General features: G+C 72.1%; 48 protein-coding genes and 1 pseudogene (1 of these 49 only partly in view). 31 read left to right on the forward strand and 18 right to left on the reverse strand.

All coding sequences use genetic code 11. The features are described 5' to 3' along the window. From ACFYWS_RS09570 to ACFYWS_RS09580, 3 genes are all read right to left on the reverse strand, one after another. Window positions 1-321, reverse strand: the beginning of a protein-coding gene (locus ACFYWS_RS09570; RefSeq protein WP_389272008.1) for an NADP-dependent oxidoreductase. 600 nt of this gene lie to the left of the window's left edge; 321 of the gene's 921 nt are visible here — the first part of the coding sequence; the start codon lies at window positions 319-321; the stop codon falls past the left edge of the window. Window positions 322-349: 28 nt separating this feature from the next. Continuing rightward, window positions 350-1,225 (reverse strand): undecaprenyl-diphosphate phosphatase, encoded by an 876-nt coding sequence (locus ACFYWS_RS09575; protein ID WP_389272011.1) that lies wholly within the window; start codon window positions 1,223-1,225, stop codon window positions 350-352. Between the two features lie 170 nt (window positions 1,226-1,395). After that, window positions 1,396-2,382 carry an ArsR/SmtB family transcription factor gene (locus ACFYWS_RS09580; protein WP_389272014.1) on the reverse strand — a complete coding sequence of 329 codons (987 nt, stop codon included), beginning with the start codon at window positions 2,380-2,382 and terminating at the stop codon, window positions 1,396-1,398. A gap of 416 nt (window positions 2,383-2,798) precedes the next feature. Here ACFYWS_RS09580 and ACFYWS_RS09585 point away from each other — a divergent pair, with 416 nt between their 5' ends. Continuing rightward, window positions 2,799-4,046: an MFS transporter gene (locus ACFYWS_RS09585; RefSeq protein WP_389272017.1), complete on the forward strand. Its 1,248-nt coding sequence runs from the start codon at window positions 2,799-2,801 to the stop codon at window positions 4,044-4,046. Here the strand turns inward: ACFYWS_RS09585 and ACFYWS_RS09590 are convergent. After that, the gene (locus ACFYWS_RS09590) at window positions 3,958-4,689 is read right to left on the reverse strand and encodes a TVP38/TMEM64 family protein (protein WP_389272020.1); all 732 of its coding nucleotides are present in this window, start codon (window positions 4,687-4,689) and stop codon (window positions 3,958-3,960) included. The two genes, ACFYWS_RS09585 and ACFYWS_RS09590, sit on opposite strands and share 89 nt — an antisense overlap. A gap of 87 nt (window positions 4,690-4,776) precedes the next feature. On the opposite strand from ACFYWS_RS09590, the gene ACFYWS_RS09595 reads away from it, so the two are divergent. The 3 genes from ACFYWS_RS09595 (at window position 4,777) to ACFYWS_RS09605 (ending at window position 7,994) form a co-directional block, all read left to right on the forward strand. Beyond that, a complete protein-coding gene (locus ACFYWS_RS09595; protein WP_389272023.1) occupies window positions 4,777-5,484 on the forward strand; it encodes a DNA alkylation repair protein in 708 nt (235 codons plus the stop codon). A gap of 280 nt (window positions 5,485-5,764) precedes the next feature. After that, a complete protein-coding gene (gene tuf / locus ACFYWS_RS09600; protein ID WP_389272026.1) occupies window positions 5,765-6,946 on the forward strand; it encodes an elongation factor Tu in 1,182 nt (393 codons plus the stop codon). Between the two features lie 172 nt (window positions 6,947-7,118). Next, window positions 7,119-7,994: a spermidine synthase gene (locus ACFYWS_RS09605; RefSeq protein WP_389272029.1), complete on the forward strand. Its 876-nt coding sequence runs from the start codon at window positions 7,119-7,121 to the stop codon at window positions 7,992-7,994. Here the strand turns inward: ACFYWS_RS09605 and ACFYWS_RS09610 are convergent. Next, window positions 7,981-9,282 (reverse strand): MFS transporter, encoded by a 1,302-nt coding sequence (locus ACFYWS_RS09610; protein WP_389272032.1) that lies wholly within the window; start codon window positions 9,280-9,282, stop codon window positions 7,981-7,983. The genes ACFYWS_RS09605 and ACFYWS_RS09610 overlap by 14 nt on opposite strands. Window positions 9,283-9,430: 148 nt before the next feature. Between ACFYWS_RS09610 and ACFYWS_RS09615 the strand changes: the two genes are divergently transcribed. The 3 genes from ACFYWS_RS09615 (at window position 9,431) to ACFYWS_RS09625 (ending at window position 12,360) form a co-directional block, all read left to right on the forward strand. Beyond that, window positions 9,431-9,883 (forward strand): DUF4442 domain-containing protein, encoded by a 453-nt coding sequence (locus ACFYWS_RS09615; RefSeq protein ID WP_389272035.1) that lies wholly within the window; start codon window positions 9,431-9,433, stop codon window positions 9,881-9,883. Window positions 9,884-10,030: 147 nt separating this feature from the next. Continuing rightward, window positions 10,031-11,626 carry a carboxylesterase/lipase family protein gene (locus ACFYWS_RS09620; protein WP_389272038.1) on the forward strand — a complete coding sequence of 532 codons (1,596 nt, stop codon included), beginning with the start codon at window positions 10,031-10,033 and terminating at the stop codon, window positions 11,624-11,626. Between the two features lie 89 nt (window positions 11,627-11,715). Beyond that, on the forward strand, window positions 11,716-12,360 hold the full coding sequence (locus ACFYWS_RS09625; RefSeq protein WP_389272041.1) for a DedA family protein: 645 nt from the start codon (window positions 11,716-11,718) through the stop codon (window positions 12,358-12,360). Window positions 12,361-12,399: 39 nt separating this feature from the next. On the opposite strand, the gene ACFYWS_RS09630 is transcribed toward ACFYWS_RS09625, so the two are convergent. Further along, window positions 12,400-12,927, reverse strand: coding sequence for a gamma carbonic anhydrase family protein (locus ACFYWS_RS09630; protein ID WP_389272044.1), 528 nt, complete (start codon window positions 12,925-12,927; stop codon window positions 12,400-12,402). Window positions 12,928-13,067: 140 nt separating this feature from the next. On the opposite strand from ACFYWS_RS09630, the gene ACFYWS_RS09635 reads away from it, so the two are divergent. Together ACFYWS_RS09635 and ACFYWS_RS09640 are read left to right on the forward strand one after the other, a co-directional pair. After that, window positions 13,068-13,811: an acyltransferase gene (locus ACFYWS_RS09635; protein ID WP_389272047.1), complete on the forward strand. Its 744-nt coding sequence runs from the start codon at window positions 13,068-13,070 to the stop codon at window positions 13,809-13,811. A 24-nt stretch (window positions 13,812-13,835) separates the two neighbouring features. Continuing rightward, entirely contained in the window at window positions 13,836-15,134 is a 1,299-nt protein-coding gene (locus tag ACFYWS_RS09640) for an MFS transporter (protein ID WP_389272050.1), read from the forward strand. 183 nt (window positions 15,135-15,317) lie between these two features. Here ACFYWS_RS09640 and ACFYWS_RS09645 read toward each other — a convergent pair whose 3' ends face one another. Next, window positions 15,318-16,184: an EamA family transporter gene (locus ACFYWS_RS09645; protein ID WP_389272053.1), complete on the reverse strand. Its 867-nt coding sequence runs from the start codon at window positions 16,182-16,184 to the stop codon at window positions 15,318-15,320. 131 nt (window positions 16,185-16,315) lie between these two features. Between ACFYWS_RS09645 and ACFYWS_RS09650 the strand changes: the two genes are divergently transcribed. After that, entirely contained in the window at window positions 16,316-16,888 is a 573-nt protein-coding gene (locus ACFYWS_RS09650; RefSeq protein ID WP_389272056.1) for a helix-turn-helix domain-containing protein, read from the forward strand. 43 nt (window positions 16,889-16,931) lie between these two features. Next, window positions 16,932-17,492 carry a YbaK/EbsC family protein gene (locus ACFYWS_RS09655; protein WP_389272059.1) on the forward strand — a complete coding sequence of 187 codons (561 nt, stop codon included), beginning with the start codon at window positions 16,932-16,934 and terminating at the stop codon, window positions 17,490-17,492. Between the two features lie 63 nt (window positions 17,493-17,555). Here the strand turns inward: ACFYWS_RS09655 and ACFYWS_RS09660 are convergent, their stop codons facing one another. Then, entirely contained in the window at window positions 17,556-18,551 is a 996-nt protein-coding gene (locus ACFYWS_RS09660; protein WP_389274045.1) for a LacI family DNA-binding transcriptional regulator, read from the reverse strand. A gap of 230 nt (window positions 18,552-18,781) precedes the next feature. Between ACFYWS_RS09660 and ACFYWS_RS09665 the strand changes: the two genes are divergently transcribed. The 5 genes from ACFYWS_RS09665 (at window position 18,782) to ACFYWS_RS09685 (ending at window position 26,214) form a co-directional block, all read left to right on the forward strand. Further along, window positions 18,782-19,678 carry a carbohydrate ABC transporter permease gene (locus ACFYWS_RS09665; protein WP_389272062.1) on the forward strand — a complete coding sequence of 299 codons (897 nt, stop codon included), beginning with the start codon at window positions 18,782-18,784 and terminating at the stop codon, window positions 19,676-19,678. Between the two features lie 6 nt (window positions 19,679-19,684). Further along, window positions 19,685-20,617 (forward strand): carbohydrate ABC transporter permease, encoded by a 933-nt coding sequence (locus tag ACFYWS_RS09670; protein WP_389272065.1) that lies wholly within the window; start codon window positions 19,685-19,687, stop codon window positions 20,615-20,617. A 66-nt stretch (window positions 20,618-20,683) separates the two neighbouring features. Next, the gene (locus tag ACFYWS_RS09675) at window positions 20,684-22,024 is read left to right on the forward strand and encodes an ABC transporter substrate-binding protein (protein WP_389272068.1); all 1,341 of its coding nucleotides are present in this window, start codon (window positions 20,684-20,686) and stop codon (window positions 22,022-22,024) included. A 47-nt stretch (window positions 22,025-22,071) separates the two neighbouring features. Continuing rightward, window positions 22,072-24,123: a beta-galactosidase gene (locus ACFYWS_RS09680; RefSeq protein ID WP_389272071.1), complete on the forward strand. Its 2,052-nt coding sequence runs from the start codon at window positions 22,072-22,074 to the stop codon at window positions 24,121-24,123. Window positions 24,124-24,183: 60 nt separating this feature from the next. Further along, the gene (locus ACFYWS_RS09685; protein WP_389272074.1) at window positions 24,184-26,214 is read left to right on the forward strand and encodes an RICIN domain-containing protein; all 2,031 of its coding nucleotides are present in this window, start codon (window positions 24,184-24,186) and stop codon (window positions 26,212-26,214) included. Between the two features lie 5 nt (window positions 26,215-26,219). Here the strand turns inward: ACFYWS_RS09685 and ACFYWS_RS09690 are convergent, their stop codons facing one another. Both ACFYWS_RS09690 and ACFYWS_RS09695 read right to left on the reverse strand, forming a co-directional pair. Then, entirely contained in the window at window positions 26,220-27,293 is a 1,074-nt protein-coding gene (locus ACFYWS_RS09690; RefSeq protein WP_389272077.1) for a FecCD family ABC transporter permease, read from the reverse strand. Further along, window positions 27,290-28,342: a FecCD family ABC transporter permease gene (locus ACFYWS_RS09695; protein WP_389272080.1), complete on the reverse strand. Its 1,053-nt coding sequence runs from the start codon at window positions 28,340-28,342 to the stop codon at window positions 27,290-27,292. Before ACFYWS_RS09695 ends, ACFYWS_RS09690 begins: the two co-directional genes overlap by 4 nt. 85 nt (window positions 28,343-28,427) lie before the next feature. On the opposite strand from ACFYWS_RS09695, the gene fes reads away from it, so the two are divergent. From fes to ACFYWS_RS09740, 9 genes are all read left to right on the forward strand, one after another. Beyond that, window positions 28,428-29,753, forward strand: coding sequence for an enterochelin esterase (gene fes / locus ACFYWS_RS09700; RefSeq protein WP_389272083.1), 1,326 nt, complete (start codon window positions 28,428-28,430; stop codon window positions 29,751-29,753). Window positions 29,754-29,827: 74 nt separating this feature from the next. Then, complete coding sequence (locus ACFYWS_RS09705) at window positions 29,828-30,811, forward strand: ABC transporter substrate-binding protein (protein ID WP_389272086.1); 984 nt, start codon at window positions 29,828-29,830, stop codon at window positions 30,809-30,811. Continuing rightward, window positions 30,808-31,614 carry a 2,3-dihydro-2,3-dihydroxybenzoate dehydrogenase gene (locus ACFYWS_RS09710; protein WP_389272089.1) on the forward strand — a complete coding sequence of 269 codons (807 nt, stop codon included), beginning with the start codon at window positions 30,808-30,810 and terminating at the stop codon, window positions 31,612-31,614. The genes ACFYWS_RS09705 and ACFYWS_RS09710 overlap by 4 nt, the downstream gene beginning before the upstream one ends. Before the next feature lie 110 nt (window positions 31,615-31,724). Next, a complete protein-coding gene (locus ACFYWS_RS09715) occupies window positions 31,725-32,915 on the forward strand; it encodes an isochorismate synthase (protein ID WP_389272091.1) in 1,191 nt (396 codons plus the stop codon). Next, window positions 32,912-34,549, forward strand: a complete 1,638-nt coding sequence (locus ACFYWS_RS09720; RefSeq protein ID WP_389272094.1) for a (2,3-dihydroxybenzoyl)adenylate synthase — start codon at window positions 32,912-32,914, stop codon at window positions 34,547-34,549. The genes ACFYWS_RS09715 and ACFYWS_RS09720 overlap by 4 nt, the downstream gene beginning before the upstream one ends. A 15-nt stretch (window positions 34,550-34,564) precedes the next feature. Next, window positions 34,565-35,206 carry an isochorismatase family protein gene (locus ACFYWS_RS09725; RefSeq protein WP_389272097.1) on the forward strand — a complete coding sequence of 214 codons (642 nt, stop codon included), beginning with the start codon at window positions 34,565-34,567 and terminating at the stop codon, window positions 35,204-35,206. Then, window positions 35,203-35,442 carry a phosphopantetheine-binding protein gene (locus ACFYWS_RS09730; RefSeq protein WP_389272100.1) on the forward strand — a complete coding sequence of 80 codons (240 nt, stop codon included), beginning with the start codon at window positions 35,203-35,205 and terminating at the stop codon, window positions 35,440-35,442. The genes ACFYWS_RS09725 and ACFYWS_RS09730 overlap by 4 nt, the downstream gene beginning before the upstream one ends. Further along, window positions 35,439-39,332, forward strand: coding sequence for an amino acid adenylation domain-containing protein (locus ACFYWS_RS09735; RefSeq protein WP_389272103.1), 3,894 nt, complete (start codon window positions 35,439-35,441; stop codon window positions 39,330-39,332). Before ACFYWS_RS09730 ends, ACFYWS_RS09735 begins: the two co-directional genes overlap by 4 nt. A 46-nt stretch (window positions 39,333-39,378) precedes the next feature. Continuing rightward, on the forward strand, window positions 39,379-40,209 hold the full coding sequence (locus ACFYWS_RS09740) for a class I SAM-dependent methyltransferase (protein WP_389272106.1): 831 nt from the start codon (window positions 39,379-39,381) through the stop codon (window positions 40,207-40,209). A 117-nt stretch (window positions 40,210-40,326) separates the two neighbouring features. Here ACFYWS_RS09740 and ACFYWS_RS09745 read toward each other — a convergent pair whose 3' ends face one another. After that, window positions 40,327-41,574 (reverse strand): RNA-guided endonuclease InsQ/TnpB family protein, encoded by a 1,248-nt coding sequence (locus tag ACFYWS_RS09745; RefSeq protein WP_389272109.1) that lies wholly within the window; start codon window positions 41,572-41,574, stop codon window positions 40,327-40,329. 253 nt (window positions 41,575-41,827) lie between these two features. Between ACFYWS_RS09745 and ACFYWS_RS09750 the strand changes: the two are divergent. Beyond that, window positions 41,828-42,701: pseudogene (locus ACFYWS_RS09750) on the forward strand (TauD/TfdA dioxygenase family protein). A 19-nt stretch (window positions 42,702-42,720) separates the two neighbouring features. Here the strand turns inward: ACFYWS_RS09750 and ACFYWS_RS09755 are convergent. Both ACFYWS_RS09755 and ACFYWS_RS09760 read right to left on the reverse strand, forming a co-directional pair. Further along, complete coding sequence (locus ACFYWS_RS09755; protein WP_266722187.1) at window positions 42,721-43,128, reverse strand: CoA-binding protein; 408 nt, start codon at window positions 43,126-43,128, stop codon at window positions 42,721-42,723. Window positions 43,129-43,198: 70 nt separating this feature from the next. Then, window positions 43,199-43,432 (reverse strand): hypothetical protein, encoded by a 234-nt coding sequence (locus ACFYWS_RS09760; RefSeq protein WP_389272113.1) that lies wholly within the window; start codon window positions 43,430-43,432, stop codon window positions 43,199-43,201. A 209-nt stretch (window positions 43,433-43,641) separates the two neighbouring features. Here ACFYWS_RS09760 and ACFYWS_RS09765 point away from each other — a divergent pair, with 209 nt between their 5' ends. The 3 genes from ACFYWS_RS09765 (at window position 43,642) to ACFYWS_RS09775 (ending at window position 48,745) form a co-directional block, all read left to right on the forward strand. Beyond that, entirely contained in the window at window positions 43,642-44,262 is a 621-nt protein-coding gene (locus ACFYWS_RS09765) for a YigZ family protein (RefSeq protein ID WP_389272116.1), read from the forward strand. A gap of 134 nt (window positions 44,263-44,396) precedes the next feature. Next, window positions 44,397-45,563, forward strand: coding sequence for an exonuclease SbcCD subunit D (locus ACFYWS_RS09770; RefSeq protein ID WP_389272119.1), 1,167 nt, complete (start codon window positions 44,397-44,399; stop codon window positions 45,561-45,563). Continuing rightward, the gene (locus ACFYWS_RS09775) at window positions 45,560-48,745 is read left to right on the forward strand and encodes an AAA family ATPase (protein WP_389272122.1); all 3,186 of its coding nucleotides are present in this window, start codon (window positions 45,560-45,562) and stop codon (window positions 48,743-48,745) included. The genes ACFYWS_RS09770 and ACFYWS_RS09775 overlap by 4 nt, the downstream gene beginning before the upstream one ends. A gap of 47 nt (window positions 48,746-48,792) precedes the next feature. Here ACFYWS_RS09775 and ACFYWS_RS09780 read toward each other — a convergent pair whose 3' ends face one another. Next, window positions 48,793-49,233, reverse strand: coding sequence for a hypothetical protein (locus ACFYWS_RS09780; protein WP_389272125.1), 441 nt, complete (start codon window positions 49,231-49,233; stop codon window positions 48,793-48,795). 63 nt (window positions 49,234-49,296) lie between these two features. Here ACFYWS_RS09780 and ACFYWS_RS09785 point away from each other — a divergent pair, with 63 nt between their 5' ends. Next, complete coding sequence (locus ACFYWS_RS09785) at window positions 49,297-50,148, forward strand: SDR family oxidoreductase (protein ID WP_389272128.1); 852 nt, start codon at window positions 49,297-49,299, stop codon at window positions 50,146-50,148. Between the two features lie 3 nt (window positions 50,149-50,151). Here ACFYWS_RS09785 and ACFYWS_RS09790 read toward each other — a convergent pair whose 3' ends face one another. Further along, a complete protein-coding gene (locus tag ACFYWS_RS09790; RefSeq protein WP_389272131.1) occupies window positions 50,152-51,849 on the reverse strand; it encodes a DUF885 domain-containing protein in 1,698 nt (565 codons plus the stop codon). An 11-nt stretch (window positions 51,850-51,860) separates the two neighbouring features. Beyond that, complete coding sequence (locus tag ACFYWS_RS09795; RefSeq protein WP_389272134.1) at window positions 51,861-52,358, reverse strand: Lrp/AsnC family transcriptional regulator; 498 nt, start codon at window positions 52,356-52,358, stop codon at window positions 51,861-51,863. A gap of 51 nt (window positions 52,359-52,409) precedes the next feature. On the opposite strand from ACFYWS_RS09795, the gene ACFYWS_RS09800 reads away from it, so the two are divergent. Further along, complete coding sequence (locus ACFYWS_RS09800) at window positions 52,410-53,681, forward strand: trans-sulfuration enzyme family protein (RefSeq protein WP_389272137.1); 1,272 nt, start codon at window positions 52,410-52,412, stop codon at window positions 53,679-53,681. Here the strand turns inward: ACFYWS_RS09800 and ACFYWS_RS09805 are convergent. Beyond that, window positions 53,587-54,882, reverse strand: a complete 1,296-nt coding sequence (locus ACFYWS_RS09805) for a GNAT family N-acetyltransferase (protein WP_389272140.1) — start codon at window positions 54,880-54,882, stop codon at window positions 53,587-53,589. The two genes, ACFYWS_RS09800 and ACFYWS_RS09805, sit on opposite strands and share 95 nt — an antisense overlap. Before the next feature lie 114 nt (window positions 54,883-54,996). Further along, on the reverse strand, window positions 54,997-56,580 hold the full coding sequence (locus ACFYWS_RS09810; RefSeq protein ID WP_389272143.1) for an alkaline phosphatase D family protein: 1,584 nt from the start codon (window positions 56,578-56,580) through the stop codon (window positions 54,997-54,999). Between the last annotated feature and the right edge of the window lie 118 nt (window positions 56,581-56,698).

The following is a 56,698-nucleotide window of genomic DNA, read 5'->3' on the forward strand; positions in this document are numbered from 1 at the left end:
GTTCACGTCGTCGACGGCGACGTACTCGGCGTGGCTGGCCCGCCGGTGCGTGAACCCGACGACCTCGTCGCCGACCCCGAAGTCCCGTACGTGCGAACCGACGTCGACGACGACCCCGGCCAGATCGCTGCCCTGCCCCGAGGGGAACGTGGCGGGCCACCGTTCGTGCAGGGACCCCGTCCGGATGCTCACCTCACCGGGCTGGATCCCGGCCGCCCGCACCTCGACGAGCACCTGATCGGCCGCCGGTACGGGCCGGGGCACGTCCTCGACCCGCAGCACATCGATCCCGCCGTACTCGTGAAACCGCGCCGCTCTCATCCCGCCCCCACCTGTCCGATTGTGTTCCTCAGCCTGCCGACTCCGCCGCGTGCGGGCTCAGCACACCCATGCTCACCAGGATGAACAGGGCGACGCCGAGGATGATCCGGTAGTACACGAACGGCATGAAGCTGCGCGTCGAGATGAACTTCATCAGCCAGGCGATCACCGCGTAGCCGACACCGAAGGCGATCAGTGTGGCGAAGACCGTGGGGCCCCAGGAGACATGGCCGCCCTCGCTCGCGTCCTTCAGCTCGAAGACGCCGGAGGCCAGCACCGCCGGGATCGCGAGGAGGAAGGAGTAGCGGGCCGCGGACTCACGGGTGTAGCCGAGGAAGAGGCCGCCGCTGATCGTGGCGCCGGAACGGGAGACGCCCGGGATCAGGGCCAGCGCCTGGCAGAGACCGTAGATCAGGCCGTCCTTGACGGACAGGTCCTTGAGTTCCTTGCGGGTGTGGGCGACGCGGTGCCGGCCGCCCGTCTCGTCGCGCGCCGCCAAGCGGTCGGCGATGCCGAGGACCACGCCCATCACGATCAGCGTCGTCGCGGTGAGCCGCAGATCGCGGAACGGGCCCTCGATCTGGTCCTTGAACGTCACGCCGAGCACCCCGATGGGGATCGAGCCGACGATCACCAGCCAGCCCATCTGCGCGTCGTGGTCGCCCCGCATCGTCTTGTCGGTGAGGGACCTGCACCACGCCGAGATGATCCGTGCGATGTCCTTGCGGAAGTAGATGACGACCGCGGTCTCGGTGCCGAGCTGGGTGATCGCGGTGAAGGCGGCGCCGGGGTCGTGCCACCCCGCGAACGCGGCCGTGAGGCGCAGATGGGCGCTCGACGAGATCGGCAGGAACTCCGTGAGCCCCTGGACGAGCCCGAGGATGAATGATTCGAACCAGGACATGAGGTGGGTACGCGATCCAGGTGCTCGGCGGAACCGGCCGCGAACGCAGGCCAGACAGGGCGGCGCGAACTCCCGTCACACCGGGCCCGGGGGTCGCGTGGGGCAGAGTAGCGTTCGAAAGTGACGGGAGCACCACAGGGGAGTGAGCGCGGCCTTTACAGGCCCGGCCGCTACGCACCTGTCCGCTGTGCCCGAAGGAGCGCGTCACCGGTCGGCGTACGGAAGTAGAGCACCGAGCGGCCCGCCCTGCGTCGCTGTACGAGGCCGGCCCCGTGCAGCACCTTCAGGTGGCGGCCCACCGAGCCGAGGCTCTGACCGGTGAGGGCCACCAACTGGCTTGTCGTCAGCGGCTGTTCGAGGAGGACGAGGGTCTGCGCGCGGGCCGTGCCGAGGAGCGCCGCGAGTCCGCCAGGCGGCGCCGCCCTGTCCGCGTCCGCGAGGGCGCCCGCGCACGGGTAGACCACGGCGTACCGGTCGACCGGGTCCCGGTCCGGCCACGACACCCAGCCCTGCTTCGGTGTCACCGGCACGAACAGGAGCTGGGCGCCGGCGATGTCCCGCGGCGGGTGGTCGTGGGCGTTGATCCGCAGCCGGCCCTCGCCGAGCCAGCCCATCGTGGGCCGCATCCCGCCGAAGGCGGCCGCCCAGCCGCCCCGCGTCAACTCCCTTGTCCGGGCGAGGACATCGGCCTGCATGATCCGGCGGCGGCGCGGCCACTGAGGCAGCACCGTCTCCCGCCACACCCACGCGAGCAGCTCCGCCGCGCGTTCCGCCAGGTCGTCCGCGTGAGCGAGCGCGCCGGGCAGCGGGCCCGGCGAGGAGACCGCGAGGTCGGCGCGGACGGCCGCCGGAGGCGTGGCACGGATCCGCGCGAGGCCGTCCGCCAGATCGTCCTCGCGGACGCCGTCCGGCGTGGGCGTCATGAAGTCGGCGATCCACCGCGCCCCGAACGCGGCGTCCAGCAGCAGCGCGGTCATCGGTTCGGCGGCGAGCCGGGCGCGGTAGGCGGGCAGATGGGTATCCAGCCAGCGCCGTTCGCCGGGGTGCGCGGCAACGGGGTTCGCCAGCTTCTTCAGGCTCGCGGTCGCCTCGGCGAGCCGCGACACAACGAACCGGCTGCCCGCGAGGGTGTCCGCGTCGACCTGCCAGATCCCCACGGCTACCACCCCTTCCCGTATCGCCGCGATGTCGCCGGCCCGCGAGCGGCCGGCACCCGCCGGGGCATCGCTCGGCACGCCGTTGTCCCGCGAGTCGCCGCCCGCACCCGTACGTGCTCACCGCACCTCGCTCGGCACGCCGTCGTCCGGCGAGGCGCCGCCCGCTTCCGTACGCGCCTGCCGGGGCATCGCTCGGCACGCCATCGTCCCGCGAGTCGCCGCCCGCACCCGTACGTGCTCACCGCACCTCGCTCGGCACGCCGTTGTCCCGCGAGGCGCCGCCCGCACCCGTACGCGCCCGCCGGGGCCTCGCTCGGCACGCCATCGTCCCGCGAGTCGCCGCCCGCACCCGTCCGTCGTTTCGCGAGTGCGCGAAACATTAACGTTCGTCGTCCCGCGCCCCGCAGCCTCCCCCCATGGACACCTACCGGGACCTGTTCCGCACGCCCGAGTACCCCTCGCTCTTCGCCACCGCCTCGCTGCAGACCGCCGGGCGGACGGTCGGCGGGATCGCTCTCGGCTCGCTCGTCTACGCCTCGACCGGATCGCCGCTGCTGTCCGCGCTCGCCATGTTCGGGCCCTCGCTCGCCCAGGTCGTGGGCGCGCTCACGCTGCTCTCGGCGGCGGACCGGGTGCCGCCCCGCGCGGCCCTCACAGGGCTCGCGCTCTTCCTCGGGCTCGCCACGGCGGCGCAGGCGACGCCCGGTCTTCCGACGGCGGCGGCCCTCGCGCTCGTCCTCGTCCAGGGCGTGCCGTCGGCGCTCGGCGGCGGGGTCCGCTACGGCATGCTCACCGACATCCTCGCCCGCGACGGCTATCTGCTCGGCCGCTCCGTCCTCAACATGAGCACGGGCGTCTGCCAGATCCTCGGGTACACGCTGGGCGGGCTGCTGGTCGCCGTACTGTCGGCGCGCGGCACGCTCCTCGTCGGCGCGGGTCTCTACGGGCTCGCCGCGGTGGCCGCGCGCTGCGGACTGTCCCGGCACCCGGCGCGCGCAGCCGGCCGCCCGTCCGCGCGCGAGACGATGCGCGGCAACGCCGCCCTGTGGTCCTCGGTGCCGCGCCGGTACGTCTATCTCGCGCTGTGGCTGCCCAACGGGCTGATCGTCGGCTGCGAGGCGCTGTTCGTCCCGTACGACACCGGGCACGCGGGCGTGCTGCTCGCGAGCGCCGCGCTGGGGATGCTCGCCGGGGACATCCTCACCGGACGCTTCCTGCCGCCCCGGTGGCGCGCCCGGCTCGCCGCACCGCTGCGGCTGCTGCTCGCCGTCCCGTACCTGGTGTTCGCCCTGCGGCCCGCCCTGCCGTTCGCCGTGGCGGCGGTCGCCCTCGCCTCGGTCGGATTCTCGGCGAGCCTGCTGTTGCAGGAGCGGCTGATGGCGCTGACCCCGGAGAGCCTGAGCGGGCACGCCCTCGGGCTGCACACCGCGGGCATGCTGACCATGCAGGGAGTGGGCGCCGTGCTCGCGGGCGCGCTGGCCGAGGCGACCTCGCCCGCCACCGCGATGACGGCGCTCGCCGTGGCCTCCGTCGCGGTGACGCTGTGCCTCGGCAGGGGACTCAAGGGGGAGCCGGTCAGTCCGACTGCTCCGGTCGGTCCGACGGCTGCTTCCGCAGCTGATGACGCTTGCACCACGCCACCACCGCGCCCGCGCACCCCGTGACGACGATGAAGCCCATCGCGATCAGGAAGATGGGGGACGTCGGCGTCGAGGCGCGGGCGCCCGCCACCACGTACGCCGCCGTGTTCGGGATCGAGCCGAGCGCCGTGGCGAGGAGGAACGGGACGATGCTCATCTTCGAGATCGACGCGCAGTAGTTCGCCGCCCAGAACGGGACACCGGGGAAGAGCCGCGCCGCGAGCATCGACCGGAAGGCGTGCTCGCTGAGTTGCCCGTCCGCCGCCTTCAGCCAGCGCCCGCGCACCAGCGGCCGCAGCGCGTCCTGGCCGAGCAGCCGGCCGAGCAGGAACGCGAGCCCGGCGCCGAGCACCGTCCCGCCGATCGCCCCGAGCAGCCCCAGCTGGGAGCCGAACAGGGCGCCCGCCGCCAGGTTGAGCAGCGGTCTGGGCACGAAGGCGACCGTGCACACCCCGTACGCCACCGCGAACAGGACGACCGCCGCCGCCCCGTTCACCTGCGGCGGCCAGCCCTGCGTGATCAGCTGCTGCGGCTCGAAGAGCAGCACGCACGTCGCACCCGCGGCCAGCAGCAGCACCAGCAGGGAAAGCCGCGACCAGGGCGAGAGCAGCGCCTGCCCGCAGCGGGCGGCGAACCCGGCGGGACGGGCGGGGACGGTCTCGAACATCCGGGGAGACTAACCGACCCCCACATAAGATCGCCGTAGGTTGTGTCTCACTTTCCCGGTTCTTGCCCTACTTGCGAGGAGCGTCACATGACCGTCGCCGCGCCCCCGCCGAGCGTTCTCGCCGACACCCTGCTCGCCCGGCTCCCCGAGGTGTACGGCGCCGCGGCCGACCCCGAGCGGGCCGTGCGGATGCGCGCGTACATGAAGGACGTGGCCCCCTTCCTCGGCCTCACGTCCCCCGTGCGCCGGGAGCTGACCAAGGCCGTGCTCGACGGCACACCCCGCCCGGACGAGACCGATCTCACCGCCGTCGCGCCGCGCTGCTGGGCGCTGCCCGAGCGCGAGTACGCCTACTTCGCGATCGACTACCTGCGCCGCCATGTGCGCCGCCTCACGTCCGGCTTCCTGCCCGTCGCGCGCGAGCTGATCACGACCGTGCCGTGGTGGGACACGGTCGACCACCTGGCGGCGCACATCGTCGGCGGCCTCGTCGCGGCCGACCCGAAGCTGCGCGCCGACATGGACGCGTGGATCGAGGACGACGACCTCTGGATCGCCAGGACCGCGCTGCTCCATCAGCTCCGCCACAAGGACGCCACCGACGCGGACCGGCTCTTCGCGTACTGCCTGCGGCAGTCCGGACACCCGGACTTCTTCATCCGCAAAGCGATCGGCTGGGCCCTGCGCGAGTACGCCAAGACCGACCCCGACGCCGTACGGTCCTTCGTCGCCGCCCACCGGGACACCCTGGCCCCGCTCTCGGTGCGCGAGGCCCTGAAGAACGTGGGCGGGTAACTCCCGCTCCAGGCGCGGAAAATCGTTCGACGCGGGGCGCCGCGTCGGAGAAGATCTGGCACATGTTCCGGCACGCCTTCCACGCAGCTCCGTCCGCAGTCGCGGACGCGGCTCTGGCTGCCGCTTTCCTGACTGCCGCCGCAGCTGACGGCGCGCGAAGCTGACCCTCTCCGGACAGTCCGGCGGACCCCGCAGGGGGAGGGTCGGTCCGGTTCAGGGGTCCCCGCCTCCCGCTTGGAGGCCAGCGCTTCTCTGAAGTTCCCGAAGGGACCTCATCGCCATGCCCAAGACGGCATACGTGCGCACCAAGCCGCACCTCAACATCGGCACCATGGGCCACGTCGACCACGGCAAGACCACCCTCACCGCCGCCATCACCAAGGTCCTCGCCGAGCGCGGCGCCGGCACGTTCGTACCGTTCGACCGGATCGACAAGGCGCCCGAAGAGGCGCAGCGCGGCATCACCATCAACATCGCGCACGTCGAGTACGAGACCGACACCCGGCACTACGCGCACGTGGACATGCCGGGCCACGCCGACTACGTGAAGAACATGGTCACGGGCGCCGCCCAGCTCGACGGGGCGATCCTCGTCGTCTCCGCGCTCGACGGGATCATGCCGCAGACCGCCGAGCACGTACTCCTCGCCCGGCAGGTGGGCGTCGACCACATCGTCGTGGCGATCAACAAGGCGGACGCGGGTGACGAGGAGCTCACCGACCTGGTCGAGCTCGAAGTGCGCGAGCTGCTGTCCGCGCACGGGTACGGCGGCGACTCCGTGCCCGTCGTGCGGGTCTCCGGACTCAAGGCCCTTGAGGGGGACCCGCGGTGGACGGCGTCGATCGAGGCGCTGCTCGACGCGGTGGACACGTACGTTCCGATGCCGGAGCGGTACGTGGACGCGCCGTTCCTGCTGTCCGTCGAGAACGTGATGACCATCAGCGGGCGCGGCACGGTGGTGACCGGCGCGGTCGAGCGCGGTCGTGTGCGGGTCGGTGACCGTGTGCGGGTCTACGGGGCCGAGTCCCTCAAGGAAGGGGAGACCGTCGTCACCGGCGTCGAGACCTTCGGCAAGCCGATGGAGGAGGCGCAGGCGGGGGACAACGTGGCGCTGCTGCTCCGCGGTGTGCCGCGCGACGCGGTGCGGCGCGGGCACATCGTCGCGGAGCCGGGCACGGTGAGGCCCGCGCGCCGCTTCACCGCGCAGGTGTACGTCCTGTCGGCGGCGGAGGGCGGACGTTCCACGCCCGTCGCCACCGGGTACCGGCCGCAGTTCTACCTGCGTACGGCGGATGTCGTCGGGGACGTCGACCTCGGTGACGTGGCCGTGGCGCGGCCCGGCGACACCGTCGCGATGACGGTCGAGCTGGGGCGGGACGTACCGCTGGAAGCGGGGCTTGGGTTCGCGATCCGTGAAGGTGGGCGGACCGTGGGGGCGGGGACGGTGACGGGGGTGTTGTGAGGGTGCGGGGTCCGGGGCGGGGCCGAAGGAGGGGGGGGGGGGGGCCGCCCCCCCCCCCGCCCCCCCCCCCGGGGGGGGGGGGGGGGGGGGGGGGGGGGGGCCGGGGCCCCCCCCCCCCCCCCCCGCTGCTCAATCGCCGCAGAGGCTTTAAAGGGCGCGGCACAATATGCACGTGAACGCATCCTCGCCCGAACCTGAACCCGGCCCCGAGCCGATACCCGTCACCCGCGACGTCGACCACGGCACCGCCAAGCTGCTGCCCGACGTCGACCGGCGGCGGGCCTGGCTGCTCACGGTGGACGGGGCGCCCCAGTCGTACGTCGACCTGGACGAGCCCGCCCACCTGGAGTTCGAGTACGCGCGCCGGCTCGGCCACGTCCTCGACTGCCTCGGCGACGAGGGCGCGCCGCTCGACGTGCTGCACCTGGGCGGCGGCGCCCTGACCCTGCCCCGGTACGTCGCCGCCACCCGGCCCGGCTCGCGGCAGGACGTCGTCGAGGCGGACCGGGGACTGCTCGCGCTGGTCGCCGAACATCTGCCGGTGCCGGACGACGCGGGCGTCGTGGTGCACGGCGGCGACGCGCGGGCCTGGCTGGAGGCGGCGCCCGACGCCTGCGTGGACGTGCTGGTGGGGGACGTGTTCGGCGGCTCCCGGGTGCCCGCGCACCTGACGACTCTGGCGTACGCGCGTCAGGCGGCGCGGGTGCTGCGGCCCGGCGGGACGTACGCGGCGAACCTCGCGGACGGGGCGCCCTTCGCGTTCCTGCGGCCCCAACTGGCCACGTTCGCCGCCGTGTTCCCGAATGTCGCGCTGGTCGCCGAACCGGCGGTGCTGCGGGGGAGGCGGTTCGGCAACGCCGTGCTGCTCGCCTCGCGCGAGGAGCTGGAGGTGGCGGAGCTGGCCCGGCGCACCGCCCGCGACGCGTTCCCCGCGCGGGTGGAGCACGGCGCCGCGCTGCGCCGCTTCGTCGGCGAAGCGAAGCCGGTGGCGGACGCGGACGCGGTGCCCTCGCCGGAGCCGCCGGGTGGTTCGTTCAGCGTGGGGTGACCTCGGCCTGGGGTGACGCGGCGCCCTCGGCGACCTTGGCTCCGTCCGGCTCGCGCCGCCGCAGGTGCCGTACGTCCGGCACGAACAGCACCGCGGACGTCGCCACGACCACGAGCGCCGAGCACCCCCACAGCGAGGCGTTGCGCCCGAAGACCGTCTCCGCGGGGCCCGCGAGCGCGGTGGCCAGCGGCACCATCGCCACCGAGCCGAACCAGTCGTAGGCCGAGACGCGGGACAGTTTCTCCTCGGGTATCTCCTGGTGCAGCGCGGTGATCCAGGAGACGCCGAAGATCTCGATGGTGACGCCGCTGACGAACATCACGGCGATCAGCCAGCCGAGCGGCACCGGGACGGCCAGCGCCGCCGAGGGCAGGGCGAGGGAGAAGACGGAGAGCGTCGCCGCGAACAGCAGCCGCCGCGGCTTCCACCGCATCATCAGCAGTCCGCCGAGGATCGTGCCCACGCCGAACGCGCCGAGCGCGATGCCCCACGGCCCCGCCCCGCCCAGTTCGTCGCGCGCCACCAGCGGCCCGAACACCGACTCGGCCGCGCCCACCACCGCGACCACGACCGCGAACTGGGCGACGATCGTCCACAGCCACGGCCGGCCGATGACCTCCCGCCACCCGTCCCGCATGTCGGCGAGCAGCCCGCCGCCGGGCTCGCGCGGCGCGATGTGCCGTACGTCGAGGAACATCCGCAGTGCGCCCGCGACCAGGAACGCCACCGCGTCCACGGCGAGCACCCAGCCGGGTCCGAACGCCGCGACCATCGCACCGCCGAGCGCGGCGCCGCCCACCCCCGCCCCGGACATCCCCATCCGGAACAGGGCGAAGGCGCGGCTGGCCTGCTCGCCGGAGACGGAGGCCATCAGCATGCCCTCGGCCGCCGGGTTGAAGAACGCCTGGCCCATGCCGCCGAGCGCGCTGAGCGCCATCATCTGCCACAGCTTCGGATCGCCCTGGAGGACGAGCAGCGCGAACGCGCCCTGGGAGAGGAAGTTGAGGGCGTTGGCCGCGACCATCACGTGGTGCCGCGGCAGCCGGTCGGCGACCGCGCCGCCGACGAGCAGGAAGACGACCAGGAACAGCGTGCGGGCCGCGGCCACCAGGCCGACGTCGCCGCCGTCGCCGCCCGCGTCGAGCACGGCGAACGCCGAGGCGATCAGCGCGCCGTGCGCCCCCAGGGTCGTGACGACCGCCGAGACGGAGAGCAGCGTGTAGTTCCGTCCGGCCCACGCGGGGCGCAGGCGTGGACGCTTCGGGTCGGGGGCGGCGGCAGAGGTCACGGAGGGACTATCGCCGCCGTGCCGCTGAATCGACAAACCGTTTCCCCGGACACCGGGTGATTGGTCGAGTGATGCCTGATATATCCCGGTTGTTCGCGCGGGAGGGGTGGGGATGGTCAAGCTTGCTACCCGTGGGTAACATTCGGCCATGAGCACAGATCAGATGTCCATCGGCGAGATGCTCGCCGCCACGGTGCCGATGGCCCGCACCCTGAACCTCCAGTTCCACGAGACCACGCCCGAGAGGGCGGTCGTCGCGCTGCCCGACCAGGCCGACTACCACAATCACGTCGGCGGACCGCACGCCGGAGCGATGTTCACGCTCGGCGAGTCCGCGAGCGGAGCCATCGTGCTCGCCGCCTTCGGCGACCAGCTCTCGCGCGCCGTGCCGCTCGCCGTGAGCGCCGACATCGCGTACAAGAAGCTGGCGATGGGCCCGGTCACCGCCACCGCGACACTCGGCCGCCCGGCCGCCGACGTGATCGCCGAACTCGACGCGGGCGAGCGCCCCGAGTTCCCGGTGAGCATCGAGATCACGCGCGAGGACGGCGCCGTGACCGGCGAGATGACGGTGACCTGGACGCTGCGCCCCAACAGCTGAGCGGGTTCCGTACGACGAGGGAGGCGCCGTCCGACGGGGCGGTGCCTCCCTCGTTTCTTGTTCGACTCGTTTCTTGTTCAACTCATTGACACGAGTCACCGGCGGTCATAGTTTCCGCTTCGGTTTCGCGGAAGAGGGGGAAGTGACATGAGGCGCGGTCGCATACGCGTGGTGCTCGCGGCTGTGGTGGCGGCGACCGCCGCGGCCCTGGTACCGGCACACTCCACCGAACGGCCCGAAGGCGCCCTGGTGCACACCGCGTCCGGCTGGGTGCGCGGTCAGCACACGGACGAGGGGCGGCAGTTCCTCGGCATCCCGTACGCCGCGCAGCCCGTCGGCGAACTGCGCTGGCGGGAGCCGCGACCGGTGCGGTCCTGGCACGGCGTGCGCGACGCCACCGACTTCTCCAACAGATGCGTACAGACGTCGAGTTGGGACCCCGGATACGAGGACCCGACCTACACGGAGGACTGCCTCGACCTGAACGTGTACGTGCCGGACGGATCGGCGGGGCGGCCCGTCATGGTGTGGCTGCACGGCGGCGGGCTCACCGCGGGCGCGGGCGCCGACATCGTCCCCGACACCTTCGCCCGCCGCACCGGCACGGTCGTCGTCACCGTCAACTACCGCCTGGGGGCGATGGGGTTCCTCGCAGCGGCGGGCCTCGACAAGCAGGCGTCCGACGGGGTCTCGGGCAATTTCGGCCTCCAGGATCAGCAGCAGGCACTGCGCTGGGTGCGCGCCAACATCGGCCGCTTCGGCGGTGACCGGGACCGCGTGACGATCGCCGGCGAGTCCGCGGGCGGCCGCTCGGTGTGCACCCAGCTCGCGTCGCCGGGCGGACGCGGCCTGTTCCGGGCCGGGATCATCGAGTCCGGGGCGTACGGGGACTGCGCGGCCCGCGAACACGCGGCGGCCGTCGCCGAGGGGGCCAGGTTCGCGGAGAAGGCCGGATGCGGCGCCGCGGCCGACACGGTGGCGTGCCTGCGCGGCAGGTCCGCCAAGGAGATCCTGGACGCGCAGGCCGGATTCGACTGGGCGCCGGTGACCGGCGGCGACTTCCTTCCCGAACAGCCGGCCGCCGCGATCGCCGCGGGCCGCTCGGCACCCGTACCCGTCCTCAACGGCGCCAACAAGGACGAAGGACGCCTCTTCGCGTACGGCGCGTACGACGGCCAGGGCACACCGCTCACGGCCGAGGCCTACCCGAAGGCGCTCACGGACACGTTCGGGAAGGCGACGGGGGAGAAGGCCCTGCGCGCGTACCCCCTCTCCGAGCACGCGTCGCCCACCCACGCGTACGCCGCCGCCCAGGGCGACCAGCTCATGGCGTGCCCGGCGCTCCGGCTCGACCGGCGGCTCGCGAAGAGCGGGACGCCCGTCTACGCGTACGAGTTCGCGGACCGCACCTCGCCTCCGTTCGCGTCGATCAGGGAGGCGGGCAAGAAGTTCGACTTCGGGGCCACGCACGTCAATGAGGTGCAGTACCTCTTCAAGCACTTCGGGCTCGACTCCCCGCTCAACACGGAGCAGCGGGCGCTCGCCGACCGGATGGTGCGGTACTGGGGCTCCTTCATCAGAGGCGGCGCCCCGCGGGCCGACGGTGCTCCGGCCATGCCCGACCAGCGGCGGACACCCGGCCGCGTGTTGTCCCTGAAGACGTCCGGTGTGGGCGGGATCACCCTCTCCACGGATGTTCATCGCGAGCATCACTGCACCTTGTGGGACGCGGCGGCGTCATAGGGAGCAGGTAGGCTGCCCGGCGTGCGCGTACCGGAGGGGAGCGCGCGCCGGGCACATTTTGATCTTGGTGGGTACGGGAGGCGACGTCGATGCACGTCCAGGCATGGCTCGACACGATTCCGGCGGTCGCCGTGTACGCCCTGGTGGCCGGGGTGATCGGCGTCGAGAGCCTCGGCATCCCGCTGCCCGGCGAGATCGTGCTCATCTCCGCGGCCCTGCTCTCCTCGCAGCACGGTGACGTCAACCCGTTCGTCCTCGGGGCCTGCGCCAGCGCGGGCGCCGTCGTCGGTGACTCCATCGGGTACGCCATCGGCCGCAAGGGCGGGCGCCCGCTGCTCGCCAAGATGGGACGCAAGTTCCCCAAGCACTTCGGTCCCGGACACGTGGGCGCCGCCGAGCGGTCCTTCGAGAAGTGGGGCATGTGGGCGGTCTTCTTCGGCCGCTTCATCGCCCTGCTCCGCATCTTCGCGGGTCCGCTCGCGGGCGTCCTGCACATGCCGTACTGGAAGTTCCTCATCGCGAACGTCCTGGGCGGCATCGTCTGGGCCGGCGGCACGACCGCCGTCATCTACTACGTCGGCGTGGTCGCGGAGGACTGGCTCAAGAGGTTCTCGTACGTGGGCCTCGCGGTGGCGGTGCTGATCGGCCTCGGCTCGATGCTGATCGTGAAGCGGCGGGCGGCGAAGATGGTGGCGGATCACGAGGCGGCGGAGGCGGAGCCGCAGTCCGTGTGAATCCAAGCCCCGCGACCGCGCCCCCGTCGCCGGGTGAACCTACGCGTGCACCCCCCGATGCACCTTCGCCAGTTCCACATAGTGCGTCCCGTTGAGCGTCACCATCTCCCGCTCCTCCGCGGAAAGCTCCCTGCGGACCTTCGCCGGGACGCCCGCGACCAGTGACCCGGGCGGGACCACCATCCCCTGCGGCACCAGCGCCTGCGCCGCGACCAGCGAACCCGCCCCGATCACCGCGCCGTTGAGCACGGTCGCGCCCATCCCGATGAGGCAGTCGTCCTCCACGGTGCAGCCGTGCAGCACCGCGTTGTGCCCCACGGACACCCGCTCGCCGATCGTCGCCGGGAAGCCGAGGTCGACGTGCACCGTGCAGTTGTCCTGGATGTTGCTGTCGGCGCCGAGCGTGATCGGTTCGACCTCGGACCGCAGCACCGCGCCGTACCAGACGCTCGCGCCCGCGTGCAGCGTGACGTCGCCGATCACCACGGACGTCGGGGCGACGAACGCCTCCGGATCCACCTTCGGTTCCTTGTCGCCGATGCCGGTGACGAGTGCCTCGTGGGACATGAGGTCTGTGCTCCCTACGTGTCGTACGTGTCATGCGGTGTGTGTCATGCATGCGTCGCGCCAAGGGAAAGGTACCCGTGGGGCGAAGATCACAGGTCGGCGAGGTGGGGGTGGAAGATACGCGTGGGTAACGTGACGCCGTGCCGAAGAAGCGGAACGACAAGGGTGGGCCAGGACACCGGCTCGTACAGGCCGGATGGCGCTGGGTGCAGCGCAAGGGCGCGGTCACCGCGCGGCAGCCCGGCGGGCACCGGTTCGGCGCGATCGGGCACGGCACGAAGCTCGCGTTCCCCCAGGGCACGCTGTTCGGCGAGCCGTGGATCCGGCTCGGCGCGCACTGCATCATCGGGGAGCAAGTGACCCTGACCGCGGGCCTGATGCCGGATCTGGACCTCGGCCCCGACCCGATCCTGACCCTCGGCGACGGCGTCGTGATCGGCCGCGGCAGCCATGTCATCGCCGATACGACGGTGCGCATCGGCAGCGACGTCTACATGGGCCCGTACGTCTACATCACGTCCACGAACCATTCGTACGACGACCCGCACGAGCCCATCGGCAAGCAGTGGCCCCGGATGGAGCCGGTCGAGATCGGCCCCGGCTGCTGGATCGGCACCGGCGCCGTGATCCTGCCCGGCGCCCGTATCGGCCGCAACGTGGTGGTCGCGGCCGGGGCGGTGGTGCGCGGCGACGTACCCGACCACGCGGTGGTCGCCGGTGCGCCCGCACGCGTCGTACGGAGCTGGGACGCGGAGTCCGGCTGGCAGCCGCCGCTCAGGACACCGGCGCCGCGGGGGATCCCCGAGGGGGTCACGCCGGACCAGCTGGTCGCTCTGTCCGAACTCGACGACGACGCCTGGGACACTGAACCCCGGACCAGATAGATGTAGCGAGCAACCAGGGAAGCCGTGGACACGAGCGAGACGAGCGACGACACAACGAGCGCTGACGGCACGGAGGTTGAGGCCAAGCCGCGCGGCTGGCGCCGCTGGGCCATGGACACCCGGCCCCTGCGCATCCCCGCCTACCGCCGCCTGTGGTCCTCGACCATCGTCACGGCCGTCGGCAGCCAGCTCACCGCGGTCGCCGTTCCCAAGCAGATCTTCGACATCACCGGCTCGTCGGCCTGGGTCGGCGCCGCGAGCATGGCGGGGCTCGTACCGCTCGTGGTGTTCGCGCTGTGGGGCGGCGCGATCGCCGACCACATGGACCGGCGCAAGCTGCTTCTGATCACCAACAGCGGCATCGCCGTCACCTCGGTCCTGTTCTGGGTGCAGGCGATATGCGGGCTCGACTCGGTGGCCGTACTGATGGTGCTGCTCGCGGTGCAGCAGGCGTTCTGGGGCCTCAACGCGCCGGCCCGCAACGCGTCCATCGCGCGGCTCGTGCCGGAGAGCCAACTGGCCGCGGCCAACGCGCTCGGCTCGACGGTGATGCAGACCGGCCAGGTCGTCGGACCGCTCCTCGCGGGTGTGCTCATCCCGGTGATCGGGCTGCCGGAGCTGTACCTGATCGACGCCGTCGCCCTGTGCGTCACCGTGTGGGCGGTGTACCAGCTGCCGTCGCTGCCGCCGCTCGTCGCGGCCGCGAAGAAGCGGGCGGGTGTGCGGGAGATCGTCGACGGCTTCCGTTACATGTCCACGCACAAGGTGCTGCTGCTGTCCTTCCTCGCGGACATCATCGCGATGGTGTTCGGCATGCCGCGCGCGCTGTTCCCGCAGCTCGCCGCGGAGACCTACGCGCCGTACGGGGAAGGGCTCGCGCTGGGGCTGCTGTTCGCGGCGATTCCGATCGGGGCGGTGCTCGGGGGGCTGTTCTCCGGGACGTTCTCGCGGGCGAAGCGGCACGGGTGGATGGTGATCGGGGCGATCGTGGCGTGGGGCCTGGCGATCACCGGGTTCGGCCTGAGCGGCAGCCTGTGGCTCGCGGTCGTGTTCCTCGCGGTGGCCGGGATCGCGGACATGGTGTCCATGGTGTTCCGCGGGGCGATCCTCTTGTCGGCCGCGACGGACGAGATGCGGGGCCGTATGCAGGGCGTGTTCACGGTGGTCGTGGCGGGTGGCCCCCGCCTGGCGGATGTCCTCCACGGCTCGGCGGGGTCAGCCTTCGGCGCGCGGCCGGCGGTGGCCGGGGGAGGCCTCCTGGTGGTGCTGGCGATGCTGGTCCTCGCGGTGGCGGCACCGGCGCTGCGGCGCTATCGCCTCTGACCGGCGGGGTTCTGGGGTGCGGGTCCTGGGGCGCGGGTCCTGTGCGCGCGGCGCCGGGGGCCGCCTTGCCCACCCTGCCGCCCAAGGCGGTGGCGGCACCGGGCCCATCAAGCCCCTGCGGCGATTGAGCAGCGGGGTCCGGGGCGGAGCCCCGTGAGCGCAACCACATCCGCCGCCGACACGTCACCCCGCCGCCAACAACACCGTCCCGACCAGAGCCAACCCCGCCCCCGCCGCCTGCACCCCCCGCAGCCGCTCACTGAGCACACCCCGCGCCGCCAGCGCCGTCACAATCGGATACAAGGACGCCAGCACCGCCGCCACGGTAACCGGCCCCTCCTGAGCGGCCAGCGCGTACGTTCCGTTGGCCGCCACATCCGCGAGCCCCACGAACGCGAGCGCCGCAAGCGACGTACGGACGAGCCGCCACCCGCCCTCCTCCGGCAGCACCCGCCCACCCCGCTTCGCGGACACGTACAACGCGCTCCCGCCCGCCACGACATTCGTCACCCGCTGCACGAACAGCGCGAGGAAGAGCCCGGTCAGCGTCGTCGACGCCTCCGCGATCAGCGCCATCACCGCGCCGAACCCGAACGCCGCCAGCAGCGTGAGCAGCACCGCCTGCCGCTGCACCGGCGCGCCCCTGAACTGCGGACCACCGGCCAGGACCACGCCCACGACGGCGACCAGGATCCCCGCGAACTGCAGCACCCCCGGCCGCTCCCCGAGCACGAGCCCCACGCCGACCGGCACGGCGACCCCGATCGAGCCGAGCGGCGAGACGACGCCCATCGGCCCGAGGGCGAGCGCCTTGTAGAAGGCGAGCATGGCGACGGGCCCGACCAGGCCCGCGGCGACGGCGAACCACAACTGCGGTCCCGCCGTCGAGAAGGCACCCGTGGCGACGACGATCACGCCGAGCACGACCACGGCCATCGTCTGCGAGACGACCACTACGGTGAGCGCGGGGATCCGTCGCGTCAGCAGCCCGCCGCCGAAGTCGGCCAGGCCCCACATGAGGCTCGTGGTCAGGGCGAAGAGTGCTGTCATGCCGTACCTCGCAGTACAGTTCGCTGGACGCTGTGGTGCACCACACCGTAGTTCAATGAACTGAACGCTGTCATCCAAAATATTGACCTCTTGGCCCCTCTGGTCTCTCTGGTCCCAATCCTGGACGGAACGTGGCGGATCTCGATCTCCTGAACCAGGCGCTCGCGCGCAACGTCAAGCACTGGCGGTCCGAGCGCGGCTTCACCCTCGACGCGCTCGCCGCCCGGGCGGCCGTCAGCCGCGGCATGCTCATCCAGATCGAGCAGGCCCGCACGAACCCGAGCATCGGCACCGTCGTCAAGATCGGCGACGCGCTCGGCGTCAGCATCACCACGCTGCTCGACTACGAACAGGGCCCCAACGTCCGCATCGTGACCGAGGACCAGGCGGTGCGCCTGTGGCACACGGAAGCCGGCAGCTACAACCGGCTGCTCGCCGGAACCGAGTCCGAGGGCCCCCTGGAGATGTGGGACTGGCGGCTCGTGCCCGGCGACGGCAGCGACTCCGACCCGCACCCGCAGGGCACCATCGAGCTGGTCCATGTCACGGCCGGCGAGCTGACCCTCGTCGTGGACGGCGCCCCGCACGAGGTGCCCGCGGGAGCGAGCGTCTCGTTCGAGGCGAGCACAGCGCACTCCTACCGCAACGACGGGACCGAGGACGTCGAGATGATCATGGCCGTATCGGTGCCTTTCGTACGCTGAGACACCCGGTCGGCGCCCGCACGGCGGCTGTTAGCGTGCCGCCATGCGCGCACCCATCGGCACCTTCGACCATGTACTCGCCGCCCCCGAGGCCCTCGACCTGCTCACCCGGCCCGTGGCCGACGCCGTCCGCGACTGGCGCGGCACCGTGCCCGCGCGGGACCTGATCCACGTCGACACCGACCCCGAGTGGGCCGACACGGCGACGTTCGTCGAGCACTACGGCCCCGAACTGCTCGACGCCTCCGCGAACTGCGTCGTCGTCGCGGGCAAGCGCGGCGGCGAGACCACGCTCGCGGCCTGCGTCGTCCTGTCCGCGACGAAGCTCGACGTCAACGGGGCCGTGCGCCGCCAACTCGGCGCCCGCAAGGCCTCGTTCGCCCCGATGGACATCGCGACCGGCGAGTCCGGCATGGAGTACGGCGGCATCACCCCGATCGGCCTGCCCGCCGGCTGGCCGGTCCTCGTGGACGCGGCCGTCGTCGACCTCCCGCACGTCCTCATCGGCAGCGGCACGCGCCGCGGCAAGCTGATCGTGCCGGGCAAGGCGCTCTCCGAACTCCCGGGCGCCGTCGTGGTGGAGGGTCTCGGCGTCACGGTCTGACGCGCCGCCTCACCCCCGCCGCGCGGGCGCCGTGCTTTCCCGCACGCGGTCTGACGCGCCGCCTCACCCCCGTCGGGCGGCCGGCCGCCCCGTACTCTCCCGCACCACCAGCCGCGTCGGCACCAGCGTCGTCCCGTGCTCCGTCCCGCTCTCCCGCACCTGGCGCAGCGCGCTCTGTACGCAGCGGCGGCCGACCTCCGCGAAGTCCTGGTGGACCGTGGTGAGCGGCGGCTGATACGAGCCCGAGTCGGGGATGTCGTCGAAGCCGATCACCGAGACGTCATCGGGGACCTTGCGGCCGCGCTCCTCAAGGGCCCGCAGCAGGCCGAGCGCCATCTGGTCGTTCGCCGCGAACACCGCGGTGCAGTCGGCCTGTTCGGCGAGGCGCAGGCCCGCGCGGTAGCCGGACTCGGCCGACCAGTCGCCCCGTACCAGCGGCGGGACGGCGCGGCCAGCGGCCTCAAGTGCCGTACGCCAGGCGTCCGTTCGGCGCTGGGCGGCGTACGACTCGGACGGCCCCGCCAAGTGCCAGACCGTGCGGTGGCCCAGTTCGAGCAGGTGGCGCACCGCGTCGCGGGTGCCGCCCGCCTGGTCCGTGTCCACCACCGCGTAACGGTCGCCGGCGTCGGAGTCGGCGACCACGACCTTCACGTGCGGCGGCAGCGACAGGCGCGCCGAGTCGAGCAGATGGACCTCCATGATGACGATGACCGCGTCCACCGCCAGCTCGCCGAGGCGGGAGAACGCGCCGCGCACCTCGTCCTGCGTGGGCACCGCTACCGGGAGCAGTGTGACCGCGTAGCCCTCCTGCGCGGCCGAGGTGGCGATCGCCTCCAGCGTGCGCATGTTGCCCGTCGTGGACAGCGTGAAGGTGATGACGCCGATGGTGCGGAAGTCGCCCCGCTTCAGCGCCCGCGCCGCACTGTTGGGGCGGTAGCCGAGCTCCTTCATCGCGGCGCGGACCCGGTCCCGCGTCTCCTCGTTGACGCCGGGGAAGCCGTTCGAGACGCGGGAGACGGTCTGGGACGAGACGCCCGCGACCCGGGCGACATCGGCCATCGACGCGTTCTGCGTACGGCGCCTGCCGCGCCGCGGGGCGCTCTCGCTGCTCTCCTTGGTTGTCACCGTGTCACCGTGTCCCTCACCGACTCTTGACCGTCGTCCTCGGGGCAGTGTAGACATGCCGCCACCGAATGTTTACGCAAACATAACAGTTGTCGGGACCCCCGCGCTCAGCGATGTTTACGCAAACATGGGCCCGTGACGCATGGACGAGTGAGGGGCGCGAGATGACCACGCTGCAACCGCCGGTCGCCCTGAGGCGGCGCCGCTCATGGACGGGATGGGGGTTCATCGGCCCCTTCGTACTCGTCTTCGCCCTGGTCTTCCTGGCGCCGCTCGCCTACTCGGTCTACCTGAGCCTGTTCCGTACGCAACTCATCGGTGGCACCACCTTCGTGGGCCTCGACAACTACCAACAGGCCCTCCAGGACGGCCAGTTCTGGGAGGGAGTCGCTCGCGTCGGCCTGTTCCTGCTGATCCAGGTGCCGGTCATGCTGGGCATCGCCCTGCTCGTCGCCCTGGCGATCGACAGCGGCCGCCTCTACGGCAAGGACTTCTTCCGGATCACCGTCTTCCTGCCCTACGCGGTGCCCGCCGTCGTCGCGACCCTCATGTGGGGCTTCATGTACGGCACGCGCTACGGCCTCGTCGGTGACCTGGGCGACGCGTTCGGCACGAAGATGCCCGACCCGCTCTCCGCCGACCTGGTCCTCGCCTCCCTCGGCAACATCGTGACCTGGGAGTTCGTCGGCTACAACATGCTGATCTTCTTCGCCGCGCTGCGCGTCGTACCGCACTCCCTGTACGAGGCGGCCGAGATCGACGGCGCCGGACAGTGGCGCGTCATCACCGCCATCAAGCTCCCCGCGATCCGCGGCGCCCTCGTCATCGCCACGATCTTCTCGATCATCGGCAGCTTCCAGCTCTTCAACGAGCCGGCCATCCTCCAGAAGCTCGCGCCGAACGCGATCACCACCGACTACACCCCGAACTACTACACGTACTCGCTGTCCTTCGCGGGCCAGCAGCAGAACTACTCGGCGACCGTCGCCATCGTCATGGGCGTGATCACGATGATCGTCGCCTACGTCGTCCAGCTGCGCGGCATGCGCAAGGGAGTGTGAGCCGCGATGACCACCACCACCTCCGTGCCCTCCTCCACGGCGCCGATCAAGTCCACGGCCCCGCGCCTGCGCACCGTACGGCGACGCCCCGTCGGGCGGCCCCGGCGCAGCGTCCTGCTGACCGTGCTCACCGGCGTCGTCCTCGTCTACAGCCTGCTGCCGCTGGTGTGGCTCCTGATCAGCGCCACCAAGTCCCAGCAGGGCCTGGCCCGTTCGTTCGGCCTCTGGTTCGACGCGGACTTCGACCTCTGGCACAACATCGCCACGACCTTCACGTACCAGGACGGCGTCTTCGGCCGCTGGCTCCTCAACACCTTCCTGTACGTGGCGGTCGGTGCAGGCGGGGCCACCTTCCTCGCGGTCCTCGGCGGGTACGCGCTCGCCAAGTTCGCCTTCCCGGGCAAGCGCGCCGTGTTCGCCGTCGTCATCGGGGCGGTCGCGGTACCCGGTACGGCGCTCGCCGTGCCGACGTTCCTGATGTTCAGCAAGATGGGGCTCACCGACACCCCGTGGGCCGTCATCATCCCGTCGCTGATCTCGCCCTTCGGCCTGTATCTCATGTGGGTGTTCGCCACCGAGGCGATCCCCGCCGAGCTGATGGAGGCCGCCCGCATCGACGGCGCGAGCGAGCTGCGCACCTTCTTCCAGGTCGCCCTTCCGCTGCTCGCGCCCGGCACCGTCACCGTCCTGCTCTTCACCACGGTCGCGACCTGGAACAACTACTTCCTGCCGCTGATCATGCTGAAGGACCCCGACTGGTACCCGCTCACGCTCGGCCTCGACTCCTGGAACAAGCAGTCGCAGACGGCCGGCGGCGAGGCGATCCCCCATCTCGTGCTCACCGGCTCGCTGCTCACCATCGTGCCGCTGATCGCCGCCTTCCTGCTGCTCCAGAAGTACTGGCAGTCGGGTCTCTCCGCCGGAAGCGTCAAGGAGTAGGCGCGGCGCCGGAGTCCGTACCTGGCACACCGTCCGTAGGACCACAAAGAAGTGGAAGCCATCGCCATGTCCCAGCACTCCCGCCGCGTCCTGCGCGGCATAGGTCTCCTCTGTGCCCTCGCCCTCGGGGCCACCGCCTGCGGCGGCTCCGAGGACGGCGGCTCCGGTGACAAGAAGGTCGGTTCGGCCGACCTCGAGTCCGCCCTGAAGAAGGGCGGCACCGTCACGGTGTGGGCGTGGGAGCCCACCCTGAAGCAGGTCGCCGCCGACTTCGAGAAGAAGTACCCGAAGGTCGACATCAAGCTGGTCAACGCGGGCACCAACAACGACCAGTACAAGGCCCTGTCGAACGCGATCTCGGCGAAGAAGGGCGTCCCGGACGTCGCGCAGATCGAGTACTACGCCCTCGGCCAGTACGCCCTGACGAAGCAGATCACCGACCTCAAGGCCTACGGCGCCGAGAAGCTGGCGGACTCGTACTCGCCGGGGCCGTGGAACTCGGTGAAGTCCGGCGACGGCGTCTACGGCCTGCCCATGGACTCGGGGCCGATGGCGCTCTTCTACAACAAGAAGGTCTTCGACAAGCACAAGATCGCCGTCCCGACGACGTGGGACGAGTACGTCGAGGCCGCCCGCAAGCTGCACAAGGCCGACCCGAAGGCGTACATCACCAGCGACGTCGGCGACGCGGGCCTGACCACCAGCCTGCTGTGGCAGGCCGGTTCGCATCCGTACAAGGTCGACGGCACCAAGGTCGGCATCGACTTCACCGACGCGGGCGCGAAGAAGTACACCGACACCTGGCAGAAGCTGATCGACGACAAGCTCGTCTCGCCCGTCACCGGCTGGACCGACGACTGGTACAAGGGCCTCGGCGACGGCACCATCGCCACGCTGCCCACCGGCGCCTGGATGCCCGCCAACTTCGCCTCCGGCGTGAAGGGCGCCTCCGGCGACTGGCGCGTCGCCCCCATGCCGCAGTGGGAAAAGGGCGCGACCGCCAGCTCCGAGAACGGCGGCAGCTCGCTCGCGCTGCCCGAACTCGGCAAGAACAAGGAACTCGCCTACGCCTTCGTCGAGTACGCCAACTCCGGTGCCGGCGTGCAGACCCGCATCAAGAACGGCGCGTTCCCCGCGACGACGAAGGACCTGAACTCGTCCTCGTTCCAGAACACCGAGTTCCCGTACTTCGGCGGCCAGAAGGCCAACAAGATCTTCGCCGAGTCCGCGAAGAGCGTGCCCACCGACTGGAAGTACCTCCCGTTCCAGGTGTACGCCAACTCGATCTTCAACGACACCGTCGGCAAGGCGTACGTCTCCCCGACCAAGCTCACCGCCGGGCTGAAGTCCTGGCAGGACGCGTCCGTCAAGTACGGCACCGACCAGGGCTTCACCGTCGACAAGTAGAGCCCTCAGGCGAACCGCCTCAACTCCGCACTCCTGGAAGGACGTTCATGGTCGCCCCCCTCACCCCCCGTTTCCCGTACGCGAAGGGCTCGGACGGCGCACGGCGCCTCGGCTACGGCGCCGACTACAACCCCGAGCAGTGGTCACGGGAGGTGTGGGCGGACGACATCCGACTGATGCGCGAGGCCGGGGTGAACGTCGTCTCCCTCGCCATCTTCTCCTGGGCGAGGATCCAGCCCACCGCCGACACCTGGGACTTCGGCTGGCTCGACGAGATCATGGACCTGCTGCACGCGGGCGGCATCGGCGTCGACCTGGCGACCGCCACCGCGTCCCCGCCGCCATGGCTGACCGCCGCGCACCCCGAGATCCTGCCGGTGACCGCGAGCGGCGAGACGCTGTGGCCTGGCGCCCGGCAGCACTGGCGGCCCACCTCGCCCGTCTTCCGTGAGCATGCCCTGCGCCTCGTCCGCAGGCTCGCGTCCCGCTACGCCGACCACCCCGCCCTGGTGGCCTGGCACGTCAACAACGAGCTGGGCTGCCACAACGTCTACGACTACTCCGACGACGCGGCCCGCGCGTTCCGCCTCTGGCTGCGCCGCCGCTACACCACGCTCGACGCCCTCAACGACGCCTGGGGGACAGCCTTCTGGTCGCAGCGCTACAGCGACTGGGAGCAGCTCCTGCCGCCGCGGCTCGCCGCCTCGCACCCCAATCCGACGCAGCAGCTCGACTTCAAGCGGTTCTCCTCCGACGCGCTCAAGGACCATCTGCTGGCCGAGCGCGACATCCTGCGCGAGCTCTCCCCGGAGACCCCCGTCACCACCAACTTCATGGTGATGCCCGGCACCAAGGGCATGGACTACGCGGACTGGGCGGGCGAGGTGGACTTCGTCGCCAACGACCACTACGTCATCCCCGGCCCGCAGGCCCGCGACGAGCTCTCCTTCTCCGCCAACCTCACCAGCGGCATCGCAGGACACCGTCCCTGGTTCCTGATGGAGCACTCCACCAGCGCCGTGAACTGGCAGCCCGTCAACCTGCCGAAGAAACCGGGGGAGTTGGCCCGCGACTCACTGCTGCACGTCGCGCACGGCGCCGACGCCGTCTGCTTCTTCCAGTGGCGGCAGTCGGCGGCGGGCGCCGAGAAGTACCACTCGGCGATGCTCCCGCACGCCGGCGCCGACAGTGAACTCTTCCACTCCGTCGTCGAGTTGGGCGGCACGCTCGATGCGCTCGCCCCGATCGCGGGCAGCGGGCGCGAACCCGCGCGCGTGGCGATCCTCTTCGACTGGGACTCGTGGTGGGCCAGCGAGCAGGACTCCCACCCGAGCTCCCGCCTCGACTACCACCGCGAGGCCCTCGACTGGTACTCGGCGCTGCTGAGGCTCGGCATCCGCGCCGACGTGGTGCCCGCGCACCACGCCGACCTGTCCGCGTACGACGTCGTGATCGCGTCCGTGCTGCACGTGGTGCCGCAGTCGCTCGGCAAGGAGCTCACCCGCTACGTAGAGGGCGGTGGCCACCTCGTCACCACGTACTTCTCCGCGATCGTCGACGAGAACGACCATGTGTGGCTCGGCGGCTACCCGGGCGCGCTGCGTGACGTCCTCGGCATCCGTATCGAGGAGTTCGGGCCGCTGCTCGACGGTGACAGGGTCGACCTGGACAACGGCACCACCGGCAGCCTGTGGACCGACCGGATCTCCGTCACCGGCACGGACGTCGAGGTCCTCGCCGGCTACCGCACCGGTACGTACGCGTCCCGCCCGGCCGTCACCCGGCGCGGCACCGGCCGCGGCTCCGCCTCGTACGTCTCCACCCGTCTCGGTGTCGACGGGCTCACCGTGCTGCTGCCGGAGCTGCTCGCGCCCGCCGGGGTGGGCAGTGAACTCCCGGAGCAGGCACGGGGGTTGGTCGAGGAGATGGTGCGGCGCGACGCCGAGCACCGCTATGTCTTCCTGGTCAACCGGGGCGACGAGCGGGTGGCGCTACCGGGTCTCACCGGGGAGGTCCTCGTCGGACCGGCGGGTCAGGACCTTGTTCTGGCACCTCGTCAGGTTGCCGTCCTGCGGCAACCCGTGGCCACCACCCCCTAGTTGCTGCACCGTTCGGCACCACCGACACCCCCACTCACACCACGACGTAGGGAGCTCACGTTGGCGCGCTTGACCCGCAGACGGTTCATCGGCATCGCCGCGGCCACGGCCGCGGCCGCGGGAACCCAGATCTCGGCCGCTCGGTTCGTCGCAGCGGCCACCGCGGCGACGGTCACGGTCACCCCCGACCCCTCGTACCAGCAGGACAGGTTCGAGGGGTGGGGCACCAGCCTGGTCTGGTTCGCGAACGCCACCGGGCACTACCCGGACGAGATCCGCGAGAGGATCGCCGACCTCGTCTTCGGACGGGACGGCCTCGCCCTGAACATCGCCCGCTACAACATCGGCGGTGGCAACGCCCCCGACGTCCCCGACTACCTGAGGGCGGGCGGCGCCGTCGAAGGCTGGTGGAAGGCGCCCGAGGGCACCACCCGCACGGACACCGACTGGTGGGACCCCGGCGACGAGGACCACTGGAACGAGGACGCCGACGCACCCCAGCGCTGGTGGGTGGACCGGATCAAGAAGGACATCACCCACTGGGAGACGTTCTCCAACTCCCCGCCGTACTTCATGACGGTCAGCGGCTACGTCTCCGGCGGCTTCGACGCGTCGAAGGACCAGCTGAAGGAGGCGTCCGTCGGCGACTTCGCCACCTACCTGGCCGGGGCGACGCGCCGCCTGGAGAAGGCGCACGGCATCAAGGTGAAGACCGTCGACCCGTGCAACGAGCCCAACACCAGTTACTGGGGTACGAAGTTGGGCGCCGACGGCAATCCGACCGGCGGCCGCCAGGAGGGCTGTCACATCGGTCCCGGGCTCCAGCAGAAGCTCGTGCCCGCGCTCGACGCCGCGCTGAAGAAGGCACGGACGACAGCCGCCGTCTCGGCGATGGACGAGACCAACCCGACGACCTTCGTCACGAACTGGACCAGCTATCCGGCCGACGTGAAGCGGGACGTCGTCCAGATGAACGTCCACACGTACGGCACCGGCGGCCGCACCTCCGTCCGCGACCTCGCCAAGGCCGAGGACAAACCGCTGTGGATGAGCGAGGTCGAGGGCGACTGGGGTGACGGACAGTCCTTCACCGACATGCGGCCCGGCCTCGGGCTCGCCCAGCACATCGTCGACGATCTGCGGGAACTGGAGCCCAGCGCCTGGGTGTTCTGGCAGCCCGTCGAGGACTGGGACAACATGAAGCCCGGCGGCGAGTCCGCGAAGGGCGGCAACTGGGGCGAGGTCCAGGTCTCCTTCAGCGCGGGACCCGACGACACCCTGGAGACCTGCCCGGTCCACACGAACACGAAGTTCGACACCGCCCGGAACTTCACCCACTACATACGGCCGGGCGACCACCTCATCAAGGTCGACGACACGAGCAGTACGGCGGCCGTCACCCGTGGCGGCAGCGGCGCCACCGTCGTGCACGTCAACAGCACCGCGAGTGCCCGCACGGTGAAGCTCGACCTGTCCCGGTTCGCGACCGTACGCCGAGGTGCGACCGTCACCCCGGTCGTGACCAGCACGGACGGCAAGCTGGCCGAACAGGCGCCGGTCACGGTCACCGGGCGAACGGCGAGCTTCACGGTGCCCGCGCAGTCGGTGACCACCTTCCTGGTCAAGGGTGTCTCCGGGGTGGCGAGGGACGCCGCCGAGCTGCGCCGGGGGCGCACCTACGAGCTGACGGGTGTGCAGAGCGGCAAGGCCCTCACCGTCGCCGACGGCGGTGGCACGCTCGTCATCAGGTCCACGTCGGGCGCGGCCGGCCAGCGGTGGCGGCTCGCGCGGATCAGCGGCGACGGTCCCGCGAGCCGCAGGCGGCACGTGTTCACCAGCGCCGCCGACGGCAAGCGGCTCGCCGCCCGCGACGGTGTGCTGGTCGTCGAACCCGACACGGATGAGCGGGACGCGGCCGCCCAGTGGCTCCTGTCAACGACGGGTGACGGCACGTACACCCTCGTCAACGCGGGCACGGGCCGCCTCGTCGAGGTCGGCGGGCAGGCCACGGACGAGGGCGCGCCGGTCGGGACGTGGCAGCCCAACTCCGGCGCCAACCAGAGGTGGAGGGTCACCGATGTGACGTCCTGACCGGCTCAGACGTGGTGTGCCCTGCGTTCCCGCAGCAGCAGCCACGCCAGGAACAGCCCGCCCCCCACACCTGTCACCACGCCCACCGGCATCAGCGCCGAACCGGTCACCCGCTGCGTCAGCAGGTCGGCCGCTGTCACCAGGAGGGCGCCCATCCACGCGGCGGGCAGCACGTTCGGTCCCGCCGCGCGGGTGACGCGGCGGGCCAGCTGGGGGGAGGCCATGGCGAGGAAGGGGATCGGGCCCGCCGCGGCGACGGCCATCGCGGTCAGGCCCGTGCCCGCGCACAGCAGGATCAGACGGCTGCGCTCCGGCGGCACACCGAGGGCGCCCGCCGTGTCGTCGCCCATCTCCAGCATCGTCAGGCGGCGTCCGAACACCATGACCACGGGGACGCAGACGATCAGTCCGAGCGCGGCCGTCCTGGCCTCGGTCCAGCCGCGGTCGTTGAGCGAGCCGATCGTCCAGCTCGCCGCCTGTGCCGCCTTGCCGATGTCGGCGCGGATATAGAGGAAGCTGGTCGCCGCCCCGAGCACGGCGGAGACCCCGATGCCGACGAGCACGAGCCGGTAGCCGTGCACGCCCCGGCGCCAGGCCAGCAGATAGACGGCGGCGGCCGTGGCGAAGCCGCCGACGAGCGCGCCGAGCGCGGTCTGCGCGGCGCCCGCGTCGAGGAAGATGATCGCGACGAGCGCCCCCGCCGACGCACCGTTGCCGAACCCGATGATGTCCGGACTGCCCAGCGGATTACGGGTGAGCGACTGGAAGACGGCGCCCGCCATGCCCGTCCCGAAGCCGACGAGAACCGCCACGACGGCGCGCGGCAGCCGCAGGTCGAGCACGATGAACTCGGCGCCGGGCGGCCCGCTGCCCGCGAACGTCCGCAGCACCTCCATGGGCGACAGCTCGTACGTGCCCGTGCCGACGGAGAGCACCACCAGGCACGCCGTGACCACGATCAGCGCCAGGCAGACGAGCACCGTACGCGGGTCGAAGCGGACCGACAGCCGTCCCGCCCGCAGCCTTCCCCGGCCCAACTCGGCCTTGAGCACGCGGGGTTGGTCCTTCACGGCGGTCACAGCTGGGCCACCTTCCGCTGACGTACGAGGTGGACGAAGATCAGCCCGCCGATGAACGACGTGACGATGTCCGCCTGGATCTCCGACGGCGCCACCACGACCCGGCCGATGACATCGGCCACGAGCAGCAGGCTGGGCGCGAACAGCGCGCAGTAGGGCAGCATCCAGCGCGGATCGGGTCCTGTGAACGCGCGGACCGCGTGCGGGATCATCAGGCCGACGAAGCCGATCGGCCCGCACACGGCGGTGGCGCTGCCGCACAGCAGCGTGATGGCCACGATTGACAGGACCCGGGTGCGCCGCACCGAGGTGCCGAGCGCGCGGGCGTGGTCCTCGCCCAGCGAGAGGGCGCCGAGCGGCCGGGCGAGCGCGAACGCGAGGAGCGTGCCCGCGATCAGCAACGGCAGGGCGCCGAGCAGGAGTTCGGGGTCGCGCTTCTCCAGGGTGCCGACGGACCAGAAGCGCATCGAGTCGAGCGTGCTCAGGTCCCACTGCTGCAACCCGTTGACGTAGCCGAACAGGGCCGCGTTGACGGCCGTGCCGGCGAGCGCGAGGCGCACCGGCGTCGCCGACCGGGTGCCGCCCAGGGCGTTGACGACGATGGCGGCGACGGCGGCGCCGAGCAGCGCGAACCACAGATATCCGGTGAACGACGTGATGCCGAACACGCTGATCGCGGTGACGACGGCGGCCGACGAACCCGCGTTCACCCCGAGGAGCCCGGGGTCGGCGAGCGGGTTGCGGGTCAGTACCTGCATCACGCCGCCCGCGAGCCCGAGCGCCGCGCCCACGGCGATGCCGATGAGCGTGCGCGGCAACCGCAGTTCACGAACGATGTTGTCGTCGGCGGAGCCGGACGGCGAGAAGAGCCCGCTCCAGACCTGCCCGAGCGCGAGGTGTTCGGTGCCCACCGCGAGGGAGAGGGCGGCCGCCGCGACGAGCAGCGCCAGGCCTGTCAGGAGTCCGGCGGTGCGGGGTGGGCGGGTGCGCGGCCCGGTGGCCGGGAGTTGTGGTGTTCCGCCGGGGCGGAGTCGTATTCCTGCGGGCATGTGCTTAGCTTAGGCTAACCTAAGTTCATCTGCTAACAATTACGTCGACAGAAGAGCTTCCGGAGGTTCCGGAGGAAGAGGAGACATGAGCGTCCAGTCCGTTGCCGCCCTGCCGGACCACCGGCCGGACCGCGTCACCGGCGCCCGCGTCGCGCGCCTTGAGGAGCGCATCGCCGCGGCCGACGACGCTCAACGCGCACACATCGCCGAGGAGTTCTGGCGGGAGGCCGCCGCCCGCGGCACGCCGCTCGTCGAGGAGCTCGACGGTGAACCCGACCACCGGGCGGTCACCTTTCTGTGGCGCGGCCACCGCGCCACCCGGCAGGTGCTGCTCATGGTGAGCCACCTTGGCGACCGCGCCCACCTCGCGGGCTCCCTCATGGAACAGGTCGCCGGCACCGACATCTGGCACTTCGGTCTGAGGCTGCGCGCCGACCACCGCGCCTCGTATCGGATCGCCGCCGACATCTCGGCCAAGGAACCGCCCGAGGACCCGGAGGTGTTGCAGGCGCGGCTGCGCTCCCTCGCGGCGCACGCGGCGCACGATCCGCTCAACTCTCGCCGCCTGCCTACCCGTTGGGGAGCGGGCGACAGCTCCGTCTTCGCCCTGCCCGAGGCCCCCGCCCCGGCGTGGACCGAACGGCGAGGCACCGTGCCCGCCGGGCGCGTCGAACGGCACCGGGTCGGCGCCGCGGCACTGAGCGGCGAACGCGATGCGAGCAGCGAACGCGACGTATGGGTATATATGCCCACTGGTTCCCGCGGTGACGCGGAACGGCTGCCCGTCCTCGTGCTCTGCGACGGCGACATGTGGTTCGGCCGCCTGGGCCTGCACCACACCCTCGACGCCCTCATCGCCGACGGCCTGCTGCCGCCGCTGGCCGTCCTCGCGCCGGACGCCGTCGACCGGGAAACCCGCCACCGTGAACTCGGCGCACGGGACGCCTTCGTGGAGTTCCTCGCGGACGAACTGCTGCCGTGGGCGGCGGGCCGCTGGCCCCTCGCCACGGACCCGGCGCGCACCGTCGTCGCCGGACAGAGCCTCGGCGGCCTGGCCGCCCTGCACGCGGGACGGCTGCGACCGGACCGTTTCGGCCATGTCGTCGCCCAGTCGCCCTCGCTGTGGTGGCGGCCGAGCCTGCCGCCGGGCGTCGTACAGAAACACATCTTCGGCGTGCCGTGGATCGTCGCCCAGTACGCGGAGGCCGACCCCGCGCCGATCACCGTCCACCTCGACGCGGGCCTGCACGAGGGCACGATGGTCGACCACTGCCGCACGCTCTACGACACGCTGCACTCGGCCCGCTACCAGGTCACCCGCAACGAGTTCAACGGCGGCCACGACTACGCCTGTTGGCACGTCGCCCTCGTCGACGCCCTGATCCGTCTCCTGGGTGCCACCCCCGCCTGACGCGGCCCCTCGGACCTCCCCCCACTCTCACCCACCACCTCTCCCAGCTCATTGCCCTAAGGAGCCCTACGCACATGTCCTCCCAGAGAATCCGCCGAGCCGCCCTCATACCGGCCGCCGCCGTCACGGGCGCCCTGCTGCTGAGCGCCTGCGGCAGCGACGGCGGAGACGACGCCGGCGGCGCCGAGAAGGCCGGGTCCGCGTCGAAGACGCGGCAGCTCACCGACGCCCAGGGCCGCGAGGTCAAGGTGCCGAGCGACCCGAAGAAGGTCGTCGCGCTCAGCGAACCCACCCTCGACGCCGCGCTCGCCCTCGGCGTCGAGCCGGTCGGCACCACCGCCGGCCGCGGCCAGCAGGGCGTGTCCTCGTACCTCGCCGACAAGGCCGCGAAGTCGCAGGTCGTCGCCTCCGTCGCCGAGGCCGACATGGAGAAGCTCGCCGCGCTCCAGCCCGAACTGATCCTCCTCGACGAGACGACCGGCGCGAAGAAGACCGTCGACAAGCTCCAGGAGATCGCGCCGACCGTCGTCACCGCGAAGCTCAACGAGGACTGGAAGACGGCGTTCACCGACACCGCGGACGCCCTCAACAAGAAGTCCGACGCCGAGAAGTGGCTCGCCGACTTCGACACGCAGGTCACCGACACGAAGAAGAAGCTCGGCGACAACGCCGGCGAATCCGTCTCCGTCATCCGCTGGCAGGACGGCGCGCCCTCCGTCGTCGGCAAGGGCGAGGGGCACGTCGGCTCGACGCTCAAGGCGCTCGGCATGGACCGGCCGAAGGACCAGCAGGGCGCGAGCACCGGGCACAGCGAGCCGGTCTCCCCGGAGAAGCTCGCGACCATCGACGGCGACTGGATGTTCCTCGGCGCCCTCGGCAGCAAGGACGACAGCCAGAAGGCCTACGCCGAGGCTCGGAAGGTCACCAACTTCGGCAAGCTGAAGGCCGAGAAGGACGCCCACATCGTCGTCATCGACGGCTCTGCCTGGAACAGCGCGGGCGGACCGCTCGCCGCGCAGACCGTCCTCGACGACATCAAGGGGGCGCTCGACAAGTGACCCCGACCACGGTCAAGGACCTGGCCGGCCGGCTCGCCCTCGTCACGGGGGCGGGCCGGGGGATCGGCGAGGCAGTCGTCGCCGCGCTCGCCGGCCGCGGCGCCCGCGTGCTCGCCACCGACCTGGACGCGGACGCCGTGGCCAAGGTGGCGGCGCCGTACGCCGAAGGACAGGTCGTCGCCCGCCCCCTCGATGTCACCGACGCGGCGGCCGTCGAGGCGCTCGTCGCCGATGCCGAGGACACCCTCGGCCCCCTCGGCATCGCCGTCAACGTCGCCGGGATCCTGCGCGGTTCACCCGTCGTGGACCTCACCGACGAGGACTGGGCCGCCTGCTTCGCCGTCAACACCAACGGCGCCATGCACGTCTCCCGCGCCGCCGCCCGCCGGATGACACGGCGCGGCGCCGGCAGCATCGTCACCGTCGCCTCCAACGCGGCCGGCATCCCCCGCCACGGCATGGCGGCGTACGCCGCGTCGAAGGCGGCCACCACGATGTTCACCAAATGCCTCGGCCTGGAGGTCGCCGCACACGGCGTGCGCTGCAACAACGTCTGCCCCGGCTCGACCCTCACCGACATGCAGCGCGCCATGTGGGATGCGGCCCCCGGCGGCGACGCGCAGGCCGGTGCCCGCTCCGTCATCGAGGGCGACCTCGCCGCCCACCGCACCGGCATCCCCCTCGGCCGCATCGCCGATCCCGGCGACATCGCGGAGGCGGTCGCGTTCCTCGCGGGTGACCGGGCCCGGCACATCACGATGCAGGACCTGTACGTCGACGGCGGGGCGACCCTTCGCGGGTGACCGGGAGCCGTTCCCACGTCGCGGGGCTCCGCCCCGGACCCCGCTGCTCAATCGCCGCAGGGGCTTGATGGTGCCCCTGTTCTTGAAGGCCCCCACCCTTGGAGATACTCATGACCACGGTCGTCAGCCCCAGTGTGCCCGAGCTCGTCTCGCCCGGGTCCGCCACCGCGCTGCTCGACGAGTACGCGCCCGTCACCGACCGCTTTCTCGCCACCCCGCACCGCACCCTCCTCGGGCGTGGTGTCATCGCCGAACTCCCGCACAGAGACGGCCCGTTGAGTCCGCGTGTGCGTGCGCTGCTCGATTCCCGGCGCAGTGCCGGTGACCCGAACCCTGTCGTGATGGGCGCCCTGCCCTTCGCCCCCGACGCGGCTCCCGCCCTCGCCGTACCGGAGACCGTGCGGTGGGCGCCGCCGCTGCGCGAGGATCCGCTCATCGCGCTGCCCGTGCCGCACACCGGCACCCAGTGGTCCGTGCGCGAGGTCCCGGAGTCCGGTGTGTACGGAGCCGCCGTCGCCGCGGCCGTCGAGCGCATGAAGGCCGGTGAGTTCGACAAGGTCGTCCTCGCCCGCACCCTCGAACTGACCGCCCCCGAGGCCCCGGACCTCCCCGCGATGCTGCGCCGCCTCGCCCGCCGCGACCCGGCCGGCTACACCTTCGCGGTGCCCAGCGCCCCCGGCCGTACGCTCATCGGCGCGAGCCCCGAACTCCTCGTGTCCCGCGCCGGATCCACCCTCACCGCCAACCCCCTCGCGGGCTCCGCCCCGCGCTCCGCCGACCTCGCCGAGGACGTGCGCCGCGCCGCCGCGCTCCTCGAATCGGCCAAGGACCTGCACGAGCACGCCGTCGTGGTGGACGCGGTGCGCGCGGCCCTCGCCCCGTTCTGCCGGACCATCGACGTCCCGGCCCGCCCCACCCTCGTACGGACCGCCGCCATGTGGCACCTCTCCACCACCGTGACCGGCGAACTCTCCGCCCCCGGACACACCACCGCGCTCGACCTCGCCGCCGCCCTGCACCCCACCCCCGCCGTGTGCGGCACACCGACCGGCCTCGCGCGCCAAGTCATCGCCGAATCGGAGCCGTTCGACCGCGGCGCCTACACCGGCATGGTCGGCTGGCAGAACGCGGACGGCGACGGCGAGTGGGTCGTCACCATCCGCTGCGCCGAGGCCGAGGGCAGGCTGCTGCGCCTGTTCGCCGGCGCGGGGGTCGTCGCCGAGTCCTCGCCCGAGGCCGAGACCGCCGAGACAGGCGCGAAGTTCCGCACCTTCCTGAACGCCGTAGGAGCTGCCCTGTGAGCACCAGCCCTCTCACCCCCGGTGTGGACGCGCCGACCTGGCCCGACGAGTACGCCGAGCGCTACCGCGCCGCCGGGTACTGGCGCGGCGAGACCTTCGGCGGCGTGCTGCGCGAACGCGCCGCCTCCCACCCCGACCGGATCGCCCTCGTGGACCCGGCCCCGCCCAGACGCACCTGGACCTACCGCCAACTCGACGACCAGGCGGACCGGTTGGCCGCCGGCTTCGTGGCGCGCGGCATACGCAAGGGCGACCGCGTCGTCGTCCAGCTGCCGAACGTCGGCGAGTTCGTCGAGGTCGTCTTCGCCCTGTTCCGCATCGGCGCGCTCCCCGTGTACGCGCTGCCCGCGCACCGCGAGAGCGAGATCACGTACTTCTGCTCCTTCACCGAGGCCGTCGCCTACGTGATCCCCGACCGGCACGCGGGCTTCGACCACCGGGCGCTCGCGAGCAAGGTCCGGGACCGGGCTCCGAGCCTGAAGCACGTGTTCGTGGTCGGGGACGACCCCGCAGAGCACACCGCACTGACCGAAGTCCCGGTCGAACCAGTGGAGTTGGACGGTCCCGAGCCGCACGAGCTCGCCTTCCTCCAGTTGTCCGGCGGCACCACCGGGCGGCCCAAGCTCATCCCGCGCACCCACGACGACTACATGTACTCGCTGTGGGGCTCCAACGAGATCTGCGGCGTCGAGGCCGACACCCGCTTCCTCGTCGTCCTGCCCGCCGCCCACAACTTCCCGATGAGCAGCCCGGGTTGGCTCGGCGTGCTGTACGCGGGCGGCACCGTCGTGCTCGCGCCCGCGACCGACCCGGACACCGCGTTCCCGCTCGTCGCGAGCGAGCGGATCACCATGACCGGGCTCGTCCCGCCGCTCGCCCTCGTCTGGACCGACTCCGCGGCCGGCACCGCCCACGACCTGTCGACCCTGGAACTCGTCCTCGTCGGCGGCGCCAAATACAGCGAACAAGCCGCACGCCGCCTCGAACCCGCCCTCGGCTGCCGCCTGATGCAGGTCTTCGGCATGGCGGAAGGACTCGTCAACTACACACGCCTGGACGACGATCCGGAGACGATCGTCGCCACACAGGGGCTGCCCATCTCCCCGGACGACGAGGTGCGCGTCGTCGACGACGCCGACAGGGACGTCCCCGACGGCGGCTTCGGGCATCTGCTCACCCGCGGCCCGTACACCATCCGCGGCTACTGGCGCGCCCCCGAGCACAACGCCCGCTCCTTCACGGCTGGGGGCTTCTACCGCACCGGCGACATCGTGCGCCGCACCCCGACCGGGCACCTCGTCGTCGAGGGCCGGGCCAAGGACCAGATCAACCGGGGCGGCGAGAAGATCGCCCCCGAGGAGATCGAGAACATCCTCCTCGCCCACCCCGCCGTGCACGACGTCTCCGTCGTCGGCGTCCCCGACGAGTACCTCGGCGAACGCTCCCTCGCCTACGTCATCCTGCGCGCGGGCGCCGAACCCCTGAGGTCCGTCGCCGTCAAACGCTTCGTACGGGAGCGGGGCGTGGCCGCGTACAAGGTGCCCGACCTCGTCGAATTCGTCGACGCCTTCCCGCAGACCGGCATCGGCAAGACAGCCAAGAAGCACCAGCGGTCCGCCGCCGAGCAGCACTGAGAGGTTTCCCCCACCATGGCCCTGCCCGCCATCGCCGCCTACCCGCTCCCGACCCCCGAAGAGCTCCCCGCGAACCGCGTTCCCTGGACCGTCGACCCGGCCCGCGCCGTGCTGCTCGTGCACGACCTCCAGCACCACTTCCTCGCCAAGTACCCGCAAGCCGAACAGCCGTTGACCGGCATGCTCGACAACACCGCCCGGCTGCTCAAGGAGAGCCGCGGCCTCGGCGTCCCCGTGTACTACTCCGCCCAGCGCGGCGGCCAGACCCCCGAGGAACGCGGGCTCCAGCTCGACTTCTGGGGCCCCGGCGTCGCCGACGACCCCGCCGCCCTCGCCATGCCGGAGACCGTGGCACCCGAGGACGGCGACACGGTCCTCACCAAGTGGAAGTACAGCGCGTTCGTCCGCACCGAACTGGAAGAGCTGATGCGGAAGTCGGGCCGCGACCAGCTGGTGATCGTCGGCGTGTACGCGCACATCGGCGTGCTGGTCAGCGCCGCCGACGCGTGGATGCGGGACATCCAGGCGTTCGTCGTCGCCGACGCCGTCGCCGACTTCACCCGCGAGGACCACGACATGGCGCTGCGCTGGGCCGCGGGCCGCTGCGCCGTCGTCACCACCACCGAAAAGCTCATCGAGGAGGTACGGGCCGCATGACCACCCTCACCGTTCAGCAGATCCGCGAGGACGTCGCCGACTGCCTGGGCGAGGACGACCCCGCCGAGATACCCCTCGACGAGAACCTCGTCGACTACGGGCTCGACTCCGTACGCGTCATGACCCTCCTTGAGCGCTGGCGCAGGGACCACGGCGCCGACGCCTCGTTCGTCGACCTCGCCGAACAGCCGGCCATCGAGGCCTGGGCGAAGATCCTGGGGGTGGCCGCCTCATGACCGCAACTGTCAGCGAGCACACCGAGGCCCGAGACCTCGTGCTGCCGCTCACCTCCGCCCAGTCCGGCATGTGGTTCGCCCAGGCGCTCGACCCGCTCAGCCCCGCGCAGAACACCGCCGAGTACCTGGAGATCGACGGCGAACTCGACCCGGACCTCTTCGCCGAGGCACTGCGCCGCGTCGTCACCGAGGCCGACGCCCTGCGCGTCCGCGTCGAGGACACCCCCGACGGACCCCGCCAACGGGTGTGCGGCAGCGTCGAGTTGCCGCTGACCGTTCGCGAGGACCTGAGCGAGGACGAGGCCCTGGCCTGGATGCGCGCCGACCTCGCCGAACCCTGCGACCTCGCCGAGGGGCCGCTGTTCGGACACGCCCTGTTCCGCGTGGGGGAGCGGCGCTGGCTCTGGTACCAGCGCATCCACCACCTCGTCATCGACGGCTTCGGCTACTCCCTCCTCGTCGGCCGGACCGCCACGATCTACACGGCACTCGTGCGCGGCGACGACCCCGGCCCCCGCGCCTTCGAGACTCTCGCCGACCTGCTGGCCGTCGACGCCGAGTACCGTGCCTGCGACGCCTTCGCCGCCGACCGCGCGCACTGGGGCGAGGCCTTCGCCGACCGCCCGGAGGCGCCCCGGCTCGCGGGCCGCGGCGCGCTCCCGTCCCGCACCTTCCACCGCCGTACGGCACGGATCGCACCGGAGACGACCGAGCGGCTCAAGGAACTCGCCGCGAGCACCCGCGCCACCTGGCCCGACGTCCTCATCGCCGCGCAGGCCCTCTACACCTCCCGCGCCACCGGCCGCTCCGACGTCGTCCTCGGCCTCCCGATGATGGGCCGCATGGGTTCGGTCGCGCTGCGCGTGCCCGGCATGGTCATGAACGTGCTGCCGCTGCGCCTGAGCGTCACCCCGGACGCCACTTTCGCGCAACTCGTACGCCAAGTGGTCCTCGGCGTACGGGAAGTGCGCCGCCACCAGCGCTACCGCTACGAGGACATCCGCCGCGACCTCGGCCTGCTCGGCGAGAGCCGCGGCCTCGTCGGACCGCTCGTCAACGTCATGCCGTTCGACTACGGCGCCGAGTTCGCGGGCGCCCCGGCCCGCGCCCACAACCTGTCGGCAGGACCCGTCGACGACCTCACGGTCAACATCTACGACCGCGCCGACGGCCGCGGCCTGCGCATCGACCACGACGGCAACCCGGCACTCTACGAGGCCGAGGACCTCGCCGCGCACCAGACCCGGTTCCTCGACCTCCTCGGCCGCCTCGCCGAGACCGACCCGCAGGCCCCGCTCGCCACGCACACCATCGCAACACCGGCCGAACTCGCCCTCGTACTCGACGAGTTCAACCGCACCGAACGGGACCTGCCGCCCACCACCCTCATCGGCCCCATCGAGGCACAGGCCGCCCGCACCCCCGACGCGACCGCGCTCGTGTACGACAGCAAGGTCCTCACGTACGCCCAACTCAACGCGCACGCCAACCAGTTGGCGCGCCACCTGCAAGCGCTGGGAGCCGCACCCGGCCGACTCGTCGCGGTCTCCGTCCCGCGCTCGGCCGAACTGATCGTGACGCTCCTCGCCGTCCTCAAGTCCGGCGCCGCGTATCTGCCGCTCGACCCGGAGTACCCCGAGCAACGCCTCACGTACATGCTCCAGGACGCCGATCCCGTCTGCGCCGTCACCGACGTCACGGACCGGCTCCCGGGCGACGCGGGCACACCGCTCGTCGTCCTCGAAGGGCTCGACCTCTCCGCCCACGCCACCGTCGACCCGGGCCGCGCGCTCACCCCCGCCCACCCCGCGTACGTCATCTACACCTCGGGATCGACCGGCCGGCCCAAGGGCGTCGTCGTCCCGCACTCCGCGATCGACAACCGGCTGCGCTGGATGCAGCACGAGTACGGCATCGGGGCCGCCGACGTCGTCCTCCAGAAGACACCGTCCTCCTTCGACGTGTCGGTGTGGGAGTTCTTCTGGCCGCTGCGCGAAGGCGCGACGCTCGTCGTCGCCGAGCCGGGCGGCCACAAGGACCCGGCGTATCTGGCCCGGATCATCCGCCAACAGGCCGTCACGACCTGCCACTTCGTGCCGTCGATGCTCCAGGTGTTCCTCGCGGAACCGGCCGCCGCCTCGTGCGCGGGCGCCCTGCGCCGCGTCTTCTGCAGCGGCGAGGCGCTGCCCCGGGAGACGGCGAACGCCTTCGCGCGCACGCTCCCCGGCGTGGCCCTGCACAACCTGTACGGCCCGACGGAAGCCGCCGTCGACGTCACGTACCACGCGTGCGCGCCGTCCGGTGCGGGACCCGTACCCATCGGCCGGCCGGTGTGGAACACCCGCCTCTACGTCCTCGACCCGGCCGGACAGCCGTGCCCGCCCGGCGTGACCGGCGAACTGTACCTGGCGGGAAGGCAGTTGGCGGACGGCTACCTGAATCGTCCCGAGCTGACCGACGAGCGCTTCGTGCCGGACCCCTTCACGCCGTACAAGGGCCTGCGCATGTACCGCACCGGCGACCTCGCGCGCTGGACCGAACACGGCGAGGTCGAGTACCTCGGCCGCACCGACCACCAGATCAAGCTGCGCGGCCAGCGCATCGAACTCGGCGAGATCGAGGCCGAGTTGGCGGCGCTGGAAGGCGTGGACGGTTCCTGCGCACTCGTCCTGGACGACCGCCTCGTCGGATACGTGACAGGGGCATCGCTCGACCCCGCGGAGCTGCGCGCCGGGCTCTCCCGCACCTTGCCCGAGCACATGGTGCCGTCCGCGATCGTCCCGCTCGACGCGTTCCCGCTGAGCCCCAACGGCAAGCTGGACCGCCGCGAACTCCCGGCACCCGTGTTCACGGGTAGCGGCGCCCGACGTGCGTCGACCCCGCGCGAGGAGACGCTCACCCGCCTCTTCGCCGAGGTGCTCGACGCCGAAGGGGCGGGCCCCGACGACGCGTTCTTCGACCTGGGCGGCACCTCGCTGCTCGCGGTACGCCTGGTCAACCGGGTCCGCGAGGAACTCGGAGCGGAGCTGACCATCGGCTCCCTCTTCGAATCCCCCACACCGGCCGCGCTCGCGGCACGTATCGACGACGCGTCACCCGTGTCCACGGACGCTCTCGGTGTCGTACTGCCGCTGCGCCGCGAAGGCACCCGCCCGCCGCTCTTCGCGATCCACCCGGCGGGCGGCATCTCCTGGTGCTACGCGGGCCTGACCGCACGCCTCGACCGCGACCAGCCGGTGCACGGACTCCAGGCACGCGGCCTCACCTCGGACGATGCACTGCCGGGCACCCTGTGGGAGCAGGCGGCGGACTACGTGAACGAGATCCGCCTCATCCGCCCGCACGGCCCGTACCGGCTCATCGGCTGGTCGGTCGGCGGCATCCTCGCGCACACCGTCGCCGTGCTGCTCCAGGAGGCGGGCGAGCAGGTCGAACTCCTCGCCCTGCTCGACGCGTTCCCCGCCGAGCAGTGGCGCGAACGCCCCGCTCCGGAGGAGGGCGACGCGCTCACCGCCGTCCTGCGGATGGCCGGCTTCGAGCGCACCGACGAGGCCGACCGCGAGGACGTCCTGGCCACCCTGCGCAAGGCGGGCAGCCCCCTCGCCGGCCTCAAGGACAGCACGCTCTCCCGGATCGTCGACATCGTCCCCAACCACGCCCGCATGATGCGCGCCCACGACCACCGCCGCTACGAGGGCGACGTCCTGTTCTTCACGGCCGCCGCCCCGCGCCCCGAGAACTGGCTGACCCGCGATGCCTGGCGCCCGCACATCACGGGCGAGATCACCAACCACGACCTGCCGTGCACCCACCCGGAGCTGCTCAAGGAGGAGCACGTGGAGCAGATCGCGGCGGCGCTCGCACACCGCCTGAAGGAACTGGGGGACTGACTCCGGAGCGGGCGCGACTCCGTGATCCGGCGCGTACCGTGCCCAGGTGACCGACACCGAACGTGAACGTCTGCGCGCCACCTTCGCCCAGGACGCCGAACGCTACGACCGCGCCCGCCCCGGCTACCCGCCCCGCATGTTCGACGACCTCGCCGACCTCGCCGGGGCGGGGCCAGGGTGCCGCGTCCTTGAGATCGGAGCCGGTACGGGCAAGGCGACCGTGCCGCTGGCGGAGCGCGGCTGCCGGATCGTCGCCGTCGAACTCGGCGCGGAGCTGGCGGCCGTGGCCCGCGCCGACCTGGCGCCGTACCCCGACGTGACGGTCGACGTGGCGCCCTTCGAGGAGTGGCCGCTGCCGCCCGAACCCTTCGACCTCGTCCTCGCCGCGACCTCCTTCCACTGGATCGACCCCGCCGTACGCATCACCAAGAGCGCGGACGCGCTGCGCCCCGGCGGCACGCTCGCGACCGTCTCGACCCACCATGTCGCGGGCGGCACCGAGGACTTCTTCGCCGAGGCCCAGGACTGCTACCTGCGCTTCGACCCGACGACCCCGCCGGGCCTGCGCCTCACCCCGGCCGCCGACATCCCGTACGACAGCCAGGAGGCGCCGAACCGCAACGTCGAACAGGGCAACGCGGCGCTCCCCGGCGCCGACCGCTTCGAACCGCCCGTCTTTCGCCGCTACGAACGCGAACTCACCTACCGCACCGCGGACTACCTGGACCTCCTCGGCACGTACTCGGGCACCCTCGCCCTCGCCCCGGCCGCCCGCGCCGGCCTGCTCGACTGCATCGGCACGCTCATCGACTCGCGCTACGGCGGCCGGATCACGAAGCGCTACCTGACGGAACTCCGCCTCGCCGTCCGCCGGTAGCGGTGCTGGAGCTGCCGCCGTGACGAGAAGCGCGGCCGGCCCCGCAGCTGGGAACACATGTCGCACGCATTGCAGGGTCTTGAATCCTCTCCCAGCCGAAGCAGGGAGATTCCTGGCTCACGCTGCCTGGCCAGGCGGCGCCTGGCCAGGTCTTCTACGATCGACGCCAGCCGGGGTGAGACCAGCCCGGATGAGCATGACGCGGGCGGAGTTCTTGTCCCGTGGGGACTCGGTTTCGCACGCGGTGCAGGTGTAGGTGCGCATCCCCAGCGGCAGTGCATGCTTGGCTCTCGTCATGCAGTGCGCGCAGTCCATCGTGGTGTACGCGGGGTGGACCAGGTGTACGGCCCTCTCGTGCTTGCGGCCCATCTCGATCAGGGCCTTCTTCGTGGCGCCGATGGCGGCGTCCGCGGCCTTCTTGGCCATGGTGGTCTTGGCGAGGAACTTCGGGCGGAAGTCCTCCACGGCGAGCGCGTCATGGTCGCGGACCACGGACTTCGCCCATTTGCGGCCGGTGTCCTGGCGCTGCCGGGTGACCTTCTTGTACGCCTTTGCCCGCAGCTTCTTGGCCGCCTGGTAGCCCTTGGAGGCGGGTTTGCCCTTGGCCGGTTTGCGGCGGGCCATCATCCGGTCGTAGCGGCCCAGTTTGGCCTGGGCGTTCTTTCCGTATTCGGGGTGCGGGAGGTCGTGGGCGTCGCTGGTGGTGGTCGCGGTCTCCTTCACGCCCCAGTCGATGCCGATAACCGCCCCGGTCTCGGATAGCGGCTGTACCGCGGTGGGGACGACGAAGCTGGCGTACCAGTGGCCCAGGCTGTCCTGATAGACCCGCACGCTGGAGGGCGCGTGCGGCAGTTCGCGCGACCACACCGGGCGCAGCACAATGTTGCCCGCGAGGTGCAGGAGTCCGTCCTTGAGGCGGAATCCTCGGGTGGTGTAGTTCAGGCTCGGCAGCGCTTCGCGCTTCTTCTTGAAGCGAGGCACCCCCGCGCGCTGTACGGCCGGGAGGCCGGCCAGGATGTCCTTCTGCGTCTTGGTCCTGGAGCGGCCGAAGTCCCGGATGGTCTGCTGCTGGGGCACGCAGGATCCCTCGCGCAGCCACTGGGTCGCCCTGCGTGCCTCGGTCAGCATCCGGTCCAGTTGCGCGGGGCCACAGGTCTGCTTCTCGGCCCCGTCGGGCCGGGCCTTGTTGCTCTGGTGGGTCTGCTTCGATTTGGCGACGCACTCGTTCCAGATCCAGCGGCAGCGGTCCCACTCCGCGTTCAGAGCGGTGCGGGCACTCGACGACACTCGGAGCCGGTAGGTGAACCGGGCGTGCCCGGCCGCCCCGGTCTCCTGACCCTGGTCAGGGCCCGTCGCTGTCGTCATGACAGGAGACCGTAGGCGCCCTTGACGTACACCCGTGCCCATTGCGTATAGGTGTCCACTTCACGAGGGACACGCACGTACGGATGTTCGCTTATCCGGGGCTTCGCCCCGGTGGCGATACCGGGCTCCGCGCCCGGAAATACGGGTGCTGCGACGCTCCGCGTCACGGAGGCGGGAGTCGATTCCTCCCCGGCGTGAACGCCGGAGCATCCTCGACAGAGTCCGGTGAAGGGGTCCCTCCACGACGTCCACCGTGCCCGCCGCAGCCACCGCGCCGACAGCCCCCGAAGTCACCGTCCAGAAGGTCGGCGGCCGGATCGGCGCCGTGCTCTCCGGGGTCCGCCTCGGAGGAGACCTGGACGAGGTCACCGTGGCCGCGGTCAGGGCCGCCATCGTGGAACACAAGGTCGTCTTCTTCCGCGACCAGGACCACCTCGACGCCGGGAGCCACGAGGCGTTCGCCCGCCTCCTCGGCACCCCGGTCACCCACCCCACCGTCCCGTCCGTCGACGGCCGCTACGCGCTCGGCATCGACAACGAGCACGGCGGGCGCGCCAACCAGTGGCACACCGACGTCACGTTCGTGCCCGCGTACCCCGCCTTCTCCATCCTGCGCGCCGAGGTCGTCCCGCCGTACGGCGGCAACACCCTGTGGTCCAACACCGCGGCCGCGTACGCCGAACTCCCGGAATCCCTGCGGGCGTTGCTGCGCGGCGTGCACACCGACGACTACGACTCCGCGGCCGCCCGCCCGGAGGCCCCCAGAGACCGGCGAACGCACCCTGATCCTCGGCAACTTCCTACAGAAGCTCACCGGCTTCAACGCCCGCGACTCACGCGCGCTGATCGGCATCCTCCAGTCGCACGTCGAGCGACCGGAGAACACCGTCCGCTGGCAGTGGCGTGCGGGCGACGTCGCCATCTGGGACAACCGGGCCACCCAGCACTACGGCGTGGACGACTCCGACGCCCACACCCGCACCCTGCGCCGCGTCACCATCGACGGCGACGTACCGGTCGGCGTGGACGGCCGCCGCTCGACGCTGCTGCTGCCGGAGGCGGTCCCGGAGCCCGAGTACGGCATCGCCTCCGGCGCTTCCACGGACGGGGCGTTCGCGCAGACGTGAGGCTCCCGCGGTGGCCGGGTCAGCCGAGCCGGGGGATCTCGATGGCGGGGCACTTGTCCATGACCATCGAGATCCCGGCGGCCCGGGTCCGCTCGTACGCCGCCTCGTCGACGACACCGAGCTGGAACCAGACCGCCTTGGCGCCGATCGCGGCGGCCTCGTCGGCGACCGGGCCCGCGAGGTCGCTGTTGACGAAGACATCGACGACGTCGACGGGGAAGGGGATGTCCGCGAGCGAGGCGTAGCCCTGCTCGCCGTGCACGGTCTCCGCCTTCGGGTGCACCGGCACGATCCGCTTGCCGAAACGCTGGAGGACGTCGGCGACCCCGTACGCGGCGCGGGCCTGGTTCGAGGAGAGGCCGACCACCGCCCACGTGTCACCGGTCTCGGTGAGGATCTTGCGGACCGTGTCGTGATCGCCGTACATGGGACCTCCTTGGGGCGGGACTGATATCCGTACGGATAACTCCCCGGACGGCGCGGGGATTCCGGCCGGCTCAGCCCACGTGCCCGCGCGGGCGGCGCTCCGGGTCCGGTTCCGAGCCGCGGAGCACTTCGCGGGTGACCGGGCCCTCGGTCCAGTGGAAGCAGACGTGCGGGACGCCGGGGCCGCGCACCCGCAGCCGCCGCACCCCGTGCTTCTCGTCGCCGTGGACGAGCAGGCCCTCCGTGAAGTCGGAGGAGTCCTGGACGAAGACCTCCAGGAACAGCACCCGGCCGTCGTCCGGCATGGGCGTGTCCGCGCGCCGGCAGTGCTCCTTGTCCCGGTACTCCGAGGATCGCCGCGGTGAAGATGATGGCGATCTTGATCGCGTCGGGACGTTCCACGATGATCGTGACCAGGGTGTACGCGAAGACCGCCGTGATCGCGCCGAAGCCGACCGTCGCCCGGCGTCGGGCGAGTGTCCACCACATCGTCACCTGCGCATACGCTGGTCCGATGCAGGACGAGTACCGCACGGTGGCCCGCGAGGGTGTGCACGAGACAGAGATCAACCGCTCCCGGTTCCTGTGCGCGCTCGCGCCCGCCGCGACCGAGGAGGAGGCCCAGGCCTTCGTCGCGCGCGTCCGCAAGGAACACCCGACGGCCAACCACAACTGCTACGCGTACGTCATCGGGGCCGACGCCTCCGTACAGAAGGCGAGCGACGACGGCGAACCGGGCGGCACGGCGGGCGTCCCGATGCTGCAGATGCTCACGCGCCGCGACATGCGCTACGTCGTCGCCGTGGTCACCCGCTACTTCGGCGGCGTGAAGCTGGGCGCCGGCGGCCTCATCCGCGCCTACGGAGGCGCGGTGGGCGAGGCCCTCGACACACTCGGCACGGTGACGCGCCGCCGCTTCCGCCTCGCCACGGTGACGGTCGACCACGCGCGCGCGGGCAAGATGGAGAACGACCTGCGGTCCACGGGCTGCGAGGTCCGGGATGTGCGGTACGGGGAGGCCGTCACGATCGAGATCGGCCTGCCGGAGTCGGACATCGACCGCTTCCGCGGCTGGCTGGCGGACGCGACGGCGGGCACGGCGGCCTTCGAGCTGGGCGGGGAGGCGTACGGGTGACCAGATCAAGCCCCTGCGGCGTTTGAGCAGCGGGGTCCGGGGCGGAGCCCCGAGTCGTGAGAAACGGCTCCCGCAACAGGTCACCCGGGCGTAACCCCCCGCCATGTCAGACCCACCCGTTAGCCTCGTGCACCATGAGGCTCCTGCACACATCCGACTGGCACCTGGGCCGCTCGTTCCACCGCGTGAACATGCTCGACGCCCAGGCCGCGTTCATCGCCCACCTCGTCGACACCGCCCGTGAGCGGAGCGTCGACGCCGTAGTGGTGTCGGGTGACGTGTACGACCGCGCGGTCCCGCCCCTCGCGGCCGTGGAGCTGTACGACGACGCGCTGCACCGCCTCGCCGAGCTCGGCGTGCCCACCGTGATGATCTCCGGGAACCACGACTCGGCGCGCCGCCTCGGCGTCGGCGCGGGCCTCATCGGCCGGGCGGGCATCCACCTGCGCACCCAGCCGTCCCGCTGCGCGGAGCCGATCGTGCTGCCGGACGCGCACGGCGACGTCGCGTTCTACGGACTTCCCTACCTCGAACCGGCTCTGGTGAAGGACGAGTTCGGGGTGGCGAAAGCCGGGCACGAGCAGGTGCTCGCCGCCGCCATGGAGCGGGTTCGGGCCGACCTCGCGGCGCGCCCGGCGGGCACCAGGTCCGTCGTCCTCGCGCACGCCTTCGTGACCGGGGGCGCGCCCAGTGACAGCGAGCGGGACATCACGGTGGGCGGCGTCTCGGCGGTCCCGTCCGGTGTCTTCGACGGGGCGGACTACGTGGCGCTCGGGCACCTGCACGGCAGCCAGGTCATCAGTGACCGGGTCCGCTACTCGGGCTCCCCGCTGCCGTACTCGTTCTCGGAGGCCGACCACCGCAAGAGCATGTGGCTGATCGACCTCGACGCCGGGGGAGCGGTCACCGCCGAGCGCCTCGACTGCCCGGTGCCGCGCCCGCTGGCCCGCCTGCGCGGCGACCTCGAAGACCTCCTCGACGACCCGGACCTCGCCCGCCACGAGGAGTCGTGGGTGGAGGCGACGCTCACGGACGCGATCCGGCCGGACGACCCGATGGCCCGCCTCACCGACCGCTTCCCGCACACCCTCAGCCTGCTCTTCGACCCGCACCGCACGGACGACGAGGAGCCGGACGCCAGCTACGCCGAGCGCCTCAAGGGACGCGACGACCACGAGATCGCGGAGGACTTCGTGACCCACGTCCGGGGTGCGGGGCCCGACGAGAGCGAGCGGCTGGTGCTGCGGGCCGCGTTCGACGCGGTGCGCGCGGACGATGTGGTGCGCGAGGTGGCCAGGTGAGGCTGCACACACTCACGATCACGGCGTTCGGCCCCTTCGGTGCCACGCAGAAGGTCGACTTCGACGACTTGTCGGCGGCGGGGCTCTTCCTCCTCCACGGCCCGACCGGCGCGGGCAAGACCTCCGTCCTCGACGCGGTCTGCTACGCGCTGTACGGGTCCGTGCCCGGCGCCCGGCAGGGCGGCAGCGGCCAGGGGCAGAACCTGCGCAGCGACCACGCGGAGGCGGGCGTGCGCACCGAGGTCACCCTCGACCTGACGGTGGCGGGACGCCGCCTGGAGATCACCCGGCAGCCGCCGTTCGCCCGCCCCAAGAAGCGCGGCACCGGCTTCACGACGGAGAAGGCGCAGAGCTGGCTGCGCGAGTACGACGCCGTGGCGGCGAAGTGGAAGGACCTCAGCCGCTCCCACCAGGAGATCGGCGAGGAGATCACGCAGCTGCTCGGCATGAGCAAGGACCAGTTCTGCCAGGTGGTCCTCCTCCCGCAGGGCGACTTCGCGCGCTTCCTGCGGGCCGACGCCGAGGCCCGCGGCAAGCTGCTCGGCCGCCTCTTCGACACGCACCGGTTCGCCGCCGTGGAGCAGCGGCTCGCCGAGGACCGCAAGGCCGCGCAGAAGCAAGTGGCCGCCGGTGACTCGGAGTTGCTGGCCGACGCCCACCGTATGCAGCAGGCGGCGGGGGACGTCGTGGAGCTGGACCCCGTCGACGCGACGCCGGGCGACCCCGGCATCGCCGACTCCGTGCTGACGTGGGCGGCCACGGCCCGCTCGACCGCGCGCGAACACTTCACACACACCCATCTCGCCCTGGACGCGGCCGAGTCGGCGCGGATCGCGGCGCAGCACGACCTGTCCGACGTGACGGAGACCCACCGCCTGCAACTCCGCTTCGCGCAGGCCCGCGAGCGGGCGGCGTCCCTGGAGGAGCGGGTCGGGGAGTACCGCGCCCTCCAGGACCGGATGGACCGCGCGCGCAAGGCGGCGACGGTGGAGCCTGCGCTGGCCCTCCGGGACGAGTCGGAGGCGGCGCACCGGGAGGCGTTGACGCAGGACCAGCGGGCCCGGCGGGAGCTGCGGGCGGCGTGGCCGGGCGTCGGCGGCGGCTTCGGCTCCGCGCTCGGCGTCGGGGGTGGGCAGCCGTACGCGGCCGATGCCGATGCCGGCACTGGCTCCGATGCCGATGCCGATACCGGCACTGGCTCCGATGCCGATACCGGCACCGACACAGGCACCGACCCCGACCCCGACGCCGACCTCGACATCCCGACCTCCCCCGAGGCCCTCACCGAAGCCGCCCGGCGTGTCGCTCAAGAGCTCGGGGGGCTCGACGCGGCGCGGCGGGCCGAGCGGCGCCTCGCCGAGCTCACGCGAGAGCGCACCGACCTCGACCGTGAGGAGCGCGCCGACACCGACCTGCTCGCCGACACCGAAGGCTGGCTCGACGGCTGGGACGCCCGGCGCGCCGACCTCCAGGCCCGGGTCGACGAGGCCCAAGAGGCTGCGACCCGCGCCGAACACCTCGCGGGACAACTCGAACCGGCCCGCAAGCAGGCCCGCGCCGCCGTCGAGCGCGACCGGCTCGCCGAGCGCGTGGACGGCGCCGGGGCCGACGCGCTGCGCGCCCGCGAGCAGGCGGCGAGCGCGCACGAGCACTGGCTCGGCCTGAAGGAGCAGCGGCTGCGCGACGTCGCCGCCGAACTCGCCGAGGCCCTCGTCGACGGCGAACCCTGCACCGTGTGCGGCGCCGACGAACACCCCGCGCCCATGCGCAAGTCCGAGGGACACGTCGACCGGGCCGCCGAAGAGGCCGCGCTCGCCGCCTACCGCGCCGCCGACGAGCGCCGCACTCGTACCGAGCGTGCCCTCGGCGACGTACGGGAGGAACTGGCGGCGGCGAAGGCCGCGGCAGGGGAGGCCCCCGCCGAGCAACTCGCCGATGCCGCCCGCGAATTGGCGGAGCGACACGCCGAGACGCACGCTCTCGCGTCCACCGCGCACCCCGCCCGCGAGGCCCTCGCCCACGCCGACAGTGAGCGCGACCGCCGCCTCGCCGCCCGCCAGGAGGTCGCGCAGCGGACCGCGGCCCGTACGTCGCTGCGTGACGCGCTGGACCGTGAACAGGCGGGCCTGGAGCGGGAGTTGGCGCAGGCGCGGGGCGTGGCCGAGAGCGTCGAGGCGCGCGCGGCGCAACTGGAGAACCAGGGGACGCTGCTCACCGAGGCGGCCGACGCGGCCCGCGCCGTCGAGGACACGGCGCGCCGCCGCAAGGAAGCCGACGCGCGACTCGCCGACGCGGCGTTCCGGGCCGGGTTCGACACGCCGGAGGCCGCGGCCGCCGCACTGCTCGACGACGCCCAGCACCGCGAGCTCCAACACCGCCTGGACGCCCGGCAGTCGGAGGAAGCGGCCGTACGCGCGATGCTCGCCGAGGAGGACACCGCCGAGGCCGCCCGCGGTCCGGAGGCCGACGTCGCGGCGGCCCGGGCCGCCGCGCAGGCCGCCGACGCGCGCGTACGCACGGCCGGATCCGCGCGCGACGCGGCCCAGCGGCGCTGCGCCGACCTCGACCGGCTCTCCCGCCGCGCCGCCGCCGAGGCCCGCCGCCTCGGCCCGCTGCGCGAGACGTACGACCGGGTGGCCCGCCTCGCCTCCCTCGCGGCCGGCACCGCCGCCGACAACGAGCGCAAGATGCGCCTGGAGTCGTACGTCCTGGCCGCCCGCCTGGAACAAGTGGCGGCGGCGGCGACCGCACGGCTGCGCCGTATGTCCTCGGGCCGCTACACCTTGGTGCACTCCGACTCCCTCGCGGGACGCGGCCGTTCGGGCCTCGGCCTGCACGTCGTGGACGCGTGGACGGGCCGCGAGCGCGACACGGCGACGCTCTCCGGCGGCGAGACCTTCTTCGCCTCGCTCGCTCTGGCGCTCGGCCTCGCGGACGTCGTCACGGACGAGGCGGGCGGCGTCCGCCTCGACACGCTCTTCATCGACGAGGGCTTCGGCAGCCTCGACGACCAGACCCTCGACGAGGTCCTCGACGTCCTCGACTCCCTGCGCGAGCGCGACCGCAGCGTCGGCATCGTGAGCCACGTCGGCGACCTGCGGCGCCGCGTGCACGCGCAGTTGGAGGTCGTGAAGGGGCGGGACGGCTCGGTGGTGCGACAGCGAGGGGTCCAACAGGCCTGACCCACAAGCCTGGCCCACATGCCTGACCCACAAGGGGTTCAGCGGGCCTATTCGGCGCGCTTGCGGACCGCCGCCATCCGCCGGACCATCAGCGCCCGATGCGCCCCCGATTCGATCACCAGGAGCCGGTAGACGCGACCGAGCGGACCGGGGAACGACGCGTACGTACGGGCGCGCACCAGGGTGCCGCCGGGCCGCTCGGTAAGGTCGAAGGTCAGCTCGTAGCGCGAGTACAGATGCCGCCCTACCAGACGGACCGAGCGTCCGGGCACCGCCTCCACCACCGCGAAGCCCGGCAGCGTCGAGCCCTCGGCGAGCGGCTCCCCGCCGGACCGCAGCGGCTTCGCGCCGATGAAGCGTGCGTACACCTCGAAGAGCCGACCGCTGCTCCCGCCGAACTCCGAGGCCAGGACCGGCCACACCCGCTCGGTGGGCGCGTCGACCATGATCCGGTGCTCGTCGACGAACGGCGGGCGGGCTGTCTCCATGAGGCCAGGATAGGCGCGTAATTCACAGGAGGCGGGAGGGCGTTGTCAGGCATGATCCATGGCATGCCGAAACTGCCCCACCCCACCCCCACCGAACTCCGCCGCGACCCCCTCCCGCTGCGCGGCCGCACCGCGCTGGTCACCGGTGCCAGCCGACGCGGCGGCATCGGGTTCGCCGTGGCCCGCCGGCTCGCCGCGTACGGGGCGAGCGTGTATCTGCACCACCACGTGGCGCACGACGAGGCGATGCCGTGGGGAGCCGACCGGCCCGCCGACGTGGCCGACGCCGTGCGGGACGTACGCGGCGAGCCGGATGCCGTCGTGGCGCACGGCCCGGCGGACCTCACCGCACCCGACGCCCCCGCGCGCCTGGTCCGGGACGCCGCCGAAGCGCTCGGCGGACGGCTCGACATCGTCGTCGCCAACCACGCGCTCAGTGGCAGCGACGGCACGCTCGACACCATCGACGCCGCCATGCTGGACGCCCACTGGGCCGTCGACGCCCGCTCCGTGGTGCTGCTCGTCCAGGCCTACGCCCGGCACCGGGCCGCCACGGCCGCGGCGGAGACCGGCGGTCGCGTCGTCATGATGACCTCCGGTCAGGACATCGCCGACGGCATGCCGGAGGAGATCGCGTACGCCCTGCAAAAGGGCGCGCTCGCGTCGATCACGCGCTCGCTCGCCACCACCCTCGCCCCGCAGTTCGTGACCGTGAACACCGTCAACCCTGGCCCCGTGGACACGGATTACCTCGATGGCGAGACGTACGAATCCATCGCCGAACTGTTCCCCGCCAAGCGGTGGGGGATGCCCGACGACCCGGCGCGGCTCATCGCGTGGCTGGCCACGGACGAGGCCGCGTGGATCACCGGCCAGGTCATCGACTCGGAGGGCGGCTTCCGCCGCACCTCCTGAGCGTCACAACTTGGACAGCTCGTCCACCAGGTCGTCGAGCCCCAGCGACCCCTGCGACAGCGCCGCCATGTGCCACGCCTTCGCGTCGAAGGAGTCGCCGTGCGCGGCCCGCGCGCCCGCCCGGCCGAGCAGCCACGCCCGCTCGCCCAGCTTGTAGCCGATCGCCTGGCCCGGGATCGACAGATACCGGGTCAGCTCGCTCTCCACGAAGTCCGCGGGCCGGCTGCTGTGCGCGCCGAAGAACTCCTGCGCGAGCTCGGGCGTCCAGCGCTCGCCGGGGTGGAACGGCGAGTCCGCCGGGATCTCCAGCTCCAGGTGCATGCCGATGTCGACGATGACGCGGCAGGCCCGCATCATCTGCGCGTCCAGATAGCCGATCCGGGTCTCCGCGTCCGTGAGGAAACCCAGCTCGTCCATCAGCCGCTCCGCGTACAGCGCCCAGCCCTCCGCGTTCGCCGAGACGATGCCGAGCGTCGCCTGGTAGCGGGACAGGTCACCGGCTACATGTGCCCACTGCGCGAGTTGCAGATGATGACCGGGAACGCCCTCGTGGTACCACGTCGACACCAAGTCGTAGACAGGGAACCGGGTCTGACCCATCGTCGGCAGCCACGTCCGGCCCGGCCGCGAGAAGTCCTCCGACGGCGGCGTGTAGTAGGGGGCGGCGGCGCTGCCGGCCGGCGCGATGCGGGACTCCACCTGCCGTACCCGGTCGGCGAGTTCGAAGTGCGTGCCGTCGAGCGCGCCGATGGCCTCGTCCATCAGCTTCTGCAGCCACTCCCGCACCTCGTCGACGCCCTCGATGTGCCGTCCGTGCTCGTCGAGGTGTGCGAGCGCCACCCACGGCGTCGCGGCGCCGGGCAGGATCTTCTCGGCCTCCGTACGCATCTCGGCGAGCAGCCGGTGGAACTCGCTCCAGCCGTACGCGTACGCCTCGTCCAGGTCGAGGTCCGTGCCGTTGTAGTAGCGCGACCAACGCGCGTAGCGCTCGCGGCCCACCACGTTCGGCGCGCCCTCGACGGCGGGCGCGTACACGTCCCGCATCCAGTCGCGCAGTTCGACGGTCGCGGCGTCCGCGGTGCGTGCCGCCTCCGTCAGCTCGGCGCGCAGTGCGTCCGGCCCGGCGGCCGCGAACTCCTCGAACCAGCCCTGCCACTCGCCGAGTTGGCCGATGAACGTCTCCGTCGGCCGCGGCGCCGCGTGCAGCTTCCGGTCCAGGCCGAGCGCGAGCGTCTCCCGGTATCCGGCGAACGCCGCGGGCACCGCGCGCAGCCGCTCGGCGATCGCCGCCCAGTCCTCGTCCGTGTCGGTCGGGGTGACCGTGAACACCTCGCGCGCGTTGTGGATCGGCGAGCCCAGGTTGGAGACCTCGCGCAGGTGCTCGTCCGCCTCGTGCACCGCGAGCGCGGCGGTCAGGCGCTCGCGCAGCAGCCGGGCGCAGCGCCGCTCGACGTCACTGTCGGCGCCGGGCGCGCGCTCCGCCTCGTCGAGGCTCGCGAGGGTCTCCCGCGCGAGGTCCGCGACGGCGGCGAGACCGGCGGGGGTCAGGTCGGGCAGCCTGCTGTGGGCCTCCCGGACCCCGAGGAAGGTGCCCTCCACGGGGTCGAGGGCGACCATCGCGTCGACATAGGCGTCGGCGACCTGCCGGGGCAGTCGGGCAGTAGGGGGCTGAGAGCTCGCGGTGTGTGGCATGCGACACATCCTCGTACGAGTCAGGGGGCCACGTCACCATGATTCGCCGCGGGCGGAAGCAGCGGCCCGCACTCCCACTGCTGGAAGATCAACCGGGTCTCGACGCGCGCCACCTCCGGGCGGGACGTGAACGAGTCGAGCACGAGCCGCTGCAGGTCCGCCATGTCGTGGACGGCGACGTGCACCAAGTAGTCGTCGGGGCCGGTCAGATGGAACACGGTGCGCGCCTCGGGCAGCGCGCGGACGCGCTCCACGAAAGGGCCGACGAGCTCCCTGCGATGCGGGCGCACCTGCACCGAAAGCAGCGCCTCCAGGCCGCGGCCCAGCTTGGCCGGGTCCAGCCGCAGCACATGCCCGAGGATCACGCCGGAGCGCCGCAGCCTGTTCACCCGGTCCAGACACGTGGAGGGCGCGACGCCGACCTGCGCCGCCAGATCCCGGTACGTGGTGCGGGCGTCGTTCTGCAGCAGCCGCAGTATGTCCAGGTCGACCGGATCGAGTACGACGGAGGCGGCCATCCGCCGAACGTAGCACGGGAGTTGAACCACGGCGCCCGCCCGTTGTTCAGGATGCCGACCATGGATACGCACTGGGACATGAGCGGTGCCCGCACCCGGGCCTTCGCCACCGAAGCCGTGCACGCGGGCCGCGACGACCTCGCCGCTCTCGGCCTGCACGCCGCGCCCCTCGACCTGTCCACCACCTACCCGTCCGCCGACACCCGCGCCGAGGCCGCCCGCATCGACGCGTTCGCCGCCGACGGCGCCCTCGACGACGGGCCGCCCGTCTACGGCCGCCTCGGCAACCCGACCGTCGCCCGCTTCGAGACCGCCCTCGCCCGCCTCGAAGGCACGGACAGCGCGGTCGCGTTCGCGAGCGGCATGGCGGCGCTGACGGCCGTGCTCCTCGTACGTCTCGCGGCGGGCCCGCGCCATGTCGTCGCGGTCCGCCCGCTGTACGGGTGCAGCGACCACCTGCTGACGGCGGGCACGCTCGGATCGGAAGTGACGTGGGTCGACCCCGCGGGGATCGCCGACGCGATACGGCCCGACACCGGCCTCGTCCTGGTGGAGTCGCCCGCCAACCCGACGCTCGCGGAGGTCGATCTCGCGGCCGTCGCGCACGCCTGCGGCTCGGTGCCGCTGCTCGTCGACAACACGTTCGCGACGCCCGTGCTGCAACGGCCCGCGGAGCGCGGAGCGCGGCTCGTCCTGCACAGCGCCACGAAGTACATCGGCGGACACGGGGACGTCCTCGGTGGCGTCGTGGCCTGCGACGAGGCCTTCGCGCGTGAGCTGCGCAAAGTGCGGTTCGCGACCGGAGGGGTGCTGCATCCGCTCGCCGGATATCTGCTGCTGCGCGGGCTGTCGACCCTGCCGGTACGCGTGCGTGCCGCCTCGGCGACGGCCGCGGAGCTCGTCCGGCGGCTCGCCGGGGACCCGCGCGTCACCCGCGTCCACTACCCGCGGATCGGCGGCGCCATGGTCGCCTTCGAGGTGGCGGGCGACCCGCACGCGGTGACCGCCGGGGTCGAACTGATCACCCCGGCGGTCAGCCTCGGCAGCGTCGACTCGCTGATCCAGCACCCCGCCTCGATCAGCCACCGCGTGGTCGCCGCCGACGACCGCAGGGCGGCGGGCGTCGGCGACCGGCTGCTGCGGCTCTCGGTCGGCCTGGAGGACGTCGAGGACCTGTGGGCGGATCTGGACGGGGCGCTGGGTGCCGGTGCCGGGGCCGCCCACCCGGTCAGCCGGGCTGCTCGGCCCGCTCGTACTCCTGCTCCTGCTCGTGCGCGTACGGAAGCAGGGACGCCACCGGTGCCGCATCGAGCCGGGCGGTGATCACCAGCGTGCCCTCCTCGATCTGGTAGTCGAGGGGCAGGCCGAGGCCGCGCATCACCGCGACCATGCCCGTGTTGGCCGACTGCGTCACCGCGTACACGCTGGCGCAGCCCGCCTCGACCGCCATCGAGACCAGCCGGCCGAGGAGTTCGGCGCCGATGCCGCGACGCTGCCAGTCGTCCTCCACGAGCAGCGCGACCTCGGTCTCGTCGCCGTCCCACAGCAGGTGCCCGAGGGCGACGATCCGGCCCGAAGCGGTCTGCGCGGCGAGAGTGCGGCCGTAGCGCGGGCTGAGCAGGTGGCTCAGATAGCGGTCCGCGTCGGCGACGGGCCCGTGGTAGCGGCGGCCCAGCGTGGCCTGCGAGCAGCGCTCGTGCATCGCCTTCGACAGGGCCAGGTCGCCGCTGTCGGCGCGCCGCACGGTGATGTCGTTGCCTTCGGGGAGCGTCAGGACGTCCTCGGCGCCCGGCACCCGCGGACCGAGCCGGGTGTCCAGCTCCACGAGGGCGCGGGCGCGCGCGAACTCGGTGGGCGTGAACGGCAGATACGGCCGCTCGACCGCGATGACCCCGCCCTCCGGGGTGCGAAGGCGCAGCACGGTGTCGTCGAGGACGCCCTCGACGGGCGCGCCGCCGGCCGCGGCTGCCGCCTTCGCGGGCAGCGACCTGATCGTGCAGCGGCCCAGCAACTGACGCAGGGCGAGCGGGAGTTCGGCGGCGTCGAGCGCCGTGCGGGTGGCGAGGCCGAGGATGCGGGTGGGGGCGTCCACCAGGTCGTGGGCGTCCGCCCGCTCGGCCCAGGTGTCGGCGCCGCCCGCGCCCTCGACGAGCCCGGCCAGCTCGCCCGAGGTCAACTCCTCGGGCACGCGCAGCAGGAACTCGTCCACGGTGCCCGCGGCCAGCGGATGCGTCTGCAGGCTCAGGATGTCGACCCGCCGGTGGGCGAGCACCGTGCACAGCGCGGCGAGCGACCCCGGCTCGTCCCGCACGGTCGTGCGCATCCGCCACAGCGTGCTGTTCGCCGGGTCGAGCGGCCCGGCCGCGGCCTCCGGGGAGGAGGGCGGCCGGGCGCCGGTATCCGCGGTGGGTGGCGCGTGCTCCTTGCGTTCTGACCGGAGCATGCGGAACCCGGCGGCGGCGATGGCGAGCAGCGTCGCGGCGCAGCAGAGGACAACAGTGACAACTTGCGTCTCGTTACTCATGCGTCCACTGTGCAGGACCGGTGTTGCGTGATCACAAACGCTTTGTGACCGATGGGTTAAGCGTGCTTATGTCGGTTTTTGGCCACAGGGTCGCGGCGGGATCACTGCCCGGGATCACTGCCCCACCCGTCCCGGCTGCAACGTCTGCGAGAACAGCACGTCGCCGCCCTCCTGCCGCAGCCGTACGGTGAGTTCCCCGCTGCCGCCGTCGATCTCGACCTCCCCGAAGTACGGCGGGGTCTCGGCCGGGGAGGTGTTGTTCCGGTCCGGCGCCTTGATGAAGACCTGCCGCGGGCCGAACGTCCCGTCCAGCTTCAGCGCCTTGAACCCGCCCGCGGCGAGCGGCCCCGACACGAACTCCCAGAACGGCTCGAAGTCCTTGTACGCGGCGTTCGACGGCTCGTAGTGCTGCGCGGACGTGTAGTGCACGTCGGTCGTCAGCCACAGGGTGCCCGTGATCCGCTCGTGCTTGATGTGCCGCAGCAGCTCGGCGACCTGGAGCTCACGCCCGAGCGGCGCGCCGGGGTCGCCCTGCGCCACGGCCTCGAAGTTCGTGCTGCCGTCCGGGACGACGAGACCCAACGGCATGTCGGAGGCGATGACCTTCCACACGGCCCGCGAGCGCGACAACTCCCGCTTCAGCCACGCGAGCTGCTCGGCGCCGAGAATCCCGGTCGTGTCGTCGGCCTGCCGCCCCGGCGAGTTCGCGTTGCGATACGTACGCATGTCGAGCACGAACACGTCGAGCAGCGGCCCCTGCCTCAGCACCCGGTACACGCGACCGTCGGCGTCGCCCGGCGGAAGCGTGGAGATCGGGAAGTACTCGCTGAACGCGCGCAGCGAGCGGGCCGCCAGCACGTCGACGTTCTTCTCCGTGTAGCGCTCGTCGCTGAGGATCTGGCCGGGGTACCAGTTGTTGCGCACCTCGTGGTCGTCCCACTGCGTGATCGTGGGGATCTGGGAGTTGAAGCGGCGCAGGTTCTCGTCGAGCAGGTTGTACCGGAACGCGCCACGGAACTCGTTCAGCGTCTCCGCGACCTTGGACTTCTCCTCGGTGGTCACATTGCGCCATACCCGCCCGTCCGGCAGTGTCACGCTCGGCAGGATCGGGCCGTCGGCGTAGATGTTGTCGCCGCTGCACAGGAAGAAGTCCGGGTCGAGGGCGCGCATGTCCTCGTACACGCGGTAGCCGCCACGGTCCGGGTTGATGCCCCAGCCCTGCCCGGCGATGTCCCCGGACCACAGGAACCGCACCCCGTCCCGGCGCGACACGGACGCGGTGCGGAAGGTGCCCTCGACCGGTTCGCCGGTGCGCCGCGGGTCGTCCGGGTCGGCGAGCCGCACGCGGTAGTGGATCCGCTCGCCGGGCGGAAGGCCGCGCAGCCGGGTCGTCCCGGTGAAGTCGGTGCCGGGTCCGATCAGCGGCCCCCGCCATCTGGTGACGTTCTTGAACGTGTCGGTGGCCGAGGTCTCCACGACCATCCGCGCGGGCCGGTCGGAGCGCACCCACACGAGTCCCGAGTGCGCGCCCACGTCCCCCGCCTGGACGCCCCAGCCGGCTTTCGGGCGTCCGGAGAGCGCGAACGCGGGTGCGGCGGCCCCGCCGACCGCCGGAAGGGCCAGCGCGGCGGATGTGGCGAGCGCGCCGCGCAGCACTCCGCGTCGGCCGGGCTGGGGAGTTTGCGGACGGTCTGACATGGACGCCTCCAGTGACGGTCTCGACGACAGCACGGTGCCATGGCCTGCGCGCGGCGCCGTGCTGCCACTCCTACTGGCGTGCCACGGCGCACACGCGAACCCCAAGTCATCTTCTCGG

This window comes from Streptomyces sp. NPDC002795 (genome assembly GCF_042888725.1).
Taxonomy (GTDB): domain Bacteria; phylum Actinomycetota; class Actinomycetes; order Streptomycetales; family Streptomycetaceae; genus Streptomyces.

Excerpts from the sequence above, each read along its gene's own strand:
- ACFYWS_RS09575 (WP_389272011.1), bottom strand. The coding sequence starts at position 1,225 with ATGTCCTGGTTCGAATCATTCATCCTCGGGCTCGTCCAGGGGCTCACG.
- ACFYWS_RS09585 (WP_389272017.1), top strand. The coding sequence starts at position 2,799 with ATGGACACCTACCGGGACCTGTTCCGCACGCCCGAGTACCCCTCGCTC.
- ACFYWS_RS09590 (WP_389272020.1), bottom strand. The coding sequence starts at position 4,689 with ATGTTCGAGACCGTCCCCGCCCGTCCCGCCGGGTTCGCCGCCCGCTGC.
- ACFYWS_RS09595 (WP_389272023.1), top strand. The coding sequence starts at position 4,777 with ATGACCGTCGCCGCGCCCCCGCCGAGCGTTCTCGCCGACACCCTGCTC.
- tuf (WP_389272026.1), top strand. The coding sequence starts at position 5,765 with ATGCCCAAGACGGCATACGTGCGCACCAAGCCGCACCTCAACATCGGC.
- ACFYWS_RS09615 (WP_389272035.1), top strand. The coding sequence starts at position 9,431 with ATGAGCACAGATCAGATGTCCATCGGCGAGATGCTCGCCGCCACGGTG.
- ACFYWS_RS09620 (WP_389272038.1), top strand. The coding sequence starts at position 10,031 with ATGAGGCGCGGTCGCATACGCGTGGTGCTCGCGGCTGTGGTGGCGGCG.
- ACFYWS_RS09625 (WP_389272041.1), top strand. The coding sequence starts at position 11,716 with ATGCACGTCCAGGCATGGCTCGACACGATTCCGGCGGTCGCCGTGTAC.
- ACFYWS_RS09630 (WP_389272044.1), bottom strand. The coding sequence starts at position 12,927 with ATGTCCCACGAGGCACTCGTCACCGGCATCGGCGACAAGGAACCGAAG.
- ACFYWS_RS09645 (WP_389272053.1), bottom strand. The coding sequence starts at position 16,184 with ATGACAGCACTCTTCGCCCTGACCACGAGCCTCATGTGGGGCCTGGCC.
- ACFYWS_RS09655 (WP_389272059.1), top strand. The coding sequence starts at position 16,932 with ATGCGCGCACCCATCGGCACCTTCGACCATGTACTCGCCGCCCCCGAG.
- ACFYWS_RS09660 (WP_389274045.1), bottom strand. The coding sequence starts at position 18,551 with ATGGCCGATGTCGCCCGGGTCGCGGGCGTCTCGTCCCAGACCGTCTCC.
- ACFYWS_RS09665 (WP_389272062.1), top strand. The coding sequence starts at position 18,782 with ATGACCACGCTGCAACCGCCGGTCGCCCTGAGGCGGCGCCGCTCATGG.
- ACFYWS_RS09670 (WP_389272065.1), top strand. The coding sequence starts at position 19,685 with ATGACCACCACCACCTCCGTGCCCTCCTCCACGGCGCCGATCAAGTCC.
- ACFYWS_RS09675 (WP_389272068.1), top strand. The coding sequence starts at position 20,684 with ATGTCCCAGCACTCCCGCCGCGTCCTGCGCGGCATAGGTCTCCTCTGT.
- ACFYWS_RS09680 (WP_389272071.1), top strand. The coding sequence starts at position 22,072 with ATGGTCGCCCCCCTCACCCCCCGTTTCCCGTACGCGAAGGGCTCGGAC.
- ACFYWS_RS09695 (WP_389272080.1), bottom strand. The coding sequence starts at position 28,342 with ATGCCCGCAGGAATACGACTCCGCCCCGGCGGAACACCACAACTCCCG.
- fes (WP_389272083.1), top strand. The coding sequence starts at position 28,428 with ATGAGCGTCCAGTCCGTTGCCGCCCTGCCGGACCACCGGCCGGACCGC.
- ACFYWS_RS09705 (WP_389272086.1), top strand. The coding sequence starts at position 29,828 with ATGTCCTCCCAGAGAATCCGCCGAGCCGCCCTCATACCGGCCGCCGCC.
- ACFYWS_RS09715 (WP_389272091.1), top strand. The coding sequence starts at position 31,725 with ATGACCACGGTCGTCAGCCCCAGTGTGCCCGAGCTCGTCTCGCCCGGG.
- ACFYWS_RS09725 (WP_389272097.1), top strand. The coding sequence starts at position 34,565 with ATGGCCCTGCCCGCCATCGCCGCCTACCCGCTCCCGACCCCCGAAGAG.
- ACFYWS_RS09730 (WP_389272100.1), top strand. The coding sequence starts at position 35,203 with ATGACCACCCTCACCGTTCAGCAGATCCGCGAGGACGTCGCCGACTGC.
- ACFYWS_RS09735 (WP_389272103.1), top strand. The coding sequence starts at position 35,439 with ATGACCGCAACTGTCAGCGAGCACACCGAGGCCCGAGACCTCGTGCTG.
- ACFYWS_RS09745 (WP_389272109.1), bottom strand. The coding sequence starts at position 41,574 with ATGACGACAGCGACGGGCCCTGACCAGGGTCAGGAGACCGGGGCGGCC.
- ACFYWS_RS09755 (WP_266722187.1), bottom strand. The coding sequence starts at position 43,128 with ATGTACGGCGATCACGACACGGTCCGCAAGATCCTCACCGAGACCGGT.
- ACFYWS_RS09760 (WP_389272113.1), bottom strand. The coding sequence starts at position 43,432 with ATGCCGGACGACGGCCGGGTGCTGTTCCTGGAGGTCTTCGTCCAGGAC.
- ACFYWS_RS09765 (WP_389272116.1), top strand. The coding sequence starts at position 43,642 with ATGCAGGACGAGTACCGCACGGTGGCCCGCGAGGGTGTGCACGAGACA.
- ACFYWS_RS09770 (WP_389272119.1), top strand. The coding sequence starts at position 44,397 with ATGAGGCTCCTGCACACATCCGACTGGCACCTGGGCCGCTCGTTCCAC.
- ACFYWS_RS09780 (WP_389272125.1), bottom strand. The coding sequence starts at position 49,233 with ATGGAGACAGCCCGCCCGCCGTTCGTCGACGAGCACCGGATCATGGTC.
- ACFYWS_RS09785 (WP_389272128.1), top strand. The coding sequence starts at position 49,297 with ATGCCGAAACTGCCCCACCCCACCCCCACCGAACTCCGCCGCGACCCC.
- ACFYWS_RS09790 (WP_389272131.1), bottom strand. The coding sequence starts at position 51,849 with ATGTGTCGCATGCCACACACCGCGAGCTCTCAGCCCCCTACTGCCCGA.
- ACFYWS_RS09795 (WP_389272134.1), bottom strand. The coding sequence starts at position 52,358 with ATGGCCGCCTCCGTCGTACTCGATCCGGTCGACCTGGACATACTGCGG.
- ACFYWS_RS09800 (WP_389272137.1), top strand. The coding sequence starts at position 52,410 with ATGCCGACCATGGATACGCACTGGGACATGAGCGGTGCCCGCACCCGG.
- ACFYWS_RS09805 (WP_389272140.1), bottom strand. The coding sequence starts at position 54,882 with ATGAGTAACGAGACGCAAGTTGTCACTGTTGTCCTCTGCTGCGCCGCG.
- ACFYWS_RS09810 (WP_389272143.1), bottom strand. The coding sequence starts at position 56,580 with ATGTCAGACCGTCCGCAAACTCCCCAGCCCGGCCGACGCGGAGTGCTG.